Raw genomic sequence first — 57671 nt, 5'->3', positions numbered from 1 at the left:
TGCCGGAAAGACGAAGGGCAGGATTGCTTGACACGGCGGTGACCGGAAGTGGCGTTGCGGGAAAGGTTCCTTTCCCGTCCGGGAAGGGAGAGGGCGCTGCCGGCGAAGAGCGATCCCTCGTCCGGCGCTCCAGCGCCTCTCCCCGGACGGAAGAAGAGGCTAGCTCGACTTCGGCTCGGCGTCGTTGATCTCGACTGTGAACGAGCCATCCTTGATCGCCTTTTCCTTCTCCGCGACCTTGGCCTTGACCTCGTCGGGAACCTTGCTGTCGAAGGTGCCTAGAGGTGCTAGCGAACAGCCGCCGTTCTTCATGAAGGAATAGACGCCGTAGTCGTCGGCCTTGAAAGTGCCGGCCTTCACTTCGGCGATCGCCTTGTCGAGCGTCGGCTCGAAATGCCACAGCGCGGAGGCGACAACCGTGTCCGGATAGTCCGCCTGCGTATCGATGACATTGCCGATGGCCAGGATCTTTTTCTCCTTGGCGGCATCGGACACGCCGAAACGCTCCGCATATAGGAGGTCTGCACCGCCATCGATCTGGGCGAACGCCGTCTCCTTGGCCTTGGGCGGATCGAACCACGAGCCGATGAAGGCGACCTGGAACTTGGTGTCCGGGGCAACTTCCTTCACGCCGGCCATGAAGGCGTTCATCAGCCGGTTGACCTCCGGGATCGGATAGCCTCCCACCATGCCAATGTTCTTGGACTTGGTCATCGCGCCGGCGATGAGGCCAGACAGATAGGATGCATCCTGGATATAGTTGTCGAACACCGAGAAGTTCGGCACGGCGGCATCGGGCTTGAAGCTCGAGCCCATTAGGAAGGCGACGTCCGGATAGTCTTTGGCGACGGCGCGGGCGGCATCCTCGACGCCGAAGACCTCGCCCAGTATCAGCCTGTGGCCCGCCTCGCAATACTCGCGCATGACGCGCTCGTAATCGTTGTTTGCGGTGTTTTCCGAATAGACATATTCGATGTCGCCGCGCTCCTTGGCGGCATTGGCCGCCTTGTGGATACGACTGACCCACTGCTGCTCGACCGGGACGGTATAGATGGCCGCCACCTTTGTCGGGTCGGCAGCGAGCAGGCGGCTTGGCAGACCCGCTGCAGCCACCGCGGCGGAGGCGCCGGCAATTTTGATCAGATTTCTTCTGGAAATGGCGAAATTGAAGGAATTGCTATGCATGAACTTCCCCTCTGATTGATTGCGCGTTTTGGAACGCGTCTTTTTACCACTTGGTCAATGTAGGTGAACTTGAGGGTTGCAGCAATTGGAGGCGGCATGCCATCCAACCAGAAATGACGCGTCCTCGCTTCTCTTCGATTGCGCACGAGCGCGATCTCCTGGCGGTCGAAAAGACGGGCTCCAGCGAGATCGACATCGAAGCCTTCGCTCCGAGAAGATCACTGCCATTTCCCGTCAGAGCCTCTCCTGTAGCGAGCGCTATTTCTCCGAGATGTTCGAGATCCTCGGTCGAACTCAAGCCGGGCGCAGCGTCGATCTCGAGATCGGGCTCGGGGTCGCCTGGAATAAGAGGATCCGACCGCGCCGCGGGACGACTTCATCGACATTGCCCGAGGCGAAGGCAACGGCCTGACCAAGCAGTCGAAGCATCTTTATGCGACGCCGAGCGTTGCCTCTGCTGCTGGGTTCGCGCTTCGCGGCTCCCCTGTTGGCAGGTTTCGAAGGAGAGGCCCGCTACCTCATGCGCTGATCGTCGGAACAAGGCGTAGCGGGGGCTTAACTCACATGGGACATTCCATCCGGCCCGCGGCCAAGCTTATTGCGGAGTTCGGACAGAAAGAGTTGTAGGGATGGCGCCTGATCCTGGTGGTGGTAGACGATGTATACTGCGGAGATTGGCGGATCAGGGCGAATTGGCAGGAACACAAGCGGTCCTGAGGTCAGTTTGGCGATGCCAGCGGGAACGATGCCGACTCCAAAACCTGCCGCGACGAGGCTTGGAATCGATTGGGCATCGGTCACCTGCTGAGAAATTCGCGGGCGAAATCCAGCAGAAATGATGTGCGACATCACATATGCGGCGAAATCTGAACTATCCGGCCTTAGGACAACGTGGTGGTCCTCACGCAGGTCGTCGATCGAGATCTCAGAACGCTCCGCAAATCGATGATCTGTGCGCAAGAGCGCCACCAACTCCTCTTGCCAGGCATACTCATAGGCAAGTTCGTGGTCGCGCGGGACCGATCTGTTGAAACTGACATCTGTGCGCCTGCTAAGCACTTCCGTGATCTGTGCCGCGGGGGATTGTTCATGAATTCGAAGAGTGATCTTCGGATGCGTGGCGGCGAACCCGGCCAATAGTTCTGACAGTCCGCCGCGAAGGATTGATCCGGTCGTACCGATTTCGACAGTGCCGTCTTGTCCGCGCTCAATCTCGCGGATCTCTTCGATGCTTCGCTCATATTGGTCGAGCATGTTCTTGGCACGTCGCCAAAACGCTTGCCCTGCACGTGTCAGCGAGACCTTTCGGCTGCTTCGGTCAAGTAACTCTGCACCCAATTCTCGTTCGAGCGTTTGAATTTGGGTGCTGAGCGGAGGCTGAGACATGTTCAGCCGACGAGCTGCTCGGGTAAAGTTCAACTCTTCCGCAAGGACGACAAAACATTGAAGCTGACGGACTCTCATAGGCTCGCCGTATAGATCGATGGCAATACGATATTAGACAATGATGCTGAACTAGCCAAGTATGGAAGAGAGGGAGCCCGCGATCAGATAGATGCAGTGGAAAATTGGAGGCTGTGTTTCCGTTGGATCGTATCGTCGCGGTCGAACCTTCCGAAAAAAAAGGGGAACGTCAACATGCCAACATGGTCGAAATCGTTATTTGCGCAAGTTTGCGCGGCGCTGATACTTGGGGTCGTCGTTGGGCTCCTTGCGCCAGAGTTAGCCTCGAAGATGAAGCCTCTCGGGGACGCGTTCATCAAGCTTATCAAGATGCTCGTCCCTGTTATCGTCTTCTGTGTCGTCGTGCACGGAATCGCAGGGGCGGGGGACCTGAAGAAGGTGGGCCGCGTTGGCGTCCGGGCCCTCGTCTACTTCGAGATAGTTACGACCGTCGCCCTCGCTCTCGGCATTGCCATCGCCTACATTTTTGGTCCAGGGCACGGTATGAACATCGACATCAGCACTCTCGATGCCTCGGCGTTGTCCAGCTACGTGGAAAAGGCGCACGAAGTTAGCAGCGGCGGAACGGTCGAGTTCCTGATGAAGCTGATCCCAACCACAATGATCAGTGGCTTCGCCCAGGGCGATGTCCTACAGGTGTTGCTGGTTGCCATCCTCTTCGGTTGCGCCCTGTCGCGCGTAGGCGAGCGTGGCAAGCCGCTCCTTCAATTACTTGAGTTGGCCGGCGACGTGACCTTCAAGATCATGTCCTTCATCGTCCGCCTTGCACCCATCGGCGTGTTTGGTGCGATCGCCTTCACCGTCGGTAAATACGGTGTGGGTTCGCTGGCGCAGCTTGGTTATCTCGTGGCTTTGTTCTACGTCACCATCGCGCTCTTCGTGTTCGTCGTTCTGGGATCTATCATGCACGTAGCTGGCTTCAGCATCGTCAAGCTGCTGCGCTATCTGCGGACCGAAGTCGGTATCGTCGCTGGCACCGCTTCGAGCGATGCCGTTCTGCCGCAGACCATGCGCAAGCTTGAACATCTCGGCATCAAGGACTCGACCGTGGGCTTGGTGATCCCTACTGGATACTCGTTCAACCTGGACGCGTTTTCGATCTATCTGACACTTGCAGCAGTCTTTATCGCGCAGGCGACAAACACACCGCTCGCTTTCACCGACCTTCTGGCAATTCTCGGGGTGGCGCTGATCACGTCCAAGGGCGCGCACGGGGTGCCGGGGTCGGCGATCGTGATCCTCGCGGCAACGCTGGCGGCGATCCCCACAATTCCGGCGATAGGTCTGGTCCTTGTGCTTTCGGTTGATTGGTTCATGGGCATCGCCCGTGCGCTCGGCAACTACCTCGGCAATTGTGTGGCGACTGTGGCGGTAGCGTCTTGGGTCGGCGATATCGACAAGGAACGGGCGCGCCGCATACTGGATGGCGAAGCATTGGCGCCGGTCAGTCCCAACGCCCATGTAGTACCCAGCAAAGGCTACGTGGCGGGATAGCCGTTGGGGTTCAATGCAGTGGGTGCCTGCTTTCACGAGGAAGGCAATGCATTCCGGCCTTTGAGATCTGTCGAAGAAACCCTCCAGGCCGGACGCGTAAACACAGCCCGGGAAAGGTTACGGGCGAACGCCGGGCGTACCTCGCGTTCACGCGTTTCCGCTCGTGCCGTCCGGCCCTGTCGTTGCCTTTGGGGAAGCACTGTCGATGGCATCGGAAGTTGCTACGATCACTGGAAGACAGCTACGCGAGCTTGGTGTTCCGTCTCCGAAATCGATTGGTCGGGGCGCGGCTTTGAAGGCACCAAGCTCGGATACCTGATCGGCCGGGGTGCCGTTCATCTACCCCGATCTGATCTTACACATCTATGAATTGGCCAGCCGCGTACGTCGACAAGTGATGAGCGCCGAGGCGTTGGGATGCGGGCAAGCCGAGCGTGATCGGCCAACCTGACCGGGCAGTGGCTATCACCGCCGTAGAGACACACATTAGGCTCTACAGGAGATCACCCATGACTGAACCTAGTTTCCTCGCTCAATTATCTTCCACGATCGTCGAGGCCGCCGCTGCGGTGGCGCCGAGCATTGTTGAAATTGCCTCAACCCGTTCGCTCGCCACCGGATTCGTCTGGCGCGAGGGGCTCATCATCACCGCAGATGAAGCTCTTTCCGACGAAGGTCAGATCCTCATCGAATTCTCGGATGGCACGCAACACCCAGCCAGCCTGGTGGGGCGCGATCCGTCGACTGACATCGCGCTGCTTCGCGTCGAGGGAGCCGACGCGCCGTCGGCTGTGCTCGACCAAGAGGTGCCTCGACCTGGCGCACTCGTCGTGGTCGCCGCGGCGGCCGAGAGCGCGCCACTTGTTTCATTCGGCAGCGCGATCGCGGTTGGTCCTGCGTGGCGATCGATGCGCGGCGGGAAAATCGATGCACGCATCGAGCTCGACGTGAGATTGCGACGTCGCGCGGAGGGTGGCTTGGCGATCAGTGCGGAGGGCAATGTCTTTGGAATGGCCGTGCGCGGGCCCCGGGGCCGAACCCTCGTCATCCCCTCTGCGACCGTTGAAGGCGCGGCCGCTCTTCTCCTGGCGCATGGCGAAGTCCCGCGTGGCTATCTCGGCCTCGGGCTCCATCAGGTCGCCGTTACCGGTGGCGGCCAGGGGGCGATGGTCATGAGTGTTGACCCCGATGGACCCGGCGCTATTGGTGGGGTCCTGCAAGGAGACATCATCGTCCACTGGAACGGTGAGGCCGTTCCTTCGGTCAATGCGCTCGTGCGGACCCTTGATCATCAATCGATTGGCAGATCGGTCTCCTTGGGGATCAGGCGTGCGGGCGCTGATGTCGAGGCGGCGGTCACTATCGCGACCCGACCCCGCCGATGAGTGACACGGGCCCTGTTACGATCGCGGTGCGCATCGACGATCCGGCGCTTGCGGAGCGGTTGAGCGAGTTGCTGACGTCAGTCGATTGGGTGCGTCTGGCGCCGGAAGGGGAGATCTCCGAGCTGGTCCTCTCCACGGCGCGGGCCCCCACGGAGGAGGCGGGTCTGACTTCCCGCGAACGCGAAGTCGTGGCGCTTCTCGCAGAAGGCCTTTCGAATAAAGAGATTGCTCGCAAACTCGGCATCTCTGTCGATACAGCGAAATTTCATGTCGGCCGCGTCATCGACAAGCTTGATGCCACCGGCCGCACCGATGCGGTCGCGCACGCCGCGCGGCGCGGCGTGATTCATCTGTGAAGGCGCTTTTATTATGCTCGATACACTTCCAATTGACAGTCATTCTGATGACGGTCATCCGCTGACCATCCCACAGATGCCTATTCGCGCGCTGTTGTGCGTGTCGGAAGCCGTAGGCCCATCCGTCGTGCGTGTCGGAAATCGACTCGGCGAGGGCCGAAATGACTGAGTGTGAGCGTCATGCTCACGCGGGTCCTCATTGCGAAGGCCAGAAGACAACCAATGCTTTGTCATTGGCTCTGCGATCTTGAACGACAGCAACGTAAGCATTCGCGGAGGGCCCAGGATCAAAGCATCAACGTTCTACGCCGAGTGGTTCACCAATGATAATTTCCTCGTCGAGCAGTACCGCTTGGTAGCTCGGTTACTCACGGTTCAGGCCCTTGCGGGCCTATAGGGACGTAAAAACTCGTTGGAGGCGACGTCTAGCACCGGATCTAACCCGCGCGAAATCTGTGAAAGCACGTCAATCGTGGCATGCGACGTAAGTCGATGCAAACACATGGAGGGCGGGGCGCCGCGGAAGGATCCCGGTCCGACGGGCAGAAGGCGCGGCGGCGTTCTCCGATCAATCGGCGACAAGGTTTGATCGAGTACATCGGTCGACGCATATCGGTCACTTCCCTGTTTTGCCATAGGTGCCGACTAGCTCGGTTCCGGCAATGATGTGATCGCGCATTTGCGCTTCGATTTGGTCCTTGCTAGCCGCCGCCGATAGGGTGAGCCGGTCATTGAGTGCATAGAGCTTGAAGAAGTAGCGGTGCACACCGATCGGAGGGCAAGGGCCGCCATACGCATTGCTGTTCCACCCATTCCTCGCTGTCTGAGCGCCTGATGGCAGTTGCGAAATCCCTTCCACCAGCCCCTTCAGATCGGGGGGCAGATTGAAAACAATCCAGTGTATCCAGGTCATTTTCGGATGGGCCGGATCCGGCGCGTCCGGGTCGTCGACGATCAATATAAGGCTTCTGGTTCCGGTCGGGATGTCTGTCCATTCGAGAGGCGGGGAAATACCTTGCCCTTCGCAGGTGTAAAGCCTGGGAATGGTTCCGCCATTGTTAAAGGCGGGCGATGCGATAGTGAACGCCATAAGGAGCCTCGGCGAGTTCAAGAAACCGTTTCGTTGCCGCACGCACGATATACCCGTGCCCACGCAATCTGTGGGCGCCTCCAGAACAACGACAGCATCGGCCTATTGGCGCACGATGTCCAGGATGCCGACCCGCAACCAGAGGAGTCCAACATTATGCGATTGCACGGTCGAGATCGCCGAAATGTTAGCCAGCATGCCGGCCGCCGGCATCGATGACGGTTCTTTGTTCGATCTCCTTACCGTTCGCCTCGAGGCATCGCGTGACCGTCTGAAGCGGCCTCGTCCGCTCGCGAAAGAAGACGGATTATCGGAAAGAGCAGTTATATCGCGGGAAGGGCAGGCCATAAGCCGACCCATCCGACTTCGAAGGCTTTGCTCTCGCGCCGGTCGGTTGAGGGCATGACACCAACCCTCCCCAGGTCCACCTGAAAAATCACTGCGTGCACGAGTTGTGCCGACCAAAGATTGCGATCAACGAAGCTGCGTTTGTTTGAGCTAGATCAACGAATGTCCCGCGCCAACGTTCCAATGCTCCGCCAACGATTGCGGGAAAATACCTTGGAATGAAACTCTTCCGTCTTGTCCTTCTGCTCTGCCTCAGCCTGTGCGGCGCCGTATCCGCCAGCGCGGCATCGGTACTGCAGGAGTTTTTGCCGGCCACCACAGCCTCGGATCTTGTGCCGGGTGCGGACGGTTTCGGAGCTGTGCGTGATGATGTGGCGGCGGCCCCGGTGCTGAAGGGCGGCCAGACGGTGGCGTGGGTCTTTGTTACCTCGGATTTCGTGGGAACGACCGGCTATTCCGGTAAGCCCATCCATACCCTGGTGGCGGTGGACAAGGATGCGAAGATCGTTGGCGTCCGGCTGGTGAAACATTCGGAACCCATCGTCCTCATCGGTATTCCGGATGCCAAGGTAAAGGCGCTTGTTGCCGGCTACTCCGGCCTCGATCTCGTCGCAGAGGCGAAATCTGGCGGCACGACCCATGAGGTGGATATCATCTCGGGCGCAACCGTCACCGTCATGGTGATCGACGATTCGATTGTCCGCTCGGGGCTCAAGGTCGCGCGTGCGCTCGGCCTTGGCGGACTGGCCCCGGAAACGGACGATGCCGGGCCGCGTTTTATGATCGATCCCGCAGCCGCTTCACCGGCCGACTGGGCCGAGGCAGAGGGTGACGGCACGCTGCGCCGGCTGGCGCTTGATGTGGCGCAGGTCAATGCTGCTTTCGCCGGGCATCCTGATGAGCGCGCCCGCGCCCGCGCTATCGCGCAAGCGCCGGAAACCACCTTCATCGAGATGCAGGCGGCGCTGGTCTCGGTCCCTTCCATCGGCAAGGCCGTTCTCGGGTCGGCCGAGGAGGCCAACCTCCAGGGCTGGCTGGGCGAAGGCGAGCACGCGGTCGCCTTGATGGGGCGCGGGCTCTATTCCTTCAAGGGCTCAGGCTATGTGCGCGGCGGCATCTTCGATCGCATCGTGCTGATCCAGGACGACGTTTCCGTTCGCTTTCGTGATCGTGACCATCGCCGTCTCGGCGCCATCGCGCTTGCCGGCGCGCCTGAATTCAACGAGATGGACCTGTTCCGCATTCCAGCAGGCCTCGGCTTCGATCCGACAAAGCCCTTCCGCATTCAGCTCCTGGCGCAGCGTGAGGTCGGACCGATCGAAAAGGTCTTCCATACATTCGATCTGGGATATCAGCTTCCGCAGAAGTACCTGCGCGCTGTCGCCCCGCCGGCAAAGGAAGTTGCCGCTGTTGCTGATCGCGACGAGGGGGGCGCACAGGCCGATCTGTGGAAACGCATCTGGAACGACTCGAAGCTGAAGATTGTCGTGCTGGGCGCCATGCTCGTTGTGCTGACGGCGGTGTTCTTCTTCCAGACCTATGCGGTCAGGAACGCCAGGGCGTTCTACATCTTTCGCATAATCTTCCTGACGGTGACGCTGGTCTTCCTTGGCTGGTATGCCAACGCGCAGCTTTCTGTCGTCAATCTGATGGCGCTCTTCGGGAGTTTGGTCAACGGCTTCAGCTGGCAGGCTTTTCTGCTCGACCCGCTTACCTTCATCCTGTGGTTCGCCGTTGCCGCAGCGCTCCTGTTCTGGGGACGGGGAGCTTATTGCGGCTGGCTCTGCCCTTTCGGCGCCCTGCAGGAACTGACCAACCAGATCGCGCGTAAGTTGCGTATCCCGCAATGGACGTTGCCCTGGGGCCTGCACGAGCGACTCTGGCCGATCAAATACATGATCTTCCTTGGTCTTTTCGGGGTCTCGCTGATCAGCGTCGAGCAGGCCGAGCACCTGGCGGAAATAGAGCCGTTCAAGACAGCGATCATCCTGAAATTCATTCGCGCCTGGCCGTTCGTGGCGTACGCCGCAGCACTTATCGTCGCCGGGCTCTTCGTCGAGCGATTCTATTGCCGCTACCTCTGCCCACTGGGTGCGGCGCTGGCGATCCCCGCCCGAATGCGCATGTTCGACTGGCTCAAGCGCTACCATGAATGCGGAAACCCCTGCCAGACCTGCGCCCACCAATGTCCGGTGCAAGCGATCCATCGGACGGGCGAGATCAATCCGAACGAATGCATCAACTGCCTGCACTGCCAGGTGCTCTATCAGTCCGAAACCGTCTGCCCCGTCGTGATCAAGAAGATGAAGTCGCGGGCGAAGCTTGCGGCAAGCCCGGGCGGCGCGCCGATCCATCAACCTGCAACCAAAGTTTAATCGAGCCAAGGTTCAAACAAAAAGGAACCAGATCATGGAATCAAAGGAACACAAGGGACTAAGCCGCCGAGCGCTTTTTAGCGCGACTGCAGGCAGCGCCATCCTGGCGGGCACTGTAGGGCCGGCCGCACTCAGCCTCGGCGCTGCAGGGTTGGCGACACCGGCCCGTGCCGCGACAGGCGCCGACGGCTCGGTCGCACCGGGCAAGCTGGACGACTATTACGGCTTCTGGTCCTCCGGTCAGACCGGTGAGATGCGCATTCTCGGCATTCCCTCGATGCGCGAACTGATGCGCGTGCCGGTATTCAACCGTTGCTCGGCCACAGGTTGGGGGCAGACCAATGAATCGATCCAGATCCATCAGCGCACGATGTCGGAGAAGACGAAGAAGCAGCTTGCCGCCAACGGCAAGAAGATTCACGACAACGGCGACCTGCACCACGTCCATATGTCCTTCACCGACGGCAAATATGACGGCCGCTACCTGTTCATGAACGACAAGGCCAATACGCGCGTGGCGCGCGTGCGCTGCGACGTGATGAAAACCGATGCCATCCTTGAGATTCCCAACGCCAAGGGTATCCACGGCATGCGTCCGCAGAAATGGCCGCGTTCGAACTATGTGTTCTGCAACGGCGAGGACGAAGCGCCGCTCGTCAATGATGGCTCAACGATGACGGACGTGGCGACCTACGTGAACATCTTCACCGCTGTCGATGCCGACAAGTGGGATGTGGCCTGGCAGGTGAAGGTATCGGGCAACCTCGACAATTGCGATGCCGACTACGAGGGCAAGTGGGCGTTCTCCACCAGCTACAATTCCGAAAAGGGCATGACGCTGGAGGAGATGACAAAGTCCGAGATGGACCATGTCGTAGTCTTCAATCTCGCCGAGATCGAGAAGGCAATCGCAGCCGGGCAGTACGAGGAGGTCAACGGCGTCAAGGTGGTGGACGGGCGCAAAGAGGCCAAGTCGCTTTTCACGCGCTACATCCCGATCGCCAACAATCCGCACGGCTGCAACATGGCACCGGACAGGAAGCATCTTTGCGTTGCCGGCAAGCTCTCGCCCACCGTCACCGTGCTGGACGTGACGAAGTTCGATGCCCTGTTCTACGACAATGCCGAGCCGCGCAGCGCCGTTGTGGCGGAGCCTGAACTGGGCCTCGGCCCGTTGCACACGGCCTTCGACGGACGTGGCAACGCCTATACCTCGCTTTTCCTCGACAGCCAGGTGGTGAAGTGGAACATCGATGAGGCCATCCGCGCCTACGCCGGTGAAAAGATCAATCCGATCAAGGACAAGCTCGACGTTCAGTATCAGCCGGGCCACTTGAAGACCGTGATGGGCGAGACGCTGGATGCCGCCAACGACTGGCTCGTGTGCCTGTGCAAATTCTCGAAGGACCGGTTCCTGAATGTCGGTCCGCTGAAGCCGGAAAACGATCAGTTGATCGACATTTCCGGTGACAAGATGGTGCTGGTGCATGACGGCCCGACCTTCGCCGAACCGCATGACGCAATCGCCGTCGCCCCCTCGATCCTGCCGAACATCCGCTCGGTCTGGGATCGGAAGGACCCGCTGTGGGCCGAGACGCGCAAGCAGGCCGAGGCCGATGAGGTCAACATCGACGAATGGACCGAGGCCGTGATCCGCGACGGCAACAAGGTTCGCGTCTACATGACCTCGGTCGCGCCCAGCTTCAGCCAGCCGAGTTTTACGGTGAAGGAGGGCGACGAGGTCACGGTGATCGTCACCAATCTCGATGAGATCGATGACCTTACCCATGGCTTCACCATGGGCAATCACGGCGTGGCGATGGAGGTCGGGCCGCAACAGACGAGCTCCGTCACCTTCGTCGCGGCCAACCCTGGCGTCTACTGGTACTATTGCCAATGGTTCTGCCATGCCCTGCATATGGAAATGCGCGGCCGCATGTTCGTGGAACCGAAGGGCGCCTGATCGATGCGGCTGTCCGTTCTCCTGATCGGCTTTCTTCTTGCCTCGCCGCTCTCAGCGGCGGAGCGCGCAGTCGTGCCGGGTGCGGGCAGTCTTGCCGAGGCCGTCGCCGGGGCTCAACCCGGCGATGTGCTGATATTGACCGACGGGGCCTATGGCGGCCCCGTCACCATCGACCAGCCACTGACAGTCACCGGTCCGCGCGGAGCGGTGGTGGATGGGCTCGGGCAGGGCAGCGTGGTGACGATTACCGCGCCGGATGTCACCTTGACCGGTTTCACCGTCACCGGTTCGGGCCGCATCAACCAGGATCTCGACGCCGGGGTCAAAATCGTTCAAGGCGCCGATCGCGCCCGCGTCGAAAAGCTACTCGTCACAGACAATATGCACGGCATTGACGTCCATGGCGGCCGTGGCGCTGTTGTCGCGGCGAACGAGATCGTCGGTACGCGCAGCCCCCGCATGAACGAGCGCGGCAACGGCATCTATGTCTGGAACAGCCCCGGCACGCTGCTCGAAGACAACATAATCCGATATGGTCGCGACGGCATCTTTTCGAACGCCAGCGCCGACAGCATCTATCGCCGCAACATCATGCGCGACCTGCGCTTTGCCGTACACTTCATGTACACCCGCAACACCGAGGTTTCCGACAACATCTCGATCGGGAACCATCTCGGCTTCGCGATCATGTTCGCTAACCGCGCGAAGATCCTGAACAATCTCAGTCTCGGCGACCGTGAGCACGGGCTGATGCTGAACTATGCCAACAATGCCGACGTGTCAGGCAATCTGGTGCGCGGGGGCACGAAGAAATGCCTCTTCGTCTACAATGCCCACAAGAACCTGGTCTGGGGAAACCGCTTCGAGAGCTGCGGCATCGGCATCCATTTTACCGCCGGCTCCGAGAAAAATGTGCTGACCGGCAACGCCTTCATCGCCAACCGCGAGCAGGTTAAGTATGTCGGCACTCGCAACATGGAATGGAGCCATGAAGGCCGGGGCAATTTCTGGTCCGACCATCCGGCCTTCGACCTCAACGGCGACGGCATTGCCGACAGTTTCTACCGCCCCAACGATCTGATGGACCAGATCCTCTGGTCGCAGCCGGCGGCAAGCCTACTCACCGGCTCGCCCGCCGTGCAGATCGTTCGCTGGAGCCAGCGGGACTTTCCCGCCACGCAGCCTGGTGGCGTGCGCGACAGCGCGCCGTTGATGCGCCCCCTGACCATCCCTGTCCCCCTCGACGTCCTTGCCTACGAGGCTGAAGCCCGCGGGCGCTGGACTGAAGGAAATTACGATGACACCGACGCTGACAATCTCCAGGCTCACTAAGCGCTTCCAATCGGTGGAAGCGCTGAAGTCCGTTTCCCTGGCGTTGGAGCCGGGACGGCGCACGGCGCTGCTCGGCCACAACGGTGCGGGCAAATCGACGATGATGAAGATCGTGCTTGGTCTCATCCCCTTCGACAGCGGCGAGGTCTCGGTCTGCGGCATGGCTCCCGGTTCGCCCGCCGCGAGGACGCAGGTAGCGTATCTGCCGGAGAATGTCGCCTTTCACCCAGCTTTGACAGGAGAGGAGCAGCTTCGCCACTATCTTGCACTGCGCGGCGAAAGCCCGAGGCTGGCCATAGAGCTTCTTGCGCGGGTCGGTCTTGGCCATGCCGGTCGGCGGCGGATCGGCACCTATTCCAAGGGCATGCGCCAGCGGGTGGGGTTGGCCCAGACGCTGATCGGCCGCCCCCGTCTCCTGGTGCTGGACGAGCCGACTTCAGGCCTCGACCCGGTGTCGCGACGGGATTTCTATGACCTGCTCGACGGGTTGGCTGCAGACGGAACCGCCATCCTGCTCTCCTCCCACGTGTTGACCGAGGTGGAGGCCCGCACTGACCGCATCCTCATCCTTTCCGGTGGGGAACTGGTGGCCGAGGGTACGCTTGCCGATCTTCGGACCCGTGCGGCCCTTCCGGTCGCCTTTTCCGTCCGCGCCGCACCGGGCCATGCGCCGGCGCTGGCAGCAACTTTTCCCGAGGGCGTGCATGGGGAGGATGGTCTCTTGCGCCTTAGCTGTTCGCAGCCGGAAAAGCTGCCGCTCCTTGCCCGGATCGCGGTGCTTGGGAGCGCCGTTGCCGATCTCGATGTCATCCCGCCCAGCCTCGAGGACATCTACAGCCATTTCAGCCGAAGGGACGGGCAATGAACCGCATCCTTGCTACCGCCGTGGGCGAATTCCGCATCGCTTTCCGCAATCGTTGGGTCTCTATCGCCACAGGCATGATGGTGCTGTTCGCCCTAGTGCTGGCCGCAGCCGGCTCCGCCCCGACGGGCGATGTCGGCATCGACCGGCTCTCCGTGACGGTCGCCTCGCTCACCTCGCTTGCGGTCTATCTGGTGCCACTTTTGGCACTGCTGATGAGTTTCGACGCGGTGGCGGGCGAGGTGGAGCGCGGCACGCTGCCACTGCTTCTCACCTATCCCGTCTCGCGCCTGCAGATTCTGCTCGGCAAACTTCTGGCGCATCTCGCAATTCTCGGTCTTGCAGTGACGCTTGGCTATGGCGCGGCGGCGCTCGCAGCCGTCTGGTTCGATCCTGCAGCGACCGAGGGGCTCGGCGCGTTATGGCGGCTGATCTGGTCCTCGGTGCTGCTGGGTGCGACTTTTCTTGGCACAGGCTATGCGCTTTCGGCATTGGCGCGACGGCCGTCTGGGGCGGCGGGGTTGGCTATCGCCCTCTGGCTGGTGGCGGTGGTGCTCTACGACCTCGCCCTGTTGGCGCTTATCGTGACGGATGGAGGCGGTCGCTTCACCACACAGGCATTGCCCGTCGCGCTGCTCGCCAACCCGGCCGACGCCTTTCGCGTCTTCAACCTCTCGGCCGCACAAGCCGTTTCTGCCGCCGGCGGACTAGGTGGCGCCGCGGGCACGATCCCGCTCTGGCAATCAGCGGCCTCCCTTCTCCTCTGGCCACTCGTTGCCATCGCACTTGCCGGCGCAGCCTTCCGAAAGGTGACCCCATGAGGAACCGACTTCGCGTCGTGCTGCTCGCTGCCGCTTTGGCGCTGCTTTCCGCCTGCAAGGAGGACGTACCCCAAAGCATAGTGCCGCAGGACATGACGCCCGAGACCCTCGGTCATTATTGCCAGATGAACCTTCTGGAGCACCCTGGCCCGAAGGCCCAGGTCTTTCTTGAAGGAAGCCCGGCGCCGCTCTTCTTCAGTCAGGTGCGCGACGCTATCGCCTATGCTCGCGGGCCAGAGCAGATTGCGCCGATCCTCGTCATCTACGTCAATGACATGGGGGCTGCAGGAGCAACATGGGACCAGCCCGGTGACGGCAACTGGATTGCCGCCGACAAGGCGTTCTACGTCGTCGGCTCTGCCCGGCGGGGTGGTATGGGTGCGCCCGAAGCCGTGCCGTTTTCAAGCCGCGATGGGGCTGCGGCCTTCGTCCTTGCCGAGGGCGGCCAAGTGCTCGCGCTCGCCGATATTACCGATGCCATGGTTCTGACCCCGGTGGAGACCGGTTCGGAACAGGGAGCGGACGACGACGATTATCTCGGCCGTCTGCACGCACTGCCCCACCCAGCCGGAGGTTGATCCCATGCTGCTGACCCGACGCCGCCTGATCGCAATATCTGCAATCTTGGCAACTGTGCCCGGTGCCACTCACGCCAAAACGGCAGCCCGTTTATGGACGGGCCAAGCTCTTGGCGCCCGCGCCTCTATCCGGATTGATCACCCTGATGCTGACGCCATCGTCACGCGCGTCATGGCCGAGATCGATCGCCTGGAAAATATCCTCAGTCTCTATCGTCCGGACAGCGCGCTTTCGCGGCTGAACCGCGATGGTCATCTTCAAGCCCCGCCGTTTGAGTTCTTGGAGTGTTTGTCACTGGCCGACGCAGTCCATCGAGCGAGCGGCGGGCGCTTCGATCCGACGGTGCAGCCGCTCTGGACGCTCTGGGCCGAATCGGCTGCAAACGGCACGCGACCCGGCTCGGCAGAAGTTGATCGAGTGCGCGCCAACGTAGGCTGGGCTAAGGTAAAGCTTGAAGCAGCATCGATCACCCTGCATCCGGGCATGGCGCTGACGTTGAACGGCATCGGCCAAGGATATGTCGCGGATCGGGTAGCAGTATTGCTTGATGCTGAGGGCCTGACGGACATTTTGATCGACACCGGCGAGTTCCGTGCGCTCGGTGGACAGCCGGGCGGCGGCGGATGGCCGGTCCGATTGGAATCGGGTGAGCGCCTGCCGCTGCGCCAGCGCGCGCTGGCTACCTCCGCCCCTCTGGGCACAACCTTCGATCAGGCTGCCAGAGACGGACATATTCTCGACCCCGTGACCGGAATGCCCGCGCCAGCAACCTGGCGCTCTGTGTCGGTCTCGGCACCATCCGCCGCCATAGCCGACGCACTGGCAACAGCCGCATGCCTGATGCCGGATGTAGAATCGATCCTTGCGATGAACGAGCGTTTTAAGGGTGCCCACCTGGAAGGGGCGTCAATGTAAATGGTTCGACTAACGACGTCATCCGTGGGCTTGAGAACGGCCAGAGGACGATCGAACAACTGCCCAGGACGATATCATCGACGTTGCCCGGTTGATGGTGCGGCCCGGCAGATGAGGTACTCGGTTTGAGTCTGACACCGGTGGATTGGGGCCTGCAGGACCAGATCAAAATCGCACGAATGCTGGCGGAACAAAGTCCCTACAGTCCCCTGAGGCCTTTGTCAGTTTGACCCTAAATCGGTCGCGCCGGATCATTTCGGTGCCTGCATGGCCAGGCTGCTTTTGTACATGTCGCTGATCGACCTCGGGGAACTTCTCGATCGCCGACTTAAACCTGATGCCTTCACTCACAGAGCAAGGGGAGTGGACGCGCGTATCGGGACGTCTCCTAGGGCAGAAGGGATCCGTACTTCATGAGCCCCTTGCACGGCAAGATGTTCACGTTCTGGGCTAAAATGATCGCGTAATGTATCGTCGGGAATGCACCTCTTCGTTTCGGCCGCCGTGTCTGAGCGACCGCAGTCTCAGCGGTTTGCCAATCGCACTCCCTGACCGCCATCCGGTCCAGAGCCGCTTTCGAGGAAGGTAGCCCCTCCGGACTTCGTAGGCGTGTTTGATTGCTTCAGGGGCCGCAGTGGGTTGGTTGGGGCGATTGTCACCCTTCGATCGAGCAGTGCCGATGCCTACCAAGATCAGGTCTCCCTCGGATCGCGCCGCTCGACGGCAACTTCTTCGGCGCGATTATCGTTGAGACGGCTGTTGGACAGATCACGTCGACCGTTGCGCTCTGAGCCTGCTCGGCGTCTGTCCGTAGGTTTTTGCGAATATTCTCGAGAAGTGCCCGGCGCTCTCGAAGCCGACTTCGAGGGCGATCTCAATCAGCGACGCATCCGTCTGTATGAGAAGATGTTTCGCACGTCCCAGCCGAAGCTTTCTGTAGACGAGCGCAGGCGACATCTTGGCCTTTTCCATGAACAGGCGCTCAAGCTGGCGCCGCGACAATCCGACGGAGGCCGCCAGTTCGGAAATCGAGATCGTGTTTTCGGTGTGCTGCTCCATGATGATGAGAGCCGCGTTTAAACGGGGATCATTGCTCTCGATCGCGAGCGGCTTTCTCGGCTGGACATGAAGGTGCGAACGCGCCTTGTCGATCTGCAGGACTTCGAGTGCATTCCGCTCCGCTTCCTTACTGATATGAAGGCGCACGATTTGGGCTGCCATGTCGGCTGCACTGCTGCCTCCGGCGCAGGACCCGCGAGTGCGGTCCAGATTGAAGAGGCGGTCCGAGCGAACCTTCAGCTCCGGAAAACGCTCGCGGAATGCCTGATAGTGGAGCCAGCTGACACAAACATTGTGGCCTGTCATCAGGCCGGCCTCAGCCAAGGTGAAGGTCCCGGTGCACAGGCCGATCAACGGGACTTTTCGCGCCGCCGCCCTCTTGAGGAACCCGACGGTTTCGTCGTCGATCGGGTTTTCGCTGTTGAGCAAGCCGCCGACGACGACGATGTAGTTGAATGGGGCAGGGTCGACCAGGCCCGATGTTGGCGCCACCTGCACTCCGCAGCTTGAGGTGATGAGATGCCGTGTGTTGCCGAGGACCTGCCAGTCCGCCCGAATGCGACCGGACTTGTCGAGTTCGTCACTTGCGAGCCGGAGGGTGTCGACGAACAGCGCGAAGGCAGAAAGGGTAAACGATCGGGTGAGCACGAAACCGATCTTGAGCCGGTTGGTCGCCGCAGCAGCGTTGGATTTCAAGTTCATCGCAAACCTACCTCGTTGCCCGGACCTTGATTGGCCTGCGCGGGCCGCTTATCGCGGTGGAAAAGCTTCCAGATAAGCTTCGGATCTTGCCTCGTCATCCTTCGGGCCGGGAGACCGATCTTAGCCTTCATCCGGTCCTCGCATTGCCCGCGAGGGATCATCCCTCACGACCTGCGCGCATTTCCTGCAATCGGATCACCGAGTTTATCCCGAGCCAGGCAAACGGCTCGGGCGGGAGCCGGGTTGGGCCTCGATGATCCATGTATTCTTCGAGTTCCCGTGAGACGGTCCCGGTCGCCAAGTCGGCGGCCATCATGCCGGCAAGGGTGCTCTTGACAGTGCCAAGCCCATTTTCGCAGCAGGCGGAAAAGAGCCCTTCGTCGATCTCGCCAAAAGCCGGCACGTGGTTGAGGCTGAGGCAAAGACGACCTGCCCAACTGTGCTCGAACGGTATTCCCTTGAGGTCCGGAAATCTCGCATCCATTGAGCGTCGATGCGCTCGCCCCATTTTCGAGAGGCGACTTTCCGAAAGGGCGACCGTCGTGTCGTAGGTGTATTTGGTGCGGATCGCGATGCGCGACTGACCGCCTGATGTGATCTTGCGCACGGTGGCACCCATTGCGTCGGCCGGGAGCAAAGCCCAACGATCACGACCAGACACCTTGTGTCCGAAAGCGTCGGCGGGAAATGGTGCGGTCATCGAAGCATAGGCGAAGATGTGCATCAGCCGCCTGCCGAAATGCCCGAAATCTTCCACATGGCCGTTGACACCCAGTATGACCTTGGGAGCGCTTACCGCGCCGCGCGCCACCGATGCCGTCCAGATGCCGTTGTCACGTTTAAGCGACGTCACGGGAGACCGCTCGAAGAGTTCGACTTCGTGTGAAAGTCCAGCAGCGAATTGGCGCACGTAGTCCGCCGGCTGGATCAGCACCGCACCGGGCGTATAAAGCCCGCCGAGGTAATAGTTCGACCCCGTTATCTCCCGCATCTCGGCGGCATCAAGGAAGGTGTGCTCCTCGCCTGCACTCCGGAGGGACTGGCCGAAACTCATATTAAGTTTCATGCCGCGTGCCGTCGCAGCCGCATTGATCTTTCCTGCGGGATCGAAGGTCTCACGCGACATACCATAGGCTTCCGCCGCTTGCGTGGCGAACTTGATGGCGTAACGGTTCTGGGCCACTTCCCGGCGAGTGGCGTCAGCCGTTCCGCTTGAATATTCGTTGGATGACAGGTTGTGCGGCACGTCAATCATGTAGCCGGAGTTCCGACCCGACGTACCCTTGCCCACTTCACTCGCCTCCAGGATGACGATCTTGTCGTCGGGGCGCAGTTGCAGCAGGCGGCGCGCTGCCGAAAGGCCGGCAAAGCCGGCGCCGATGATAAGCCAGTCTGCGTTCACGTGGCCGTCGAGCGATCGAACCGGAAACGAACGCCGGCTGATCGCCTCCCAGCCCGAAATGCCATTTTCGACCGGCAAGCGTTTGACGGACCGCGTGATCATCTCATCGTCTCGCTCGTCGATTGAAGAAGTTGCCTGCCGTGTTCGAAGACAACGGCAGGAAATTGAACGCCCTTGGATATCGCGTTGAGCTCATGCATGGTTGGTCCCCGAGGTGATCTGAGCGACGGTGCGCTTCAAGGTGGCGACGATCGTCTCGAGGGTTTTCTTTTCTTCGGCATTGAGCGGGCCGAGCGGCGTTCTGACCGGTCCCGCCGGCAGCCCGATCAGTTCACATCCATGCTTGATCGACTGGACGAACTTGCCGCATTCGAGAAAATCCATGAGCGGCAGCATCGCCGTCATGATCGCCCGTCCCTTGTCGAAGTTCTTCTCGACGACGCAGGCCTCATAAAGAGCGACATGTTCCTTCGGCAGAAAGTTGGAGCCGGCACAGACCCAACTCCTTGCGCCCCAGGCAAAGAATTCGAGTGCCTGGTCATCCCAACCGCAGGAAAGAGCAATGTGCGGGTATTTGCGGGCGAGCAGATGAAGATTGGCCATGTCGCCGGAACTTTCCTTGATGGCCACGACGTTTCTGGATTCGCTGACTCGGGAGAAATACTCATCCCCCATCACTACCCCCATGCGGGCCGGATAGTTGTAGAGCATGATCGGGAGATCGGCCGCCCGGTCCACCGTCAAAGCGTGGACCGCGTTCTCCTCCTGTGTCGGCAATGCGTAGGGCGGCGATGAAACGAGAATGGCGTCAGCGCCTATCTCTTTGGCCGCCTTGGCGAACTCCACGGAGTCTTCCGTTCTGGTGGCACCCGTGCCAACGATGAGTGGTATCCTTGAGCCGATCACATCCTTGGCGAGGGCGGCGAGGGCGAAACGTTCCTGGGCGCTCTGGGCGTAGTACTCGCCGGTCGATCCGCCAATTATGATGCCGTGAACCCTGGCCTCGATAAGGGACACGAGCACGGCTGCAAAACCCTTGCGGTCGATTTGCCCGTCGTGCCCGATCGGCGTGATTGCTGGGGTGTAAATACCTTCGAACTTCATGATGTCTTCTCCATCGATAGGGCCGGAATTTGGACGAGCGGCCTCCGCCGCGGCGACGCCTGGCCCGGCTTCTTAGATTTCCGTTGGATGGGTGCGAGTCTCCCGCCGCTCAGTGCGGCGTTACGACCGCCGCGGCCAGCCGCTTCAGATCAACGACGCCGACAGGCATTCCGACGGCATCGACCACCACCAGATCCTTGGCATCCTTGTGCACCAGAATCTTGAGGGCGGCTTCGATCGTGCTTCCCGTGCTCAGTGTTGCGCCATTGACGGCATGATCCGCGGCGACCGGCGTCATGACGGCCTCGACATGAACGACCCGACCACGGTTCACCTCCTTGACGAAGTTGGCGATGTAGTCGTCGGCAGGTCTAAGGACGATGTCCTGGCTGGTGCCTTGCTGGATGACCTCGCCGTCGCGCAGGACCGCGATCTGGTCGCCCAATCGGAGGGCTTCGTCGAGATCGTGGGTGATGAAGACGATGGTCTTCTTGATCTCCTTCTGCAGGTCGAGAAGAACCGTCTGCATGTCCATGCGGATCAGTGGGTCGAGGGCCGAATAGGCCTCGTCCATCAAGAGAACCGGCGCGTCGTTGGCAAGCGCACGAGCGAGGCCGACACGCTGCTGCATGCCGCCGGAAAGCTGATTGGGGTATTTGCTTTCAAAGCCTTTCAGACCGACGCGCTCGATCCATCGCATTGCGATGTCGACGCCCTTCGCGCGCTCGAGGCCCTGAACCTCAAGGCCATAAAGCGTGTTGTCCAGAACGTTGCGATGGGGAAGCAGCGCGAACTTCTGGAACACCATGGCCGTCTGGTGCCGTCGAAACTCGCGCAACTCCGGCTGGCTCATCGTGACGACGTCGACGCCGTCGACAAGCACTTCGCCGGCCGTCGGATCGATCAGGCGGTTGATGTGCCGGATGAGGGTTGATTTGCCCGAACCCGACAAGCCCATGATCACCTGGATGCAGCCGGACGGGATTTCGATGTTGATGTCCCGCAAGCCGAGAACATGCCCATGTCGTTCGTTGAGCTCCGTCTTCGTCAGGCCTTTCTGCACTGCGTCGACATGGGCTTTCGCGTTCGGTCCGAAGATCTTGTAGAGGTGGCGGATCTTGATGCCGCCGAACTTCGTGTCAGCCATGGACGATCTCCCTATGTTTCTGGAGCCTCTCGCCGTATGCCTGGCTGACCCGGTCGAAGATGATGGCGATGCCGACGATGGCAAGGCCGTTGAAAATGCCCAGCGTGAAGTACTGGTTGGCGATTGCCTTCAGCACGGGTTGGCCAAGACCCTGCACACCGATCATCGACGCGATGACGACCATGGCCAGCGCCATCATGATCGTCTGGTTGATGCCGGCCATGATCGTCGGCAAGGCCAGCGGTAACTGCACGTTCTTGAGCTTCTGCCAACCGGACGAGCCGAAGGCATCGGCCGCTTCAAGAACGTCCTTGTCGACGAGGCGAATACCGAGATTGGTAAGCCTGATCATCGGCGGTATCGCGTAGATGACCACCGAGATGAGGCCCGGAACCTTGCCGATCCCCAGCAGCATGACGACGGGGATCAGATAGACGAAGCTCGGCATCGTCTGCATGACGTCGAGCACCGGGTTGACGACCCGCTGGAGGCGATCGGACCGAGACATCAGAATGCCGATCGGAATGCCGATGGCAATCGACAGCAGCGTGCAGACGAAGATCATCGAGACCGTCCGCATCGTGTCGTCCCACATGTCGAAATAGCCGATCGCCAAAAGGGTCACCAAGCAACCCAGCACGACTTTCAAGCTTCTGCTCGCACCCCAGGCGATCGCCAGGATGATGATGAGAATGATGGGCCAGGGCGTTTGTGTCATGAAGCGCTCGGAAGCGATCAGAAAGTGCTGTAAGGGGGAGAAAAAGCCCTCGATGGCGTCGCCATAGGCGCGCGTGAACGACCGGAATCCTTCGTCTATCGCTTTTTTCAGCATGCGAAGACGGTCGTCGTTCATGTGTGGGAATTCATAAAGCCATTCCATTCGGTTCCCCCCTTTTTGAAGAAGCCGGCGCAAGGTTTTCGATTTTGGCAAAGGTGCGGTGCGCCGGAGCACCCCGCACCCAGAAGTGGCTTAAAACGCCGATTTGATCTTCTCGGCCGCTTCCGGCGAAACCCACTTTGACCAAACGGCTTCATTTTCTTCGAGGAAGTGCTTGGCGCCTTCTTCGCCGCTTGCCTGATTGTCCGTCATCCAGGCCATCAGCTTGCTGACAGTGTCGTTGCTCCAGGCGCGCTTGTTGAGATAGTCCATGACCTCAGACCCGACCTTTTCGGAGAACGGTTTGGCCACCAGCGTGACGATCGTATCGACGGGCCAGGCGCTCGGCTTGGGATCTGAACAATCGGCGACGGTGATGCAGCGTTTCCATTCGGCCGCATCGACCGGTACGCCTGCATCGAGCTTTACCATCTCGTACTTGCCAAGCAGCGCAGTCGGCGCCCAGTAGTAGCCAACCCATCCTTCCTTGCGTTCGTAGGCCTTGGCGATGGAACCGTCGAGACCCGCTGCCGAACCGGTGTCCACCAGCGTGAAACCTGCCTTCTCGGCTTCGAACGCCTTGAAGTACTGGGCCGTGACCACCGTGCCGCCCCAGCCCTGCGGGCCATTGAATATGGCGCCCTTCTTCGCGTCTTCCGGATCCGGGAAGAGTTCCGGATGCTTCAGCACGTCGCCAATCGTCTTGATGTCCGGATGGGCATCAGCGAGATACTTCGGGATCCACCAGCCCTGCACGCCGCCATCGGGCAGGGGGGAGCCGACCTTGACGATCCGGCCTTCTTCCGTTCCCTTTTTGACGATATCGGGCAAAAGGTCGATCCATGCTTCCGGAGCGATGTCGGGCTGGCCCTTCTCCGCCATGGAAGTGATGGTCGGCACGGTGTCGCCGATGGTGATCTCGGCGCTGCAGCCATAGCCTTCATTGAGAATGAATTTGTCGAGGTTCGACAGCACCTCGGCGCTCTGCCAGTTCATGCTGGCGATGGTCACGCTGCCGCATTCGGCGGCATGTGACACCGATGCTCCGCCAAGTAGGCCGAACATCAAGCAGGTAGATGCAAGCAACTTTTTCATTTTTCCGTTCCCTTTTTTGGCGGCACGTTCCATCAAAGCCGGAGTGCCGCGACCACCGACTTCAGTTATTGAAAGGATCTATTGCCGCCCTTTGTTTGCGGCGACTATCTACTCACCACCGGCGCGCCACTCACGGAACGCGAGGTTTGCCTTAGCCCCGATTGTCCGAAGCGGTTGACGAGGCAGCGATTTCGGCGCGTCGAAGCGCGCGAAGATTTCGGTCAGCCTTGATTTGACGCCAAGCATCAGTTCTGCCGCTGCGATGCCGTTTGCTGTGGCTTTCGTGGCGCCGACGCCGTTGCACCCGCACGCTGCAAATATGCCGGCCTCGATCTCGCCGAAAGCGGGCACAGAATTCCATGTCAGCGCCATTGCGCCGCCCCATCGAAATTCCATCGGAATATCTGTCAGATGGGGAAAGCGGGCGTGGTACTTCTGGTCATGCTTCACACCAGCGCGCCGGAGGGTTCCCTCGCTCGCCTCGATATTGTGGTGATAGGTGTAGCGGGAGCGGACAAGAATACGGTCGCCGCCCTGACCCTGAATGCGCCGGACGGTGGTACCCATCGGAAGGGCCGGTGTCGCTGCCCATTTGCGGTGACCCGGCAACCGGCTTGGGTCGAACTCTCGCGTCATCGAGGCAAAGGTGAATACGTGGAGAAACCGGCTCGCAAAGAAGCCGAAGCTCTCCGCATGGCCATTGTTCGCAAGGATGATGCGGTCGGTACTGATTGAGCCTTGGGGCGTCTTGACGAGCCACCCGTGACCGGCATTTTCCAACTGCACTGCGGGAGTATTTTCGTAGACCCTGACCGGTTCACGCAGGCTATCTGCGACGCCGCGAATATAGGCCGCCGGCTGCACCATGATGGTTCCAGGCGTGAACAGCGCCGACGTATAGGTGTTTGTGCCCGTCACGTCGGCGATTTCGCGCGCATTGAGCAGCTCATGCCTTTCGCCAAGTTTCACCAGTCCCTCGGCATAATCGAGGAGATGCTGGTCTCCCTCATCGCTGATGGCGACGCTGTAGCGCCCACACGGATCGAAGATTTCGCGGCCCCAGCCCTGTTCCTGTGCAACGACCCTGGCAAGGCCGATGGCCGTCCGGCTGATCTCGATTGCCTCGCGGCTCTTTGCAGCCGAGTCCCCGCTGTAGTCTTCGGAGGAGACCTCGTGCGGCAGGTCGATGATGAAACCGGAGTTTCGTCCCGCCGCCGCCTCCCCGATGACACCGGCCTCAAGGACGGCGACATGGAGTGTCGGGTCGAGTTCCATGATCCTGCGTGATGCGGAAAGACCCGCAAAGCCGCCGCCGATGATGACAACGTCAGCGGTGGTATGTCCCTCGAGCCGGGGCTTTGCCTGGCGGGCAGGGAGCATCGCAACCCACCCGGAAACGCCCGTGTTCTTCGGGAGTCTCGATGCAACAAATACCTTTTTCGAGGGCGTGCTCACGGTTTAGGCTTCCCGTTCGATCAGGCTGCCGAGGGCAGCGCGGATGGTTTCGGTCCGGCCTGCAGCAAGCGGGCGTAGCGGCTTTCGCGGCGCGCCGGCACCATGGCCAGTGAGTTCGGCGGCGGCATAGACCGACTGCACGTAGTCGCCTTCCCAGATAAGGGACATGGCTGGTTCGAGCAGGGACCAGATCTCGCGCGCCTTGCCCCATTCGCCGGCGGTTGCTGCTGCGACCAGCGCGAGCGCGGTGCGCGGCGCAAAGTTGGCGCCGCCCCAGATGAGGCCGCTCGCTCCGGACCAGAGAGCAAAGGGAACGAGGTGGTCGGCGCCGTTCATGACCGGAAGGCCGGTACGAATGAGCGATGCCTGCTTGCCGAGATCGCCGCTGCTGTCCTTGACCGCACAGAAGTTCGGGATCGCGCAAAGTTCCTTGAGAAGCTCCGGCGTCACGGTCACGCCGACGGCGTGCGGGACGTTGTAGCCGATGACCGGAAGGCCGGCGGCGGCCACTTCCGCATAGAAGTCGATAATGCCCTCATCGTCCGTCGGACCCTCGAAGAAGGGCGGCAGGACCATGACGCCGTCAGCGCCGCAATCGGCGGCAAACTTCGTCCGCTCCACCACGTCGGCCGTCAGCAGCGCCGAGGTCTGCGCAATCACCTTCGCCCTCCCGTTGATGATCCTCGAGCCGCGCCGCACAAGCTCCTTCGATTCCTCTTTCGTCAGATACACATGCATGCCGGTGCCCGAGCTCAACACGAAGCCGGGTACGCCGAGCGCCAGATAGCGCTCGATGTTCTGCTCGAGCTTCGCGTAGTCGATGCGACCTTCAGCATCGAAGGGTGTTGCGATTGCGAGGTTCAGTCCGGGAAATGGAAAGTTGGTCATGATTACAGATCCGCGGTTTCGTCGTCGGTGAGATCGAGCCAGATGGTCTTGAGCTGGGTGTATTGGTCGTGGGCGTGAACGGAATTGTCGCGCCCGCCGAAGCCGGACTGCCTATAGCCGCCGAACGGTGTGGTGATATCGCCTTCACCGAAGGAGTTGACGGTGACGGTGCCTGCACGAAGAGCGCGGGCAGCCCGCATGGCGCGTTTGCCGTGGCCGGTAAAGACGGAGGCCGTCAGGCCGTACTCCGTCTCGTTGGCGATCGTGACCGCTTCTTTCAGGCTGTCCACGGTGATGACCGTCAGGATCGGGCCGAAGATCTCTTCCTTCGCATGCCGGGCGGCATTGCTTTCGACCTCGACAATTGTCGGGTGAACGAAGCGGCCCTCGCTGGTTTCGCCGCCGTGAAGGACCTTCACTTCGCCGCCGAGATAGCTCGCAACTTTGCCGTAGTGCGCCTCGGAGACGAGGGGGCCGACGCGGTTGTCCGGATCCAGCGGATCGCCCACGTGCCAGTTCTTCACCTCGGAGACGATCTTTTCCAGCAGCTTTTCCTTGATGGCGGAATGGACGATCAGTCGAGAGATGGCCGAGCAATTCTCGCCCATGTTCCAATAGGCGCCGTTCACGATATGAGCGGCGACCGCGTCCAGATCGTCAGCGTCGTCCATGACGATCGAGGGGTTCTTGCCGCCCATTTCGAGGACGACTTCCTTGAGGTTGGACTCGGACGAATACTTGAGGAAGCGTCGACCGGTCTCCGTCGAACCTGTGAAGGACACGGCGTCGACATCCATGTGCCGGCCGATCGGTTCGCCGACCTGTGAACCCGAGCCCGTTACCACGTTGAAGACGCCGGCCGGGATGCCGGCCTCCAGTGCCAATTCGGCGACCCGAAGTGCCGTCAGTGAGGTTTCCGCCGCCGGCTTGACGACCAGGCTGCAGCCCGCGGCAAGCGCCGGACCGATCTTCCATGCAAGCATCAGGAGCGGGAAGTTCCAAGGCAGGACCAGCCCGACAACACCCACGGGTTCGCGAACGACGAGCGCGATGTGGTCGTTCGAGGCGGGAGAGACCTGATCGTAGATCTTGTCGATCGCTTCGGCATGCCAGCGCAGGCAGTTGATCGTCTCAGGCACGTCCACCGTCTGGCAATCGAGGATCGTCTTGCCGCTGTCGAGGCTCTCCATCACCGAAAGGTCGACTAGGTTGTTCTCAATGAGTTGCGCCAGACGAAGAAGAGCCTGCTTGCGGGCGGCCGGATGCTGCTTCGACCAGCGCCCGTCGGCAAATGACTGCCGCGCACTCGCGACCGCCGCATCGACGTCCTCGGGGCCGCAAGCAGGCAAGTCCGCCAGCTTCTTTCCTGTCGCCGGATTAGTGGTTGCGAACGTGCGTCCCGATCCCGCGTCGACAGAACGACCGTCGATGATGGCCTTTGAAGGGAGGGATAGTCTCGACGCGATTTGCTCGTACTGCGCCCTCGTCAGAAGTTCCGTCATTTGTCTTCTCCATCAATCCGGAAGCCATCGGCAACGCTCGGCGTCGGATCAACGCTCTGGCGATCGCCACCGTCGTTTTGTCATAATACAATAGATAGACATTTAGTCTACTGTCAATAGACACACGAAATGTGATGGTGAGACAGGGCTGCGGCTCGTCTTCCGGCGCGAGGAATGAGGACCAGAACCTACGACAGATACTTGTTCCTGGAAGGTCGCCCGCTGGGCCTTGCGCATCCACCGCGGAGCGGGCAAAAGAGTCGCGTGGCCGCAAGATCGTCGACGGAAATCGAAATGCGTTGACCAGTCTATCTTTTGTAGACAATATAGGCTCAAAAGGAGTTTGCCATGGCGAACAATCAAAGCTCACCTGAACCAGGCGTCGGCCCGGATCGAAAGGCTGCCCTGAATAACACCTTGCGCCACCGTATCCTCACGATGCAGATAGCGCCGGGATCGGTTCTGGACGAAGTAGCGTTGAGCGAGGAATTTGGATTGTCCCGCCCCCCAGTGCGCGAAGCGATGCGACAGCTTGCTGGGGAAGGGTTCATTGAACTTGAAGCGAACCGGCCGGCCCGCGTGACCTCAATGAGCTACCAATCCCTTCGCGATTTCTTTTTGATCGCGCCGATGATCTATGTTGCGGCCACGCGGCTGGCCGCCGAACACGCGTCGAAGGCCGACATCGCGGGCCTGCGCGAGATACAGGACAGCTTTCGCGACGCGGTCCACAGCAACGACGTCGACGCCCGCGTCTTCTACAATGACAAATTTCACCTTCGGGTCGGCGAGATTGCGAACAATGCCTTCATTCTTCCAAGCCTTCGCCGGCTTTTGATTGATCATGCGCGTATCGGCAAGATTTTTTACAGACCGAGCAACGCGCGCATGTTGGAGGAGTTGCACGAGGCGTCGCGCCAACACGACGAAATGATCGATGCAATAGCGAACCACGATCCTGATCGAGCGGAGGCGTTGGTTCGTGCACACCTTGATTTATCGCGCAAGAACATGGCGATGTATGCCGCCCCGGAGGGAATGGCGATTTCTCTCGGTGTGTGACGGGATCTTTGTCGGTGGGTTACGCTATTCCACCAGACCAATCGGACGCAAAACGACTGATGTCATCGAAGACAGCGCGGGGCATCCGCAACGGTCGCTCCGTCGAGCGAAGCGGCCTGCCGCTGACGCCCGGGACGTGAACGCCGAGTTCCTCCAGCCGCCGGATCTGGTCGTGGGCACGGGCGATGTGGTCGCTCCCTTCCGAACCTGGCATCATTGCAATCACCGTCAACCCGACAGCGGGAGATGCATCGCCTGTTCTGAAGCTTGGCGTGTCCAGCGACCAGGGTCCGCCCGAGATGCCGGCCGACAGCAATTCAACGAGGAGCGCGACATTCGCACCCTTGCGACCGCCGAAGGGTAGCAGCGCGCCTAAAAGCGCCTTTTCGGCGTCCTGGGTATCGGCGCCTTGCGCGTCGACCGCCCAACCTTTGGGAATAGATCTTCCCTCGGCGGCAGCGGCGACGATGTTGACATAGGCAGTGGCGCTGGAAGATTGATCGATGATCAGCGGCGGGGTGCCATCGCCGAGCGGAAAGCCGAAGGCGATTGGGTTCGTGCTGTAAATGGCGGGTCCTCCTGCCTTTGCAACGACCATGGCATTCGCATTGGTAGCCGCAAGGCCGCTCAAGCCTTCCAACGCAAGCCGGCGCACGTAATAGCCGAGCTCGCCCGTCGTGTAGCTGTTCTTCTGGGTGAACAGCGCGACCCCGAAGGTGCGGGCGACGGCAACGAAGTCTTGGACGGCAAGATCGAAGCCGAGTTGCGCGATGCCACGGTCGGCATCGGATGACAGATAGGCGGGGAACGGGCGCGCAACGACTGGTGCGGGATCGCAGTTGATACGTCCCTCGCGAAAACTGTTCAGGTAATCGACCAGGTGCGGAAACCCGACAGCGGCGGAGCCGAAGCGGGCGGCCGACACTGTCGCGTCCACGAGCGAGCGGGCGCTCGCCGGATTGGCGCCGGCACCAAGGCAAGCTCTCAGCGCCAGATCCTCCGCTTCCGCTGCGCCGAGTTCCACGTCATCCGCCATGTCAGATCTCCAATCCCGCTTTCCGACCCTCATAAAACGCATAGGGCGCCTGCCGCGGGGCCGCGCAGTCGCCGATCTGTTGCGTAGCGATACCGCGTTCGGCGAGCCCCGGAATCAGCCAGTCGGCCGGGGCATTCGTGGTGGCCGTGACCAACGTATCCGCGTCGATGAAGCGACACTCTCCCGTGGTGTGGTCGATGATCGTCGCACCGTTGCCATGCCATTCGGTGATGCTGGCTTCGACGATCCATGTCACGCCGAGTTTCCTGAGCGCCTGCCGCATCGGAACGTCGGCTGCGGTTCTCTGCAACTCCTTGCCGACGAAGGGGTCGGGCGTCAGGATCGCCACTTCGTGGCCGTCCTCGGCGAGCTTCCAGGCGGTGCCGCAGCCACGCCAGCCGCCACCTTCATCCAAGAGCAGCACGCGCTTGCCCGGCCTTGCCTGCCGCGCCATCACGGCTTCGACCGTGAAGACGTTACCCTTCGCCAGGCCCGGCATCGTCTCGACCGCCGGCAGCGCTTTCTGGAAGCCCGTCTCCGGTGAATAGGAGCCGGTGGCGACGATGACACGCCCGAACTCGGAAGGGTCGATGTCCTCGGCCTCGATATAGGAGTTGAGGCGAACCTCTACACCGAGTTTTTCGAGTTGGCGCTCATACCAGGCGATGAGATCGAGGATCTGGGCTCTTCTGGGCTGCATGCCTGCCAGCAGGAAGTTACCGCCGAGCCGGTTCGACGCTTCTGTGAGCACGACCTTGTGTCCTCGCTCGGCGGCCACCCGGGCGGCCTCCAGTCCGGCTGGGCCACCGCCGATGACCAGCACGCGCTGGGGATCACTGGTCTTCAAAAAACGGTCGCCGTTCCATTCGGCCTCACGGCCGACGGATGGGTTGATCAGGCAGCTGATCCAGTAGTCACGTGACCGGCGTCCCCAGCACATCTGGTTGCACGAGATGCAGCCGCGAATGTCCTCCGGGCGATCCTCGTCCGCCTTGGTTGCCAGATGCGGATCGGCGATCTGGCCGCGCACGATCGATACGAGATCGGCGGCTCCTTCGCCCAGCACCGTTTCGGCGTTTTCCGGGGTGCGGATGTGGCTTTCGGCGATCACCACTGCATTCTTGACGACGCCTTTCAGGACCGCTGCGAGGTCGGCTCCCAGTTTCTCGGGATAGAGGAACGTCGGCATCAGCTTGTAGAAATCGAGGTAGCCTCCCGAGCCGCATGTGACATAGTCGATGAGGCCCAGTTCGTCGTGCAGGCGGATGATCTCGGCAAGCTCGTCGCGTTGAAGCGCAACCTTCACATCCGGTTCGTCGCTGACGGCAAGGCCGACGATGAGGTCGGGGCCGCAGACCTCCCTGATCCGTGTCAGGATTTCGCGCGACATCCGCGTGCGATTTTCAAGCGAACCGCCCCATTGATCATCACGCCGATTGCACCAGGGGGTCCAGAATTGATCCACCATGCCAAGATAGGCCGCCCACACTTCGACGCCGTCGAAGCCGGCGTCCCGACATCGCCGTGCCGCCTCGACGAAACCGTCGATCGTCTCAAGGATTTCGGCCTCGGTCATCGGATGCGAGCCGTCGCTGTCGTGATAGCTGGGCCCGCCAGAAGGCGACCAGTGCGGATGAAATGAGTTGTCGGAATCCCCATGCGCCCCGACATGATAGAGCTGCTGGATCGCGACGGCTTCATGTTCCTTGATTGCCTCAACCACCTTCTTGAAGTGGGGAATGACGCGATCGTCCGAATGCCGGAAGTTGCCGCGGGTGAGAACGGCTGCGGCATGCACGGGCATGGGTTCGACGACAATCATCGCGGCCCCGCCGATCGCGCGCTCCCGGTAATAGGCGGCATGGCGTTCGGTCGGCAGGCCCTCGACGGCCATGTTTGCGGTGTGGGCGCCGAACACGATCCGGTTCTTCAGCGTGTGCGACCGCAGTTTGAGAGGGGAGAATAACCGGGGAAACTTCTTGGACATGGCGCAACTCCGGGCGGGGAGAGGATCAGGTTGGGAAGGGGAACAGCGTCGTCGGCTCTTCCGGGCGGCGAACACACCGCCCGGAGGCAATTGGACGGTCGCGCCGGTGCCTCACGCGGCGGTGGCCGCAATCGCCATATCGCGATCGTTCGTCTCGTGCGCATTGACCATCGCGCCCGCCAGCTGGCGGAAGGTGACCGTGCCGAGAGGCTTTCCCGAGGGATCGACGACGATGATGTCGCCTTCGGGTGCAGAGGCGAGCGTACGCACCGCCTCTTCGATTGTGAGATCGGCGGCAATCCGTTGCCCGCTATCGACGGCGGTCGCGCCGAATGGCGTCATGATCGCCTCTACATGCACCACGCGACCCCGGTTCACCTCCTTCACGAAGTTCGCGACATAGTCGTCGGCCGGTCTCAGCACGATATCCTGGCTCGAACCCTGCTGGATGACCTCGCCGTCACGAAGGATGGCGATCTGGTCACCCAGCCTCAGTGCCTCGTCGAGATCATGGGTGATGAAGACGATCGTCTTCTTGATCTCCTTCTGCAGGTCCAGAAGCACCGTCTGCATGTCGGTGCGGATGAGGGGATCGAGGGCCGAATAGGCCTCATCCATCAAAAGCACCGGTGCGTCATTGGCAAGCGCGCGGGCAAGGCCGACGCGCTGCTGCATACCGCCGGAGAGCTGATTGGGATACTTCTGCTCGAAGCCTTTAAGACCGACCCGTTCCAGCCAGCACATGGCGGTGTCGATGCTTTGCGCGCGCGACACGCCCTGGATTTCAAGGCCGAAGATCGTGTTGTCGAGCACGCTTCGATGCGGAAGCAGCGCGAACTTCTGGAACACCATGGCCGTCTGATGGCGGCGGAATTCGCGCAGTTCCGTTTCCGGCATCTTCACCACGTCGACTCCGTCAACGAGCACTTCGCCTGCCGTCGGGTCGATCAGCCGGTTGATATGGCGGATGAGCGTCGACTTGCCCGATCCGGAAAGCCCCATGATCACCTGGATCGAGCCCGACGGCATCTCGATGTTGATGTCGCGAAGGCCGAGCACATGCCCGTAGCGCTCGTTGAGTTCCGTCTTGGTCAGGCCGTTCTTGACTGCCTCGACATGGGACTGCGCATTCGGCCCGAAGATCTTATAGAGATGGCGGATCTGGATACCGCCGAAAGCATGATCAGCCATGAACCACCTCCCGGTGCTTCTGCAGCCGTTCGCCGTAGGCCTGGCTGACACGGTCGAACATGATGGCGATGCCGACGATCGCAAGTCCGTTGAAGATGCCAAGCGTGAAGTACTGGTTGGCGATCGCCTTCAGTACGGGTTGGCCAAGCCCCTGAACGCCAATCATCGAGGCGATGACGACCATGGCAAGCGCCATCATGATGGTCTGGTTGATACCTGCCATGATGGTCGGGAGCGCCAGCGGGAGCTGAACTTTGAAGAGCTTCTGCCTGTTGTCGGCGCCGAAGGCATCGGCCGCCTCCAGCACGTCCTTGTCGACCAGGCGAATGCCGAGATTGGTGAGCCGGATCATCGGCGGGATAGCGTAGATGACGACGGCGATCAGGCCGGGAACCTTGCCGATGCCGAGCAGCATGACCACGGGGATCAGGTAGACGAAGCTCGGCATGGTCTGCATCACGTCGAGCACGGGATTGACGACCCGCTGGACCCGGTCGGAGCGCGACATCAGAATGCCGATCGGCAGTCCGATCGCGATCGACAGCACGGTGCAGACGAAGATCATCGAGATCGTCCGCATCGTGTCGTCCCACATGTCGAAGTAGCCGATCAGCAACAGCGTCACGAGACAGCCACCGACGATCCGCAGGCTCCTGGTGGCTCCCCAGGCGATGGCGAGGATCAGGAGCGTGATGATCGGCCATGGCGTCTTGGTCATGAAGCGTTCGGCGGCGATCAGAAAATGCTGCAGCGGCGTAAAAAATCCCTCGATCAGTTCGCCGTAATTGCGCGTAAAGCCGCGAAATGTCTCGTCGATGACCTTCTTCAGATCTCGAAGCGCGTTGTCGTCCATGTGCGGGAATTGATAAAACCAGTCCATTCGGTTCCCCTTCTCGAAAGAGCCGATGCGTTCTTGTTGTTATGTCGGCATGAACGGTGCGATGTGCGGGAAGCACACCGCACCGGGGTGTGGCAGTGCTAGTTACAGCGCAGCCTCGATCTTCGTGGCGGCCTCGGGGGAAACCCACTTTTTCCAGATATCCGGGTTTTCTTCGAGGAAGTGCTTGGCACCTTCTTCGCCGCTCGCCTGGTTGTCGGTCATCCAGGCCATGAGCTTGGCGATCGTCTCGTTGCTCCAGGAGCGTTTGTTGAGGTAGTCCATGACCTCGGGCCCGGCCTTTTCGGAAAAGGGCTTGGCGACGAGCGTCACGATCGTGTCGACCGGCCATGCGCTCGGTTTCGGGTCGGTGCATTCGGCAACCGTAATGCAACGCTTCCACTCGGCTGCGTCATAGGGGACGCCGGCTTCGAGCTGCACCATCTCGTATTTGCCAAGCAGGGCGGTCGGTGCCCAGTAGTAGCCGACCCAGCCTTCCTTGCGTTCGTAGGCCTTGGCAATCGAGCCGTCGAGGCCTGCGGCTGAGCCGGTGTCGACCAGCGTCCAGCCGGCTTTCTCTGCTTCGAAGGCCTTGTAGAGCTGTGCGGTCACGACCGTGCCGCCCCAGCCCTGCGGACCATTGAAGATCGCGCCCTTGCTCGGGTCTTCAGGGTCCTTGATGAGGTCGGGATGCTTCAGGAGATCGGGAATGCTCTTGATGTCGGGATGGGCATCGGCAAAGTATTTTGGGATCCACCAGCCCTGGACGCCGCCATCGGGAAGCGGAGAGCCGACCTTCACGATGCGGCCTTCCTCGGTTCCCTTCTTGACCACGTCGGGAAGCAGATCGATCCAGGCCTCGGGCGCGATATCGGGCTCGCCTTTTTCCGCCATCGAGGTGATGGTTGGCACGGTGTCGCCGATGGTGATTTCGGCGCTGCAGCCGTAACCTTCATTGAGAATGATCTTGTCGAGGTTGGAAATTACCTCGGCACTTTGCCAGTTCATGCTGGCGATGGTGACGCTGCCGCAATCCGCCGCGTTGGCGAGCGACGAACCGGCGACGGTTCCAAGGAACAGGCATGTCGATGCAAGCAAGCTTTTCATTATCGTTCCCTCTTTTGGCGGCTTTTTCTTTGAGACGGGGCGCCGCGGACCCCGTCCCCACGACGCTAGGAGGCTTCTCCCATGCGAACCGATTTTCTGAACGCAGCCGTCAGCCCGCGTGAAACGGCGGCATCAAAGCCGGCCGCGCGCATCTCCTCGATCGCGGCCGCTGTGGTGCCGCGATAATCGAGGAAGGTCTGGACAATGTCGGTCGGACAGTCGTCATGCTGCTCAAGCAGCCGGCCGGCACCCACGATAAGGGTGTTGACGGCACGCGTCGCGATCTCGGGTGCCAATCCATGCGAGACGGCGTCTGCCATCATCGCTTCGGCGAGCAGCGCCGGAAAGGCAGGTCCCGATCCGGTGAGGCCGGTCAGATAGTCGATTTCCGCTTCTGAACGCACTTCATCCTGAGAACCGCAGGCATCGAAGATCGCCCTTATGATGTTCCGATCGTTGTCCTGCAGCCCGTCGGCGGCGATCCACGGCGTATAGGACTTGCGAACTTCGGCCGCCGCATTGGGCAAGGTTCGGACCACGCGGTCAGTGCGGTGGTGCTCACTCAGAGCGCTGAGGCGAATGCCCGCCATGACGGAGATCAGTAGCTTGCCTTCGGCGACGACGGTCAGGCTGGGCCAGTCGGCCGGGCGGACAGAGAGAACGATAACGTCCGAACGGTTGGCAAGTGCCTGGTTGTCTGATGTCCAGAAGGAGCCGTTGAAACGGTCGGGGCGCTCGCTTCGATAGGAGAGCGACAGGTCTTGAGGCTCGACGATGCCGGCATCGAGAATGGCTGCGGCGATTGCTCCGCCCAGCCATCCGGCACCACCAATTACGCCAACCCTCAAAGGTCCGTCCGTTTCCATTCTTCTCTCATTCTGGTTTGTAGCCATGCCGGGCGAAGAAGCGGTCGAGCTCCCTCTGCTGCGGCGTTTGTCCGGTGTAGATTGCGATGTATTCCGGGATGCGCTTCATGCGGAGCGCGAGGTCCTCCTTGGATTGCATCGAGATATACCCAATCTGCACCAGGTAGGTCGTTCGCGCGCGGACGTCCGCCGGACCCGCCTCGTAGCCGAAACGCATGAACATGCGGCCCAGCGCCTCCATTCTCGCCTGATCGGCCTCATGTACTTCGGCCTGTATCTCGGGCGATTGCAGCGCCCAGCTGCGAACGGCGAACTCGAACTGGGAGTCGAACAGATCCTTGTTCACCCAGCAGTCGAAAACGTTCAGCATCGCTTCGGCGAGAGACTCCGCATAGGCTTCGGACTGCTTGACGAGGTTACCCGTATTCTTCTCCCTCCAGCGCGCGATGAGAGCGTTCAACAGTTCCTCCCGGTCCTTGAAGAACCAATAGAAGCTGGTCCGGGAAAGATTGAGCCGTTTGGCCAACGGCAGGATCTTCACCGAGTCCACGCCTGACTCGAGCAGGGAATCGTAGGCGGCTTCGAGCCACCCCTCCTGAGAACCGCGCCAGCCAGTGTCACTCATCGACTGTTCCATGATTGCCTCCTAACAAATCCAAAGGGCCGCTTCAAGGAAACTGTACACGTGTGTCGAATAAACAAACTATTGTGTTTTTGATTATTGACACGTGTGTACAGTTCCTCATACCGTTGCGATTAAAGTCCCATAAACCGGAGCCCGTCGCATGTCGAACGACCCCCTGCTTCAGCCATTTCAGTTGAAGCATTTGACCCTGCGCAACCGCATCATCGTCACGTCTCACGAGCCGGCCTATCCGGAAGACGGTATGCCAAAGGGCCGCTACCGTGCCTATACGGTCGAGCGGGCCAAGGGCGGCGTGGCGCTGACGATGACCGCCGGGTCTGCGGCAGTCTCGAAAGACAGCCCCCCGGTCTTCAACAATCTGCTGGCCTACAAGGACGAAATCGTGCCGTGGATCAGGGAAATGACCGACGCCGTGCATGAGCAGGGCGCCGCGATCATGATCCAGCTCACGCACCTCGGCAGGCGCACTCGTTGGGACAAAGGTGACTGGCTCCCGGTCGTTGCACCCTCTCACCATCGCGAAGCGTCACACCGCGCCGTTCCGAAGAAGATCGAAGACTGGGACATCGAGCGCATCATCAAGGATTTTGCGGACGCCGCCGAACGCATGAAGGCGGGCGGCATGGATGGTGTCGAGCTGGAAGCCTACGGGCATCTCATCGACCAGTTCACCTCGCCGCTTACCAACGAACTCGATGGTCCCTATGGCGGCTCGCTCGATAACCGTTTGCGTTTCTGTCTCGACGTCTTCAAGGCGATGCGCGAAAGGGTCGGCAACGACTTTATCCTCGGCGTACGCTACACGGCGGACGAGTGTCTTCCCGGCGGGACCGGAAAGGCTGAAGGCCTGGAGATCTCCCGTCGTCTGAAGGAAAGCGGTCTCATCGATTATCTGAATGTCATCCGTGGTCATATCGATACGGATGCGGGCCTGACAGACGTCATCCCGATCCAGGGCATGGCGAGCGCGCCGCATCTGGATTTTGCGGGCGATGTACGCGCAGCAACCAAATTCCCGACCTTCCATGCCGCAAAGATCCAGGACGTGGCGACGGCTCGTCACGCGATCGCTGCCGGCAAGGTTGACATGATCGGCATGACCCGCGCTCACATGACCGATCCGCATATCGTGCGCAAGATCATGGAAAAGCGCGAGGACGACATCCGCCCCTGTGTCGGCGCCAACTACTGTCTTGACCGGATCTATCAAGGTGGCATGGCCTTCTGCATTCACAATGCGGCGACCGGCCGCGAAGAAACGATGCCGCATCGGATCCCGAAGGCCGCGGTTCGGAAGAAAGTCGTAATCGTGGGGGCGGGTCCTGCTGGCCTTGAAGCCGCTCGCGTCTCCGCCGAACGGGGGCATGAGGTCGTCGTTTTCGAGGCCGCGAACCATCCGGGCGGACAGATCCGGCTGACGGCCCAGAGCGAACGCCGGCGGGAGATGATCAGCATCATCGACTGGCGCATGAGCCAATGCGAAAAGCTCGGCGTCACCTTCCGGTTCAACACATGGGCCGAGGCTGACACCGTGCTTGCCGACGCGCCCGACGTGGTCATCATCGCCACGGGCGGATTGCCGCACACAGAGGTTCTTTCGAAAGGCAATGAGCTCGTTGTTTCCTCCTGGGACATCATCTCGGGTGATGTGAAGCCTGGAACCAACGTTCTCATCTTCGACGATGCCGGCGACCATGCTGGTCTCCAGGCCGCGGAATTCATCGCCAAGGCAGGCGCCAAGGTCGAGATCATGACGCCGGACCGTTCCTTCGCGCCGGAAGTCATGGCGATGAACCTCGTTCCCTATATGCGCTCGCTGCAGAAACTCGATGTCACCTTCACCGTCACCTACAGGCTGGAGGCGGCAGAAAAGAGTGGCAATCAGATCATCGCGCATGTCGGCAGCGACTATGGCGGCGTGGCCAAGCAGCAGACCTTCGATCAGATCGTCGTCAATCACGGCACCATTCCGCTCGATGACCTCTATTTCGAACTGAAACCTGGTTCGAGGAACCTCGGCGAGGTCTCCTACGACGACCTGATTTCCGGAGCGCCGCAGTCGGTTGAACGCAACCCGGAGGGTGCCTACCAACTCTTCCGGATCGGCGACGCGGTCGCGGCGCGCAACACGCATGCGGCCATCTACGACGCGCTCCGTCTTGCCAAGGATCTCTGACGATGGCGCGGGTCGACGCTCTGCAGGCTTTTCTGGACACGGCTTTCGTCGCGTTCGACCAATTCGCTCAGGATCTAAGGGCGCGCCGGTCAATCATGGAGATATTTGCCCAGCTCGAAGCGCCGCAACCCCAACGCTTGAACATCGGAGAGCGCCTTCCGGTCTGCAACCATCATATCGAGAGCGTTCTGGCAACGAAAACCGGGCGACCGTCCCTGGACACACTGATTGAGCGCTTCGCGGGCCTTGAGCCGATGCTCGAATGGAAGTGGCGCTCCGTCTACGACCATACGGCAAGCGAGAATTTCCTGCCGGGCCACGCCAATGCGATGATCGTTGGGCCGGGCGGTCTGGAGGACCGAAGGGACCTCTGGCTTGGCGCGACGCTGATGGCGCCGAACGTGCGTTATCCCGATCACGACCATGCCCCCGAAGAAACCTACCTGGTCCTGTCGGAGGGGGAGTTTCAGCACGGCACCTCGGAATGGTTCTCACCCGGGATCGGAGGTTCGTTCTACAATCCGCCTGGCGTCCGGCACGCCATGCGTTCCGGCGAAACACCGCTGTTCGCCTTCTGGGCTTTGTTGCCTGATCGACCGAGACACTGAAGTGAAAGCGTTCGGCTACAACCGATCGCAGGAGGAAGGTTGCGATGAAAATACTTGTGACGGTGAAGCGGGTGGTTGACTACAACGTCAAGATCCGCGTGAAGGCAGACGGTTCGGGCGTCGAGCTTGCGAACGTGAAGATGTCGATGAACCCCTTCGACGAAATCTCGGTCGAAGAAGCGCTCAGGCTGAAGGAAGCCGGCAAGGCGGAGGAGGTCGTCGTCGTTTCCGTTGGTCCGGCCAAGGCCGAAGAGACGCTGCGCACCGCCCTTGCCATGGGTGCCGATCGCGCCATCCTGGTTGAGACCGAAGACCAGGTCGAGCCGCTCACTGTGGCCAAGATCGTCAAGGGCGTTGCCGAAGCCGAACAGCCGGGGCTGATCATCGTCGGCAAGCAGGCGATCGACGACGATTCGAACCAGACCGGCCAGATGCTGTCGGCGCTGCTCGGCTGGGCCCAGGGCACCTTTGCCTCCAAGGTCGAGATCGGCGATGGCAAGGCGACCGTGACCCGCGAAGTCGACGGCGGACTGCAGACAATCGACATCAAGCTGCCGGCAGTTGTCACCACCGACCTGCGCCTCAACGAACCGCGCTACGCCTCGCTGCCGAACATCATGAAGGCGAAGAAGAAGCCGCTCGACAGACACACCCCTGCGGACTTCGGCGTCGACACCGCTGCCCGCCTCAAGGTGCTGAAGACCGAGGAGCCGTCGGGCCGCAAGGCTGGCATCAAGGTCAAGTCGGTCGCCGAGCTCGTCGAAAAGCTTAAAGTCGAAGCCGGCGTGCTCTGATTTCAGGAAAGGGAGATATCATCATGGCCGTTCTTCTTCTGGCTGACCACGACAGCAACCACCTTTCCGACCAGACCGCCAAGGCGCTGACCGCCGCCTCCAAGATCGCCAGTGGGACTGGAGCCGACGTGCATGTGCTGGTCGCCGGTAGCGGCGCCAATCAGGCGGCCGAGCAGGCGGCCAAGCTTTCGGGCGTTGCCAAGGTGCTCGTCGCCGACGACGCCTCGCTTGCCAACAACCTCGCAGAGCCCTTAGCAGCCCTCATCGTCTCGCTCGCCGGCAACTACGACACGATCGTCGCAGCCGCGACCTCGGTCGGCAAGAACGTCATGCCGCGTGTCGCAGCGCTGCTCGACGTCGCCCAGGTCTCGGAAATCATCGAGGTCGTCTCTGCCGACACTTATCTGCGCCCGATCTATGCCGGCAACGCCATCCAGACGGTGCAGACGACGGAAGCCAAGCGTGTCATCACCGTGCGCACCGCCTCCTTCGCCTCTGCCGCTGAAGGCGGTTCGGCTGCAATCGAAAGTGTCGCGGCTGCCGCCAACCCGGGTGTCTCGAGCTTCGTCGCCGACGCGCTGTCGTCGTCCGACCGCCCGGAGCTGACCTCGGCCAAGATCATCATCTCCGGTGGTCGTGCGCTCGGTTCCTCGGAGAAGTTCCGGCAAGTGATCCTGCCGGTTGCCGACAAGCTCGGCGCTGCCGTCGGTGCTTCGCGCGCTGCCGTCGATGCCGGCTACGCGCCGAACGACTGGCAGGTCGGTCAGACCGGCAAGGTGGTCGCACCCGATCTCTATATCGCCTGCGGCATCTCCGGTGCGATCCAGCATCTGGCCGGCATGAAGGATTCGAAGGTCATCGTCGCGATCAACAAGGACGAAGAGGCGCCGATTTTCCAGGTCGCCGACTACGGCCTGGTTGCCGATCTCTTCGAAGCGCTGCCGGAAGTCGAAAAGACGCTCTAACGCGGTTTGAACCGAACGACATCGAGGTCGGCCGCCGCGCGCGCCCGGCTCAGCCCGCAATTCAGCGAATAACAAAGGGGGATCCTAAGATGGATGTAAGTGCCGCCGTTGCCGTTCAGGCAGGCAAGCCGCTCGAGGTCATGACGGTTCAGCTCGAAGGCCCAAAGGCCGGCGAAGTGCTGATCGAGGTCAAGGCCACCGGCATCTGCCACACGGACGACTTCACGCTGTCCGGTGCCGATCCGGAAGGCCTGTTCCCGGCGATCCTCGGCCATGAGGGCGCCGGCATCGTCGTCGACGTCGGCCCGCGCGTCACCTCAGTGAAGAAGGGCGATCACGTCATTCCGCTCTACACGCCCGAATGCCGCTCCTGCCCGTCCTGCCTGTCGCGCAAGACCAATCTCTGCACCGCGATCCGCTCGACCCAGGGCCAGGGCCTGATGCCCGACGGCACCTCGCGCTTCTCGATCGGCAAGGACAAGATCCACCACTACATGGGCTGCTCGACCTTCGCCAACTACACGGTGCTGCCGGAGATCGCCGTTGCCAAGGTCAACCCGGACGCGCCCTTCGACAAGATCTGCTACATCGGCTGCGGCGTCACCACCGGCATCGGTGCGGTCATCAACACGGCCAAGGTGGAGATGGGCGCGACCGCAATCGTCTTCGGTCTTGGTGGCATCGGCCTCAACGTCATCCAGGGCCTGCGTCTCGCCGGTGCCGACATGATCATCGGCGTCGACCTCAACAACGACAAGAAGGCCTGGGGCGAACGCTTCGGCATGACCCACTTCGTCAACCCGAAGGAAGTGGGCGACGACATCGTGCCCTATCTGGTCAACATGACGAAGCGTGGGGCCGACCAGATCGGCGGTGCCGATTACACCTTCGACTGCACCGGCAACACCAAGGTGATGCGCCAGGCGCTCGAAGCCTCGCATCGCGGCTGGGGCAAGTCGGTCGTCATCGGCGTCGCCGGCGCCGGCCAGGAGATCTCCACCCGGCCGTTCCAGCTGGTCACCGGCCGCAGCTGGATGGGTACCGCCTTCGGCGGCGCGCGCGGCCGCACCGACGTGCCTGACATCGTCGACTGGTACATGGAGGGCAAGATCGAGATCGACCCGATGATCACCCACACCATGCCACTCGAAGACATCAATAAGGGCTTCGAGCTGATGCATTCCGGCGAGAGCATCCGCTGCGTGGTGGTATACTGAGCGCGAGTTCAATATCGCTTTCAGACGGCAATGCATTGATCGCACCGCGAGATTGACGGTGTTTGAGATCGGCCGGGCATCTCGCACCGGCTATGAAGGAGGAGAAGCCCATGCCGAGCATTGCAATACATCCATCGGTCGACAGCGGGTTCAAGGCGACAGACGCGGCCTTTTCCGGCGGCACGCTTGTCTGCAACTGCACCAGCAATCCGGTGAAGGTCCGCATCAAGGGCGACATCGCCCACAACCATGCCTGCGGCTGCACCAAATGCTGGAAACCTGACGGCGCTGTCTTTTCAGTCGTTGCCGTGGCACCGACCGCCAACGTCGAAGTCCTTCAGAACGGAGACAAACTTGCAGTCGTGGATCCAGGCGCGCTGATCCAGCGGCATGCCTGCAAGGATTGCGGCGTGCACATGTACGGTCCCGTCGAACGCGATCATGCTTTCAAGGGCCTGTCTTTCGTGCACCCTGAGCGTTTCCAGGAAGCGGGCTGGGCAAAGCCGGGCTTTGCCGCCTTCGTCTCCTCGATCATCGAGAGTGGCTATGATCCTGCTGGAATGGACGGCATGCGCGCCCGGTTACGCGAACTGGGCATTGAGCCCTATGACTGCCTCAATCCTGTACTGATGGATGTTATCGCCACGTGGACCGCGAAGAAGAGCGGCGCGCTCAAAGCATGAGATTTCCCGGTCCAGCCAGTGGCTGGACCGGATCATTCCCCCTGTAGCCTAGCGATCGATGACGAGGTCGCTCAGCGGCTTCGAACAACAGGGCAGGAAGAGCCCAGCGTCGATTTCTCGCTGCCGGATGCCGCCATTGTGGTTCATCTCGACCGAGCCGGATACGAGCTTCGACTTGCACGTGCCACAGACGCCGTTCGAACAGGATGACGGCAGTTTCACTCCGGCCTTCTTCGCGCAGGAGAGCACGGTCTGTTCTTCTGCAACCTCGATCTTGCGAGCCTGTTTGGAAAATTCGACCTGGAACGTTCGGGTGGCCGGCTCTTCGATGACGGGAACATCCACGTCGTCGACCACGGCCGCGTCGAAGCTCTCCTCGATATAGTTGGATGGCGGAACGCCCAGTTCGGCGCAGATCGCGCGTGCAGCCGCCATAAACGGCGCCGGGCCGCAACACAGGACGACGCGCTCGGCCAGATCTGGAACCGCTAGCTTCATATATGCGGGCGAAATCCGCCCTGTCAGCCCGGGCCAGTTCGCTTCACCGGAAATGACTTCCGGTAAAAATTGCAGGCGGAGACCTTTGATCCGATTTGCAAGATTGGCGAGTTCGTCGCGAAAGACCAGGTCCTTCGGGGTGCGTGCCGCATGCATGAAGACGACGTCGACAGGCTCGCAGGTGTCGGCGAGCTCGCGAACCATCGCCATGACCGGCGTAATCCCTGAACCTCCCGACAGAAACAGATACTTCCTCGCGTTCGGGCGCGTGAAATGACCGAGGGGACCGTTCGCCTTAACTCTGGCATTGACGGTCAGGTTGTCGTGAAGCCAGTTCGAGATCTTGCCGCCGGCGACGCGTTTGACCGTGACCGAAAACGCATTACTACGCCTCGGCGACGACGAGATGCTGTAGCAACGGCTTTCCGGTTCGCCGTCGATATCGAGGTCGAACAGGAAGTATTGACCGGCTTCAAAGGCAAAGCACTTGCCCTCGGGGGACGCGAAGGTGAATGTCCTTACGTCGTGCGTTTCTTCGTGGACATCGACGCAGACCAGATCTTCATCGCTGTTGCGGTTCCACAAACCGTTAGGCTCAAGACGCTCAGCCGGGGAAAAGTTGCTCTTAGTATCCATGTGCGCGCATCCGGTCGATGTACCACGACGCAAACTTGTCGAGGTTGGTTTCGGAGAAGGGCGAGTAGGGGCCCGGCACATAGGCAGGATCCTCGACGCCGGCGTGCGAGCGGGCGACGAGTTCGGCGTCCTGATCGGTCGTGGCGATCCAGACGTTGGTCAGTTTTTCGAGGTCGTAGTCGACGCCCTCGACGGCATCCTTGCGGACGAGCCATTTCGTGCGCACGAGCGTCTTATCGGCCGAGAGCGGTATGACGATCGCAACCACCGCGTGGTCGCCCATGAAGTGGTTCCAGCTGTTGTGACCCCAGAGATGCATGTCACCGAGATCCTTGCGCGACATTGTTCCAAGCAGCTTTGCCGAAGCGGCCGTTGCATCGGGGGTCTGGGATTCGCCGGCACCGGAAATGATCAATCGCTGTGTGCGAAAATTTGTAGTGCAGTCCACCAGTTGCTCGACGGCCGCAGACGGATAGCCGTCGGCCTCCCATAGTCTGGTGCGCTCCTCATAGAGCGAGAAATGCTCTTCGGCCTGGGCTCGATCTTCCGGGCTCAATGCCTCCGGGTCGAAGCCGAAATCAAGGTCGACGAAGGAGACGCAGAGTTCGGGATGGTTGGCGGAGCAGTGGTAGCACTCACGATTGTTCTCGATCGTGAGCTTCCAATTTCCCTGCTCGATCACATCGGATTCGTACGCGACCTTGGCGTTTCTGATGTCGTAGGGTGCAAGGCGTTCGGCCATGATTTCGACGAGGCGATCGATGTCTTCGGGCGGATTGTCTGACAGGCAGGCATAGATCAGGCCGCCGACCGATTTGAAGGTCACCGGTTTGAGGCTGCGGCATGCCTTGTCGAAGCCCTTGCCCATATGGGGGGCATAGCTCAGCTCGCCCGTCAGTTCATAAGTCCAGGTGTGATAGGGACAGACGAGCTTCGAAACGATCGTCTTTCCGGCATCGAGCAGGCGTGCACCGCGGTGGCGGCAGACATTGTGCATGACGCGGATCTCGCCATCGTCGTCGCGCAAGAGGATGAGGCTGGTCTTGCCGATATCGACGACCGTTGCATCGCCCGGTTCCGGCACATCGCATTCTAGGCCGATGCAGATCCAGTGGCGGCGGAAGAACACCTCGAGATCTGCCTCGAACACGTCCTCGCGTGTGTAAAGGCCGGCCGGAAGTGAATGTCCTTCGGCTCTTGCATCCAGGAGGGCCGATATGGGAGAAGCAAATGTTTGCAGCATAATTCCACCTTATGTTCCAATCGAAGGCCGATGGGCTGAAAGGCAGGATCGCTCAGCTATTCTAGTCACTCAACGGCATAAATATACGCGAATGACATTACCAAATGTAATGGAAGAGAGATGGCGAACCTGAGGAAGAAACTACCGCCGCTCACCGCCTTGACGGCATTTGAAGCGGCGGCCCGTTTGTCCAGCTTCACGCGCGCGGCGACGGAGCTCGGCGTGACCCAGGCTGCCGTAAGTCGGCAAATCCATTTGCTGGAAGAGGATTTTGGTTTCCCCTTGTTTCGGCGGCTCCACCGCAAGATCGAATTGACGGAGAAGGGCAAGCTGCTGTCAGCAGCGGCTGGCGACGCTTTTAGCCTTATTGCCGACACCGTCGCCGATCTCCGGTCGGACGGTCCGGATGACGAGTTGGCCATCTCGGCGACCATCTCGTTCTCGCACTTCTGGCTTCTGCCAAGGATCGCTGCGTTCTCTCGCGCCCATCCGGAAATCAAACTTCGCATCATCACGCAGGATGCCCGAACAAGCATCGAGGCAAGCGATGTGGACTTGGCGATCCGTTATGGGACCGGCACTTGGTCGGACGGTCAGGCGGAGCTCCTGTTTGAGGACGAAGTTTTTCCGATTTGCAGCGCTGATTATCTACTCACGGCCGACCCGATCCGCACGCCGCAAGATCTTGTTGGTCATCCCCTAATAACGAGCGATATTGACGACCCGACCTGGACAGGTTGGGATGAATGGCTTGCGGCCTTTTCAGTGAAGGCGCCGAAAAAGGCTCGCGGCCTGCGATGCAGCTTCTACACGGAGGCCATTTATGCAGCAATGAACGGGCAAGGCATTGCGCTCGGTTGGAATCGCCTGGTCGCCGACCTTATCCAGCAAACCCGCTTGGTCCGCCTCACCGAAGCGTCTATCCGCACCAGGGCGGCCTATTTTGTTGTAGTGCCGGCGAGGAAGCCAAAAAAGGAAAGTGGGCGGCTGTTCATTGAGTGGCTGCGCGAGGTTTCTGCAATAAGTTGACGGAGGGTTAGAAGCCTTTCAAGTAGCTTGTCGCCTTTACCTGGTGGCGAAGATTATCGGTGCTGCGACTGCGCGACAACCGAATTGAGACCTTTGCAGCGCTCGTATGAGACTGAGGTCCCGTGGCGGAACTTTTGCGGGTCTCCTAGGTTCTAACGTGCCACTTCGATCTGGACTCTGGGATCGAAAATGCCTCTGGCCCCCACCTACTTGTCCCTGCGGGGGCCTCCTGAGTAGTTTCACTAAAGGTGGAAGGTGTCGCCTCTCTGAGCGTTCGACTTCGCCCAGGGGCTCTTGGACTTGTTTCAACATTGGAAGCGAGGCCGCTCTTTCGGGCATCTTTGAGGAGGGAAATCATGGCCGACGATCCGAAGGAGAATGGCCGGGAGGCGATGGCGAGCCGACGCGTCGCGCAGGCCGCGAGCCACCAGGGCGAGATCGTGAGCAACCTCGACGGGATCGGCGGCGACGCGCGGCTGGTCAGCATTTTGGTGGGCACCTTCGAAAATGCGTTTGCTCCGCATATCGAAGATCGTGATCACCGGAGAGACCTGAGAATTGAGGAAGCTCTACAGGGATCTTTCCTGCGGCACAGGTGGCTCTGAAATCTTGCCCATCCCCTACTTCTGCTGGCCAAGTGACGTCCACAAATCTGCCGATCGACCGGAGGTAGGCGATACTCTCCAGCTTACCGGATCTCGATCGTCGTACTTCTCTTCTATTGGTTGAGCTCCTCGTTGGGTTGATCCTGATCGTCGACATCGCCGATCACATACATGTCGTGCCCTACGGGCCGATGTCACAGTCGGCCTCAACTACCTCATCAACGAAGGCGGGAATCTCGCTGGCCTTCATCCGGCGACGTTGGCTTTTGGGTCATGTCAGGTCCTCCTTAGCGATGGGCAGGCTAGGCAGGACCGTCGCGGGCCGCTAGGCGCAAAAGCGCTAGTAAGATTTCGGTGGAGGAGAGGGATGGATCCCAGAGCGCTTCTTCGCTTGGGGCTGGGGCGCGCTCTGGGATCACTAGCGCAAACGGTGGTTGGGCCAATGCCGGTTGACGCTTCAGTACCAATGGCGGCGGAACGTAGATTCGGCAATGCAACTAGGACCTTTGCCACTCTGTCTCAGACCAAAGTCCAGGCTGAATCGTCCTGCCGTCTTATTCCTTCCCATCCAAGATAATCCGAAGGATCCGGATCATATCGGCCGCGTCGAGGAGCGCGGCTTTTACGTGGTCATCGGTTCGCCTTTCGATGCCCACCGCGGCCGAGCGCATTCTCTCGGCCCAGCGGGCCAGCGCCCACAAGCGGGGCGCTTCCTGTCGTTCCGATGGATTTGCCGACGGGTTGGCAGGGAACCTCCGGTCTGGTTAGCCGCCATCGCCATCGGCGGTAGTGGCCCATCTGAAAACATACGACCGAGCCGAGACAGCAGGTCGCTCCAACGCTCTGGCTGGCTCGGCTCGGTCCTGTCCGTCGTTCCGGTCTCACTTAGACGAGCACGTCTCCATCGCGCGCGACCACGCGTCCGCCAGAAATGACCAGCCGGCGTGGCGGGCAGCGCACCAGCGCATCGGGTACGTTCTCGGCATCGACCAGCACGATATCGGCGCGCGCACCCACGGTCAGGTCGTGCATGTCACGTCCAACGAAATGCCCGCCGCGCCGGGTCGCTAGATCCACCGCGGCAACCAGCTTGTCGTCGTGGCGCAGCCCGTGCAGGCGCGCGAACTGATGTGCGACGCGCAGCATGTCGCCGTCGCCGAAGGGCGACCACAGATCGCGGATACCGTCCGTACCGAGACCCAGCGGCACGCCATGCGTCTGCATTTGCTGCCACGGCAGCGGCGCCGTTCCGCCCATCGCCACGGTCGTCCACGAGACGCCCGCTTCCGCAAGCTTTTCGACGATCTCCTCCTGCACTTTCGCCGGCAGCGTCCCGAGCACGAAGCCGTGCGAGATCGTCACCTTGCCCTGCAGGCCGGCATCGATCGTGCGCCGCATCACCTGCCGGAACTCGTAGACGCCCAGGGAGCCGAACTCGTGCAGATGCAGGTCGAGACCGACATTGCGGTTCACCGCAATGTCGAACAGGCCGTCAAGCACCTTTTCGACATCGCCGTCGATCGTGCCCGGATCGAGCCCGCCGATCTTGTCGACGCCGGCGGCGGCCGCCTCGTCCAGAAGCTTCATGACCCCGGGGCGGCGCAGGACGCCGTCCTGCGGGAAGGCGACCGTCTCGACCTGGATGGCATCGCCCACTTCGGCGCGCGCCGCCTGCACGCATTCGAGCCCGCGCAGCCCGACACCGAGATCGACATCGATATGGGTGCGCGTCGCCGTCGTGCCGTTGCGGATGAACTGGCGCAGCACCGTAGCGCTGGAGGACGCATTCGGGATGCCGTATTTGTCGCGCTGGGCGCGCTCGTTGGCGATCCACCCCTCGACGGTCGGGCGCTCCGAGTAGCTATAGGGCACCCACGGCTTGCCCCACCAACTCTTGTCGACATGCGAATGGGTGTTGATGAACCCCGGAAGCGCGACAAGCCCGTCGCCATCGATACCGGCGGCGGCAGATTGCCCGGCAGGATGGATCGCAGCAATCTTCCGGTCGTCGATGACGATATCCACGGCGTCACCGCCCCAGGGGCGGACATTGCTCAGCGTGTAGTTTCTGTCTGTCACAGCTGTCATTCCTTATTTACATGTAGGGAGAAATCAGCGGACGCGCCGCAGGAAGGCCGCGGTCCGTTCGTGTCGGGGATTATCGAGCACGTCGCGTGCCGGCCCGTCTTCGACGACGCGGCCCTGATCCATGAACACCGCGCGGTCGGCGACCTCGCGGGCAAAGCCGATCTCGTGGGTGACGACGAGCATGGTCATGCCTTCCTCGGCGACCCTGCGCATGGTAGTCAGCACCTCGCCGACGAGTTCCGGGTCGAGCGCGCTGGTCGGTTCGTCGAACATCATCAGCCGCGGCTCCATGGCGAGCGCCCGTGCGATCGCCACCCGTTGCTGCTGGCCGCCGGAAAGCTGGCTCGGATAGGCGGAAGCTCGCTCGGACATGCCGACGAGGGCAAGCAAGCTCTGCGCCTTCTCCACCGCCTCCTTGCGCGAACGCTTGAGGATCTTCACCGGGCCGTAGACGACATTTTCCAGCGCGGTCATGTGGCCGAACAGGTTGAAGTGCTGGAACACCATGCCGATATGCTGGCGGGCCTTGGCAATCGCCCGCTCCGGCTGCTCGTAAAGCACGCCGCCACGGATTTCGTAGCCAATGCGCTCGCCCGCCACCTCGATCAGCCCGCCATCGACGGGATCGAGATGGTTGATGCAGCGCAGAAGCGTGCTCTTGCCCGAGCCGGACGGCCCCAGCACGCAGACGATCTCGCCTTTCCTAACTGTGATATCGACACCGCGAAGGACATGGTTTTCACCGAGCCATTTGTTGACGCCCTCGACCTTGAGCATTGTGGTTGCCGTCCCCGTCATGCCCGGTCTCCTTTGGTTGCGAGGCTTGCAAGCCCGGGACGCGGCTTCTTCTTGCGCGCCAGCCGCGAACCAGGCTGGGTGACGCTGAAGCGCTTTTCGAGGAAATGCTGGCCGATGCTGGCGACGGTGACGAGGATCAGATACCAGAGCGCTGCAACGATCAGCAGCGGCAGGATCTTGAAATTCTGGCCGTAGATGAGCTGGACGCGCGTCAAGAGATCGCTGCCGCCGATGACGGAGACGAGGGACGTCGCCTTGAGCATGCCGATGAACTGGTTGCCCGTCGGCGGCAGGATGACCCGAATGCTCTGCGGCAAGACGATCTGCCGCAAGGCCTGGCCGCGGGTGAGCCCGAGGCTCATGCCGGCATCCGTCTGGCCGGCGGGCACCGAAAGCATGCCGCCGCGGATGATTTCCGCCATATAGCCAGATTCGGCGAGCGACAGGGCGATCAGGCCGGCGGAGAAGCCGGAAATCAGCGAGTTGGTACTGTAGCCGAGGATCGTCGGGAAAAGGACCGCGAGATTATACCAGAGCAGGACCTGAACCAGCATCGGCACGCCGCGGAAGAACCAGACATAGATGCGTCCGATGGCGCTGGCGACGTTATTGTCGCTCTGCATCATCAGCGCAATGAAAAAGGCAAGCACGATGGAGATCAGCATCGCGAGGATGGAAAGCTCGATCGTTACGCCGACACCGCCGAGAACGACGGGATGTAGCATGAACTGGGCCACAACACCCCACTCCATGTTCGGATTGCCGGCCTGGGAGGCAACGAACATCGCCAGAAGCGTGATCGCGATCAGCGCTGTGGCAATCTGCCCGTATTTCGTCCGTTGCTTGGCGCGAACCGGTCCGTCCTGGCTTGGGGGCTCGTCGCCCGGCTGCCGCACGTAATGCGCAACAGCCGGGTCGAGCCGGTCCTCAGCAAGCCCCTTGCCGTTGAGGTTCGACATCGGGATCAGTCCTTCGCCAAGTTGACGCCGTAGTCGTCGAGCTTGATGACCTCGACCTGCCAGTCGGCCAGGATCTTGTCATAGGTGCCGTCTTCGTGGATGGCTTCGAGGGCGGCAACGAAGGCGTCGCGCAACGCGGTTTCTTCCTTGTTGAAGGTTATGCCGAGATAGACCTTCGGCTCGAATTCGATCGGCAGGGAATCGAGCATGTCACCGGTCTCCCGCTTCAGGACCGCAATGGCAAGGTCCGGCCAGATCATCGCATCGACACGACCGGAGGTAAGAGCGAGGTTCTTGTCGCTGCTGTTGGGATAGGAGATGAGCTTGGTCGGCTCCTTGCCTTCGGCGGTGCAGGCGGCGGCCATCAGGTCGACCAGACGCTGCGCATCGCTGCCCTTGACGTCGCCGAGCGTAATGCCGCAGCCGCCACTCACCTCGCCGGTGATGCCCTTGGGATTGCCCTTGGCGATCATGAACACTGAGCCGGCGAGCTGGTAATCGATGAAGTCGACCTTTTCCTGACGGTTCTTACGGTCGGTCATGCCGGCAATGGCGGCATCGAACTTCTTGCTCTGCATGCCGATCAGGATCTGGTCGAAGGGAACCTTGTCCCACTGCACCGGCAGGCCGAGCTTGGCGGCCATCGCCTCCATGAGATCGACATTGTAGCCCTTGATACCGGTCTCGCCGATCGGCGTGAAGTTGGCCGGCTCGAAATCGGGCTGGGTCGCCACGGTAAGGACGCCGGCCTTTCGGTACTTCTCCGGCACCAGGCTCGCCAGGGGTGCGGTATCGTCGAACCCGACCGTCACAGAACCGCCCGAGCTTGCCGTCGGCGCGGCTGCAGCGTCGTAAGGATCGATGCCGAGCAGGGTCAAGCCAGCCACGACCGTGCCGATTGCCATGCCGATACGGCCCTTCCAGGGGTGTCGCGATACCATTTCTCTTCCTCCGTTTGTTGTCTCCGGCCCGCGGGATGCGGCCGAAACCTTGGTTGTTCGATTGTCGACGGTCTGATGCCGACACCGTGCCGTCACAGGCTGCAGGGTCGCGGAAAGCCTCCCTCGTGCTCCTCCAGGCTCTCCAAATCCCTTCTCTTCAGCAGAGATTATCGATGATCCATCAGATCGTATATAATCCGTAGCACTATCATAAATCCTCCGCAACGATTATGTGTGATCGATCGGATTATGTATAATGTGGTTTTTGATATGGATGGGACGAGCAAGTTGAACAGCAAAGGCACTGCGGCAATGTCAAAGATGGAAGAGGCGTTTACGCGCCTGCGGCGCGACATTCTCGATGCACATCTTGCCCCAGAAACGCCTTTGACGATTTCCTCGCTGAGCGAGCGTTACGGTCTTGGCATGACGCCACTGCGAGAGGCCCTGTCGCGTCTTGAGGCCGAACGGCTCGTGACGTTTTCGCATAATCGCGGCTATCGCGTTGCCAGCGTCTCCCATGAAGAACTGTATGACCTGCAGAAGGCCCGCGCGGTGGTCGAGACGGAATTGTTGCGGGAAGCTATCCGGCTCGGCGACGAGAGCTGGGAACAGCAAGTGGTCGCCGCGCACTACGGCTTCGCACAGGTCGAGCCGCTACGCGCGAACATGCCGGAAAAGGAACTCGCGCGATGGGAGGAGCGGCACGATGCGTTTCACCATGCGCTCTTGAATGGCAGCCCCTCGATCTGGCTGAAGCGGTCCCTCATGCAGTTCTACGTTCAGCTGCACCGCCACCAGCGGAACCTGTTTTTTTCACCGGCGCTCGCCGGAAGAGGGCCCGAGCACCTCGACGAGCAGCAATATTCCGAGCTCCTCAAAAAGGCTTCGAATGTGGAACATCATACGGCGCTGATGGAGGCTGCTCTCGCGCGCAACGAGAAAAAGGCCATCGATCTTCTTATAAAGGATATCGGCCTGACATTGAGCACGTATGAAACAGTCCAACAGGGGGCTGCCCTGTGAGCAGCACAAATCGCCTTCCTCCCGGCAACCGTCGCGTTCATACGGAGGCAGCGGCGGTGTGACGTTGTTCATCACTGATCGAAGAGGAGTGGATCGGCGAAATCAGGCATGCGCCCCGGTTGCGGCCTTCCAGTACGCCATGGCGCCGCGGTGGGGTGCGGACGCGTGATCGGCTGTTCCAAGGATGGCAAGATTTAGGCGTGCTATTCTTTTTGCGGTAGACGGGCCCCCGCCGGGGCCAATCTCGAGACGGACGTCCCGGAAACTGAGTACAGGGCCGGTCATCTGCCAAGCGACGTCCGGCCGTTTCCCGAACGAAACGCACACCGATTAATCGAGGCGTTGGAACAATGCGACACCTCAGTCATCATGCCGTCCGGCGCTCCGCAGTAGTAGGAGCCTGTCTGGCCATACGCCGCATCTCCTGCGGCGTATGGCCGAAGATCCGGATGAAGCTCTGGGCCATGCGATCCGGATCGGTGAACCCGACAAGACGGCCGATCTCGTCGAAGGACAGCCGGCCCTCCTCGATCAGGGGACGCGCTGCCTCCACGCGCAGCCGCTCGACCGCCTTGGCAGGCGTCATGCCGGTGGAAGAGGAGAAGGCACGCCCGAACTGGCGGGCGCTCAGGTTCGCGACGTCGGCGAGGCGCTCCACCGAAAGGTTTTCGGCCAGATGTTCCCGCGCATAGCTCAGGGTCTTGCGGATGCGATCGGAGCCGGGATCGAAGTCGAGCAACGACGAGAACTGATACTGACCGCCCGGTCGCCGGTAGTAGACCACAAGCATACGCGCGACCGCCTGGGCTGTCTCCTTACCGAGATCTTCCTCAACGAGGGCGAGCGTCATATCGATGCCTGCCGACATGCCTGCCGACGTCCACACACCATTATCGCTGGTGAAGATGCGGTCGCCATCGACTTGGAGCGCCGGATATCGGGCCTGCAGCTTCGGTGCATAGAACCAATGGGTCGTCGCGGCGCGCCCGTCCAAGAGTCCGCTTTCCGCCAGCAGGAAAGCACCCGTGCAGACGCTCGCGGTGCGGCGGGCACGCGCTGATGCGCCGCGAACGGCATTCGCGATCTCACTCACCCACGCCCCTTCCGGCGGCTCCCGCCCGCCGACGACAATGAACGTGTCCGTGGCCTCGATCGTCAGCGGCACCGTTGCAACCTCCAGATCGCAGGTGCTGCGCACCAATCCTCCTCCGATGGACGCAACCCGGAGGTCATAGGGCTTCCCCGATATCACGCCGGCATTGGACAGCACCTCAAGCGGGCCGCTGAGGTCAAGCAGCACGAATCCCGGATAGACGAGAAATGTCACGCGACGATCCATGTCCGAAATCCCGGGATTATTGTCATTTGCGACATTGATGCTTGCTCGTATCGTGCTGTCAATCCCGTTGAGCAATGGAGCCGCCAATGAGCAGGACATTTCCCAAGGTTGTCGATCCGGTCCGCCGTGACCTCCTACTGTTCGGCCTGAGCGCTGCGGCTTTCTCGGCTCTGCCAGTCCTGCCGGCTGCCTCTCAGCCCTCCATTCCAAACAACATGCAATCTGAAAGGATCAATAGCATGGGCACTGTGACTACCAAGGACGACGTCGAGATTTTTTACAAGGACTGGGGTCCGCGCGACGCACAGCCGATCGTTTTTCACCATGGCTGGCCGTTGAGCGCAGACGACTGGGATACCCAGATGCTTTATTTCCTCGCGCAAGGCTATCGCGTCGTCGCTCATGATCGACGCGGCCACGGCCGCTCCGCCCAGGTCAGCGACGGTCACGATATGGATCACTACGCGGCCGACGTCGCCGCCGTGGTCGAACATCTCGACCTCAGAACCGCAGTCCATATCGGCCACTCCACCGGTGGCGGAGAGGCGGCGCACTACGTGGCTCAGTACGGCCAGCCCCAGGGCCGCGTTGCCAAGCTGGTGCTGATCGGTGCCGTGCCGCCGATCATGGTCAAGACGCCAGCCAATCCCGGCGGCCTGCCGATCGAGGTCTTCGACGGTTTCCGACAGCAGCTCGCCGCCAATCGTGCGCAGTTCTACCTCGATGTCGCGAGCGGACCTTTCTATAGCTACAACCGGCCCGGAGCGGAGATCTCGCAAGCGGTGATCCAGAACTGGTGGCGCGCCAGGGCATGATGGGCGGCGCCAAGGCCCATTACGACGGCATCGAGGCGTTCTCCGAGACCGATTTCACCGAGGATCTCAATACCATCGAGGTGCCGACGCTCGTCATGCACGGCGACGACGACCAGATCGTGCCGATCGCCGACTCCGCGCCGCTCTCGGCAAAGCTGCTGAAGAATAGCACGCTGAAGATCTACAAAAATCTCCCACACGGCATGTGCACCACCCATGCCGATGTCGTGAACCCCGACCTACTCGCCTTTGTAAAGGCGTAGCATTTTAGCCTGCGCGGTAACGGCGCCGGCAACCATCCCTGGTGCGAAATCGGCGATATAGCCATTGCCTCAACTGACATCACCTCGAAGGAACGACACATGCACGATGACCACTGCTGCAATTCACAAAGACGTTCATTTCTCAAGACGTTCGCCGGCGTCGCTGCTGCATCGGCCGTGACCGTAGCCGGAGCATCGACGGCTCAGGCCGCCACGATGGACGCCTATGCCGATCCCGCCAACCCGGCCCTTGAGAAGGGCAATATGAAGCTGGACCCATCGAGGGCCGCACTGGTCGTCATCGACCCTCAAATCGACTTCATGAGCCCTGCAGGCAGGGCTTGGCCGGTCGTTGGTGAGAGCGTGACCGAACACAATGTAGTTCCGAATCTCTCGCGATTGTTTCAGGCCGCGAAGGCTGCGGGGATCGTGGTCGCGATCTCTCCGCACCACTACTATCCTTGGGATCACGATTGGAAGATCCAGGGACCTCTGGAGGTGTTCCAACACCAGGTTGGGATATTCGATCGCAAGGGCCCCTATACGTTGGACGGATTCAGAGGATCGGGCGCGGACTTTCTTCCGGAGTTCAAGCAGTATATCGAGGACGGGAAGACGATCATCTGCTCGCCACATAAACTTTACGGCCCGCAGGCCAATGACCTTCCCTTCCAGCTCCGAAAACAGCGCGTCGATCAGATCATCCTGGCAGGCATGCTCGCCAACATGTGCGTGGAATCGCACTTGCGGGAATTTCTCGAACTGGGATTTGAGGTAGCCGTGGTCCGCGACGCTGTTGCCGCACCGAAACTCCCCGAAGGCGATGGCTACCTGGCGGCCCTCATCAACTTCCGGTACATGGCAAATGGTCTCTGGACGACGGAGGAGACGGTCGGAATGCTTCGCAGCTAGAGCGGTTCATGGCTCTTCGGAATCGGCATGAGATTCCCAAGTTAGCAGATTTGTCATTCGTAGTGGATGCTGGATGGAGGCCAGCATCCACGACACGACCCTTTGCAGGCGCCATTGTCTGTCATGACACGGGCAACGGCGACACCGAGACCGGCATAATAGGCGACGGCCGCATCGAGGAAGGCGGCTGCGCTTTCTTGTCGCCTCTTCGGGGAGCCGCAGCCCTAAGTCCCTTTAGTTTTTTGGCCGCTCGGCCAGGGCACCACGCGTCAGCCTTCACAATGGCTGAGACCCTTCGGCGGCATGAACGGTAGGGGCGCAACTGCGACGGACATTTCCCGTTCCCAACGGCTGGCGATCCGTGTTCTCCAATCCCCGCAGATGTTCCCAGTGGGTGAAGGGTTGGGTGTGTCGTTTTCGCCCAGTCTTTCGGCTCGAAAGCGCGTTAACTTTGTTCACAATCTTTAAATTAGCGAAGTGAAATCTTCTCTTTGCTAATCCATCAAATGTGTTATGAATTCGTTAAGGATATGGGGTACCGAGGCCGGTTGGGGAAAGAGCGGCTGAGGAAACCAACATAAATTTCAGGAAGTTAGTTTGGGAGCGGCTGTTCTGTTGGCTGCCCCGATAGGAGTAGTCGTGCGCGAATTTTTCTCGCCCCGAAAGGGCGTGCCGGCGGCAAAGAAACCGGATCAGAGGAGCGGGGGGCATGCCTCTGTTTAGACGAAAATCGTTGCGCCACCTCCTTGCCAATGTTCGACCGATCGGGCGCAAACGCGGTCCCTCCGCACAGAACATCGATGCTACGGGGCGCTTTGGACCCTGCATCAGTATTTCAATCAACGGTGGGATGAGATCACCGGTGGCGCAAAAGCGGGCCACCGGGCGGAGATCGCATAACACCCCAGTACCTCGGATACCGGGGTACGCTTGACGAGAGGGGTAAAGTCATGGCTACGCAGACCACGGGTGGTGGAAGCACGACGTCGTTCAGCAATACACCGCAGGCGCAGAGCGACACCTACGGGTGGACCGAGGAGCAACTGCAGTCATCCGGCCTCTACAATTCTTCTACCAACACCATCACCCTCGATGTCATGGCAAACGATCTCGGTGGAAAAGCGAAAACGCTCTGGTCGATCGACGACGGCGGGTCCGATGTCATCTCCGAGTTGCTGAAGAGTAACGTGACAACGGCATGGGAGAAAACCGCAGAAGGAAATTGGATACGAATCTACAATGGAAAGATCGAGTTCAGGCTCGATGACGGTTCGAACACGCCCGACAGCGCCAGAAGCATTGATTCGCTCTCAGCATCGGACCACATCCAGGACTCCTTCTATTATTCCATCCGGCTGGGCAACGGAACGCTCAGCTATGCCAAGGTGACATTGGACATCGGCGGCCAAAACGATGCTGCGTCTCTAGGCGGAAAGTTCACGGGGACCGTGACGGAGGCGGGCGGAACAAACAACAACGATCCAGGCGCACCGTCCGCCTCCGGAACGGTGGCGGTATATGACGTCGATCTCGGAGAGAAGCATTTCAAGGCAGCGTCAGAAGCTGCGCTGAAGGGCACCTACGGCGACTTCTCTTTCAATCCGGCGACAGGCGAATGGAGCTACACGCTCGAAAATGGGCGTGAAGCAACACAGTCGCTCAAAGCCGGACAGGTTGTGACTGAGACGCTGACGGTCTGGTCTGCCGACGGTACCGCAAGCAAGGACATCGTGGTTACGGTCAACGGCAGCAATGATACTCCGACGGCCACGGCAGCGGCGCTGGCGGCGATCGCCGAGGACAGCGGTGGCCGACTGATCACCCAGGCCGAGCTTCTGGCCAACGCGTCCGACATCGACAGCCCGACGCTGACGGCGACGGGTCTGACGATCGACGGCGGCGGC

49 protein-coding genes and 2 pseudogenes (1 of these 51 only partly in view) are annotated in these 57671 nt (G+C 60.8%); 24 read left to right on the top strand and 27 right to left on the bottom strand.

Going from position 1 to position 57671, the window contains the following annotated elements:
• From AC3WWH_RS21155 to AC3WWH_RS21145, 3 genes are all read right to left on the bottom strand, one after another.
• Window positions 1–34: the start of an ABC transporter ATP-binding protein gene (locus AC3WWH_RS21155; protein ID WP_113398706.1), read on the bottom strand. 1493 nt of this gene lie to the left of the window's left edge; the window shows 34 of its 1527 coding nt (coding positions 1–34); its start codon is at window positions 32–34; the stop codon falls past the left edge of the window.
• A 125-nt stretch (window positions 35–159) separates the two neighbouring features.
• Window positions 160–1185, bottom strand: coding sequence for a BMP family protein (locus AC3WWH_RS21150; RefSeq protein WP_058323017.1), 1026 nt, complete (start codon window positions 1183–1185; stop codon window positions 160–162).
• Between the two features lie 555 nt (window positions 1186–1740).
• Window positions 1741–2649, bottom strand: coding sequence for a LysR family transcriptional regulator (locus AC3WWH_RS21145; RefSeq protein WP_058323018.1), 909 nt, complete (start codon window positions 2647–2649; stop codon window positions 1741–1743).
• Window positions 2650–2823: 174 nt separating this feature from the next.
• Between AC3WWH_RS21145 and AC3WWH_RS21140 the strand changes: the two genes are divergently transcribed.
• From AC3WWH_RS21140 to AC3WWH_RS21125, 4 genes and pseudogenes are all read left to right on the top strand, one after another.
• Window positions 2824–4143, top strand: coding sequence for a dicarboxylate/amino acid:cation symporter (locus AC3WWH_RS21140; RefSeq protein WP_058323019.1), 1320 nt, complete (start codon window positions 2824–2826; stop codon window positions 4141–4143).
• Between the two features lie 246 nt (window positions 4144–4389).
• Window positions 4390–4470 (top strand): annotated as a pseudogene (locus tag AC3WWH_RS21135) (3'-5' exonuclease); the annotation flags it as partial.
• 131 nt (window positions 4471–4601) lie between these two features.
• Window positions 4602–5528 (top strand): S1C family serine protease, encoded by a 927-nt coding sequence (locus tag AC3WWH_RS21130; RefSeq protein WP_492377243.1) that lies wholly within the window; start codon window positions 4602–4604, stop codon window positions 5526–5528.
• Window positions 5525–5884 carry a LuxR C-terminal-related transcriptional regulator gene (locus AC3WWH_RS21125; RefSeq protein ID WP_058323021.1) on the top strand — a complete coding sequence of 120 codons (360 nt, stop codon included), beginning with the start codon at window positions 5525–5527 and terminating at the stop codon, window positions 5882–5884. The genes AC3WWH_RS21130 and AC3WWH_RS21125 overlap by 4 nt, the downstream gene beginning before the upstream one ends.
• A gap of 616 nt (window positions 5885–6500) precedes the next feature.
• Here the strand turns inward: AC3WWH_RS21125 and AC3WWH_RS21120 are convergent.
• Window positions 6501–6974 (bottom strand): YbhB/YbcL family Raf kinase inhibitor-like protein, encoded by a 474-nt coding sequence (locus AC3WWH_RS21120; protein WP_058323022.1) that lies wholly within the window; start codon window positions 6972–6974, stop codon window positions 6501–6503.
• 566 nt (window positions 6975–7540) lie between these two features.
• Between AC3WWH_RS21120 and AC3WWH_RS21115 the strand changes: the two genes are divergently transcribed.
• Genes AC3WWH_RS21115 through AC3WWH_RS21085 form a run of 7 tightly spaced genes read left to right on the top strand, consistent with a single transcriptional unit; the run spans window position 7541 to window position 16169 of the window.
• Complete coding sequence (locus AC3WWH_RS21115) at window positions 7541–9697, top strand: NosR/NirI family protein (RefSeq protein ID WP_058323023.1); 2157 nt, start codon at window positions 7541–7543, stop codon at window positions 9695–9697.
• Window positions 9698–9731: 34 nt separating this feature from the next.
• A complete protein-coding gene (gene nosZ, locus AC3WWH_RS21110; RefSeq protein ID WP_058323024.1) occupies window positions 9732–11660 on the top strand; it encodes a TAT-dependent nitrous-oxide reductase in 1929 nt (642 codons plus the stop codon).
• A 3-nt stretch (window positions 11661–11663) separates the two neighbouring features.
• Window positions 11664–12992: a nitrous oxide reductase family maturation protein NosD gene (locus tag AC3WWH_RS21105; RefSeq protein WP_058323025.1), complete on the top strand. Its 1329-nt coding sequence runs from the start codon at window positions 11664–11666 to the stop codon at window positions 12990–12992.
• Window positions 12958–13857 (top strand): ABC transporter ATP-binding protein, encoded by a 900-nt coding sequence (locus AC3WWH_RS21100; RefSeq protein WP_058323026.1) that lies wholly within the window; start codon window positions 12958–12960, stop codon window positions 13855–13857. Before AC3WWH_RS21105 ends, AC3WWH_RS21100 begins: the two co-directional genes overlap by 35 nt.
• Complete coding sequence (locus AC3WWH_RS21095) at window positions 13854–14675, top strand: ABC transporter permease (protein WP_058323027.1); 822 nt, start codon at window positions 13854–13856, stop codon at window positions 14673–14675. Before AC3WWH_RS21100 ends, AC3WWH_RS21095 begins: the two co-directional genes overlap by 4 nt.
• Complete coding sequence (locus AC3WWH_RS21090) at window positions 14672–15253, top strand: nitrous oxide reductase accessory protein NosL (RefSeq protein ID WP_058323028.1); 582 nt, start codon at window positions 14672–14674, stop codon at window positions 15251–15253. Before AC3WWH_RS21095 ends, AC3WWH_RS21090 begins: the two co-directional genes overlap by 4 nt.
• A gap of 4 nt (window positions 15254–15257) precedes the next feature.
• Window positions 15258–16169 carry an FAD:protein FMN transferase gene (locus AC3WWH_RS21085; RefSeq protein WP_082640890.1) on the top strand — a complete coding sequence of 304 codons (912 nt, stop codon included), beginning with the start codon at window positions 15258–15260 and terminating at the stop codon, window positions 16167–16169.
• A 768-nt stretch (window positions 16170–16937) separates the two neighbouring features.
• Here AC3WWH_RS21085 and AC3WWH_RS21080 read toward each other — a convergent pair.
• The 9 genes from AC3WWH_RS21080 to AC3WWH_RS21040 form a co-directional block, all read right to left on the bottom strand.
• Window positions 16938–17930 carry a GlxA family transcriptional regulator gene (locus AC3WWH_RS21080; RefSeq protein WP_492377242.1) on the bottom strand — a complete coding sequence of 331 codons (993 nt, stop codon included), beginning with the start codon at window positions 17928–17930 and terminating at the stop codon, window positions 16938–16940.
• Window positions 17931–18087: 157 nt separating this feature from the next.
• Window positions 18088–19434 carry an NAD(P)/FAD-dependent oxidoreductase gene (locus AC3WWH_RS21075; RefSeq protein WP_492377241.1) on the bottom strand — a complete coding sequence of 449 codons (1347 nt, stop codon included), beginning with the start codon at window positions 19432–19434 and terminating at the stop codon, window positions 18088–18090.
• Between the two features lie 90 nt (window positions 19435–19524).
• Window positions 19525–20436, bottom strand: coding sequence for a dihydrodipicolinate synthase family protein (locus AC3WWH_RS21070; protein WP_492377240.1), 912 nt, complete (start codon window positions 20434–20436; stop codon window positions 19525–19527).
• Window positions 20437–20545: 109 nt separating this feature from the next.
• Entirely contained in the window at window positions 20546–21583 is a 1038-nt protein-coding gene (locus tag AC3WWH_RS21065) for a quaternary amine ABC transporter ATP-binding protein (protein ID WP_058323032.1), read from the bottom strand.
• A complete protein-coding gene (locus AC3WWH_RS21060) occupies window positions 21576–22463 on the bottom strand; it encodes an ABC transporter permease (RefSeq protein WP_058323033.1) in 888 nt (295 codons plus the stop codon). The genes AC3WWH_RS21065 and AC3WWH_RS21060 overlap by 8 nt, the downstream gene beginning before the upstream one ends.
• A 90-nt stretch (window positions 22464–22553) precedes the next feature.
• On the bottom strand, window positions 22554–23555 hold the full coding sequence (locus AC3WWH_RS21055; protein ID WP_492377239.1) for an ABC transporter substrate-binding protein: 1002 nt from the start codon (window positions 23553–23555) through the stop codon (window positions 22554–22556).
• A 108-nt stretch (window positions 23556–23663) separates the two neighbouring features.
• The gene (locus tag AC3WWH_RS21050) at window positions 23664–25010 is read right to left on the bottom strand and encodes an NAD(P)/FAD-dependent oxidoreductase (protein ID WP_058323035.1); all 1347 of its coding nucleotides are present in this window, start codon (window positions 25008–25010) and stop codon (window positions 23664–23666) included.
• Window positions 25011–25013: 3 nt separating this feature from the next.
• Window positions 25014–25898 carry a dihydrodipicolinate synthase family protein gene (locus AC3WWH_RS21045; protein WP_058323036.1) on the bottom strand — a complete coding sequence of 295 codons (885 nt, stop codon included), beginning with the start codon at window positions 25896–25898 and terminating at the stop codon, window positions 25014–25016.
• A 2-nt stretch (window positions 25899–25900) separates the two neighbouring features.
• Window positions 25901–27400 (bottom strand): aldehyde dehydrogenase, encoded by a 1500-nt coding sequence (locus AC3WWH_RS21040; RefSeq protein WP_492377238.1) that lies wholly within the window; start codon window positions 27398–27400, stop codon window positions 25901–25903.
• A 348-nt stretch (window positions 27401–27748) separates the two neighbouring features.
• Between AC3WWH_RS21040 and AC3WWH_RS21035 the strand changes: the two genes are divergently transcribed.
• Entirely contained in the window at window positions 27749–28462 is a 714-nt protein-coding gene (locus AC3WWH_RS21035; protein WP_058323038.1) for a GntR family transcriptional regulator, read from the top strand.
• Between the two features lie 19 nt (window positions 28463–28481).
• Here AC3WWH_RS21035 and AC3WWH_RS21030 read toward each other — a convergent pair whose 3' ends face one another.
• The 7 genes from AC3WWH_RS21030 to AC3WWH_RS21000 form a co-directional block, all read right to left on the bottom strand.
• The gene (locus tag AC3WWH_RS21030) at window positions 28482–29498 is read right to left on the bottom strand and encodes an Ldh family oxidoreductase (protein ID WP_492377237.1); all 1017 of its coding nucleotides are present in this window, start codon (window positions 29496–29498) and stop codon (window positions 28482–28484) included.
• A 1-nt stretch (window position 29499) separates the two neighbouring features.
• Window positions 29500–31485, bottom strand: a complete 1986-nt coding sequence (locus AC3WWH_RS21025) for an oxidoreductase (RefSeq protein WP_492377236.1) — start codon at window positions 31483–31485, stop codon at window positions 29500–29502.
• Window positions 31486–31596: 111 nt separating this feature from the next.
• A complete protein-coding gene (locus AC3WWH_RS21020; RefSeq protein WP_058323041.1) occupies window positions 31597–32676 on the bottom strand; it encodes a quaternary amine ABC transporter ATP-binding protein in 1080 nt (359 codons plus the stop codon).
• Entirely contained in the window at window positions 32669–33556 is an 888-nt protein-coding gene (locus AC3WWH_RS21015; RefSeq protein WP_058323042.1) for an ABC transporter permease, read from the bottom strand. The genes AC3WWH_RS21020 and AC3WWH_RS21015 overlap by 8 nt, the downstream gene beginning before the upstream one ends.
• A 102-nt stretch (window positions 33557–33658) precedes the next feature.
• Window positions 33659–34660 (bottom strand): ABC transporter substrate-binding protein, encoded by a 1002-nt coding sequence (locus AC3WWH_RS21010; protein ID WP_058323043.1) that lies wholly within the window; start codon window positions 34658–34660, stop codon window positions 33659–33661.
• A 65-nt stretch (window positions 34661–34725) separates the two neighbouring features.
• Window positions 34726–35526: a pyrroline-5-carboxylate reductase family protein gene (locus AC3WWH_RS21005; RefSeq protein WP_058323044.1), complete on the bottom strand. Its 801-nt coding sequence runs from the start codon at window positions 35524–35526 to the stop codon at window positions 34726–34728.
• Window positions 35527–35533: 7 nt separating this feature from the next.
• Complete coding sequence (locus AC3WWH_RS21000) at window positions 35534–36163, bottom strand: TetR/AcrR family transcriptional regulator (RefSeq protein WP_058323045.1); 630 nt, start codon at window positions 36161–36163, stop codon at window positions 35534–35536.
• Window positions 36164–36311: 148 nt separating this feature from the next.
• Here AC3WWH_RS21000 and AC3WWH_RS20995 point away from each other — a divergent pair, with 148 nt between their 5' ends.
• From AC3WWH_RS20995 to gfa, 6 genes are all read left to right on the top strand, one after another.
• A complete protein-coding gene (locus AC3WWH_RS20995) occupies window positions 36312–38348 on the top strand; it encodes an oxidoreductase (protein ID WP_492377235.1) in 2037 nt (678 codons plus the stop codon).
• A 2-nt stretch (window positions 38349–38350) separates the two neighbouring features.
• Entirely contained in the window at window positions 38351–38956 is a 606-nt protein-coding gene (locus AC3WWH_RS20990; protein ID WP_058323047.1) for a dimethylsulfonioproprionate lyase family protein, read from the top strand.
• A gap of 44 nt (window positions 38957–39000) precedes the next feature.
• The gene (locus AC3WWH_RS20985; RefSeq protein WP_492377234.1) at window positions 39001–39750 is read left to right on the top strand and encodes an electron transfer flavoprotein subunit beta/FixA family protein; all 750 of its coding nucleotides are present in this window, start codon (window positions 39001–39003) and stop codon (window positions 39748–39750) included.
• Window positions 39751–39773: 23 nt separating this feature from the next.
• Window positions 39774–40715: an electron transfer flavoprotein subunit alpha/FixB family protein gene (locus AC3WWH_RS20980; RefSeq protein WP_492377233.1), complete on the top strand. Its 942-nt coding sequence runs from the start codon at window positions 39774–39776 to the stop codon at window positions 40713–40715.
• An 89-nt stretch (window positions 40716–40804) separates the two neighbouring features.
• A complete protein-coding gene (locus AC3WWH_RS20975; RefSeq protein ID WP_492377232.1) occupies window positions 40805–41932 on the top strand; it encodes an S-(hydroxymethyl)glutathione dehydrogenase/class III alcohol dehydrogenase in 1128 nt (375 codons plus the stop codon).
• 110 nt (window positions 41933–42042) lie between these two features.
• Complete coding sequence (gene gfa / locus AC3WWH_RS20970) at window positions 42043–42615, top strand: S-(hydroxymethyl)glutathione synthase (RefSeq protein ID WP_058325189.1); 573 nt, start codon at window positions 42043–42045, stop codon at window positions 42613–42615.
• A gap of 48 nt (window positions 42616–42663) precedes the next feature.
• Here the strand turns inward: gfa and AC3WWH_RS20965 are convergent, their stop codons facing one another.
• Both AC3WWH_RS20965 and AC3WWH_RS20960 read right to left on the bottom strand, forming a co-directional pair.
• Window positions 42664–43749, bottom strand: coding sequence for an FAD-binding oxidoreductase (locus AC3WWH_RS20965; protein ID WP_058325188.1), 1086 nt, complete (start codon window positions 43747–43749; stop codon window positions 42664–42666).
• Complete coding sequence (locus AC3WWH_RS20960) at window positions 43739–44992, bottom strand: aromatic ring-hydroxylating dioxygenase subunit alpha (protein WP_113398950.1); 1254 nt, start codon at window positions 44990–44992, stop codon at window positions 43739–43741. The genes AC3WWH_RS20965 and AC3WWH_RS20960 overlap by 11 nt, the downstream gene beginning before the upstream one ends.
• 120 nt (window positions 44993–45112) lie before the next feature.
• On the opposite strand from AC3WWH_RS20960, the gene AC3WWH_RS20955 reads away from it, so the two are divergent.
• Window positions 45113–46021: a LysR substrate-binding domain-containing protein gene (locus AC3WWH_RS20955; protein WP_058325186.1), complete on the top strand. Its 909-nt coding sequence runs from the start codon at window positions 45113–45115 to the stop codon at window positions 46019–46021.
• A gap of 356 nt (window positions 46022–46377) precedes the next feature.
• A complete protein-coding gene (locus AC3WWH_RS20950; RefSeq protein WP_110881685.1) occupies window positions 46378–46626 on the top strand; it encodes a hypothetical protein in 249 nt (82 codons plus the stop codon).
• An 885-nt stretch (window positions 46627–47511) separates the two neighbouring features.
• Here the strand turns inward: AC3WWH_RS20950 and AC3WWH_RS20945 are convergent.
• From AC3WWH_RS20945 to AC3WWH_RS20930, 4 genes are read right to left on the bottom strand one after another with little or no spacing between them, the layout of a single operon-like run.
• A complete protein-coding gene (locus AC3WWH_RS20945) occupies window positions 47512–48705 on the bottom strand; it encodes an amidohydrolase (RefSeq protein ID WP_492377231.1) in 1194 nt (397 codons plus the stop codon).
• A 33-nt stretch (window positions 48706–48738) separates the two neighbouring features.
• Window positions 48739–49512, bottom strand: a complete 774-nt coding sequence (locus AC3WWH_RS20940; RefSeq protein ID WP_113398952.1) for an amino acid ABC transporter ATP-binding protein — start codon at window positions 49510–49512, stop codon at window positions 48739–48741.
• Entirely contained in the window at window positions 49509–50471 is a 963-nt protein-coding gene (locus AC3WWH_RS20935) for an amino acid ABC transporter permease (protein ID WP_082641244.1), read from the bottom strand. Before AC3WWH_RS20935 ends, AC3WWH_RS20940 begins: the two co-directional genes overlap by 4 nt.
• A gap of 5 nt (window positions 50472–50476) precedes the next feature.
• Window positions 50477–51412 carry an ABC transporter substrate-binding protein gene (locus AC3WWH_RS20930; RefSeq protein ID WP_058325183.1) on the bottom strand — a complete coding sequence of 312 codons (936 nt, stop codon included), beginning with the start codon at window positions 51410–51412 and terminating at the stop codon, window positions 50477–50479.
• Between the two features lie 288 nt (window positions 51413–51700).
• Between AC3WWH_RS20930 and AC3WWH_RS20925 the strand changes: the two genes are divergently transcribed.
• Window positions 51701–52438, top strand: coding sequence for a GntR family transcriptional regulator (locus tag AC3WWH_RS20925; protein ID WP_245299317.1), 738 nt, complete (start codon window positions 51701–51703; stop codon window positions 52436–52438).
• A 367-nt stretch (window positions 52439–52805) separates the two neighbouring features.
• Here AC3WWH_RS20925 and AC3WWH_RS20920 read toward each other — a convergent pair whose 3' ends face one another.
• Complete coding sequence (locus tag AC3WWH_RS20920) at window positions 52806–53777, bottom strand: GlxA family transcriptional regulator (protein WP_058325192.1); 972 nt, start codon at window positions 53775–53777, stop codon at window positions 52806–52808.
• Between the two features lie 239 nt (window positions 53778–54016).
• On the opposite strand from AC3WWH_RS20920, the pseudogene AC3WWH_RS20915 reads away from it, so the two are divergent.
• The 3 genes and pseudogenes from AC3WWH_RS20915 to AC3WWH_RS20905 form a co-directional block, all read left to right on the top strand.
• Window positions 54017–54855 (top strand): annotated as a pseudogene (locus AC3WWH_RS20915) (alpha/beta fold hydrolase).
• A gap of 99 nt (window positions 54856–54954) precedes the next feature.
• Window positions 54955–55767 (top strand): cysteine hydrolase family protein, encoded by an 813-nt coding sequence (locus tag AC3WWH_RS20910; RefSeq protein WP_063891566.1) that lies wholly within the window; start codon window positions 54955–54957, stop codon window positions 55765–55767.
• Between the two features lie 950 nt (window positions 55768–56717).
• Window positions 56718–57671 (top strand): VCBS domain-containing protein (locus tag AC3WWH_RS20905; protein ID WP_492377230.1); only part of this gene is annotated, 954 nt, incomplete at its 3' end.

The sequence above is a fragment of the Ensifer sp. EB106-03-01-XG145 genome (assembly GCF_058792075.1).
This window is presented reverse-complemented; position numbering and strand designations above follow the sequence as displayed.

What these genes read in the sequence shown, in the direction of transcription:
- AC3WWH_RS20950 (WP_110881685.1), top strand. Translation starts at nt 46,378, where the DNA reads ATGGCCGACGATCCGAAGGAGAATGGCCGGGAGGCGATGGCGAGCCGA.
- AC3WWH_RS20990 (WP_058323047.1), top strand. Translation starts at nt 38,351, where the DNA reads ATGGCGCGGGTCGACGCTCTGCAGGCTTTTCTGGACACGGCTTTCGTC.
- AC3WWH_RS21055 (WP_492377239.1), bottom strand. Translation starts at nt 23,555, where the DNA reads ATGAAAAAGTTGCTTGCATCTACCTGCTTGATGTTCGGCCTACTTGGC.
- AC3WWH_RS20995 (WP_492377235.1), top strand. Translation starts at nt 36,312, where the DNA reads ATGTCGAACGACCCCCTGCTTCAGCCATTTCAGTTGAAGCATTTGACC.
- AC3WWH_RS21060 (WP_058323033.1), bottom strand. Translation starts at nt 22,463, where the DNA reads ATGGAATGGCTTTATGAATTCCCACACATGAACGACGACCGTCTTCGC.
- AC3WWH_RS20930 (WP_058325183.1), bottom strand. Translation starts at nt 51,412, where the DNA reads ATGGTATCGCGACACCCCTGGAAGGGCCGTATCGGCATGGCAATCGGC.
- AC3WWH_RS21150 (WP_058323017.1), bottom strand. Translation starts at nt 1,185, where the DNA reads ATGCATAGCAATTCCTTCAATTTCGCCATTTCCAGAAGAAATCTGATC.
- AC3WWH_RS21105 (WP_058323025.1), top strand. Translation starts at nt 11,664, where the DNA reads ATGCGGCTGTCCGTTCTCCTGATCGGCTTTCTTCTTGCCTCGCCGCTC.
- AC3WWH_RS21140 (WP_058323019.1), top strand. Translation starts at nt 2,824, where the DNA reads ATGCCAACATGGTCGAAATCGTTATTTGCGCAAGTTTGCGCGGCGCTG.
- nosZ (WP_058323024.1), top strand. Translation starts at nt 9,732, where the DNA reads ATGGAATCAAAGGAACACAAGGGACTAAGCCGCCGAGCGCTTTTTAGC.
- gfa (WP_058325189.1), top strand. Translation starts at nt 42,043, where the DNA reads ATGCCGAGCATTGCAATACATCCATCGGTCGACAGCGGGTTCAAGGCG.
- AC3WWH_RS21085 (WP_082640890.1), top strand. Translation starts at nt 15,258, where the DNA reads ATGCTGCTGACCCGACGCCGCCTGATCGCAATATCTGCAATCTTGGCA.
- AC3WWH_RS21080 (WP_492377242.1), bottom strand. Translation starts at nt 17,930, where the DNA reads ATGAACTTGAAATCCAACGCTGCTGCGGCGACCAACCGGCTCAAGATC.
- AC3WWH_RS21010 (WP_058323043.1), bottom strand. Translation starts at nt 34,660, where the DNA reads ATGAAAAGCTTGCTTGCATCGACATGCCTGTTCCTTGGAACCGTCGCC.
- AC3WWH_RS21030 (WP_492377237.1), bottom strand. Translation starts at nt 29,498, where the DNA reads ATGGCGGATGACGTGGAACTCGGCGCAGCGGAAGCGGAGGATCTGGCG.
- AC3WWH_RS20955 (WP_058325186.1), top strand. Translation starts at nt 45,113, where the DNA reads ATGGCGAACCTGAGGAAGAAACTACCGCCGCTCACCGCCTTGACGGCA.
- AC3WWH_RS21095 (WP_058323027.1), top strand. Translation starts at nt 13,854, where the DNA reads ATGAACCGCATCCTTGCTACCGCCGTGGGCGAATTCCGCATCGCTTTC.
- AC3WWH_RS21120 (WP_058323022.1), bottom strand. Translation starts at nt 6,974, where the DNA reads ATGGCGTTCACTATCGCATCGCCCGCCTTTAACAATGGCGGAACCATT.
- AC3WWH_RS21145 (WP_058323018.1), bottom strand. Translation starts at nt 2,649, where the DNA reads ATGAGAGTCCGTCAGCTTCAATGTTTTGTCGTCCTTGCGGAAGAGTTG.
- AC3WWH_RS21000 (WP_058323045.1), bottom strand. Translation starts at nt 36,163, where the DNA reads ATGGAACAGTCGATGAGTGACACTGGCTGGCGCGGTTCTCAGGAGGGG.
- AC3WWH_RS21040 (WP_492377238.1), bottom strand. Translation starts at nt 27,400, where the DNA reads ATGACGGAACTTCTGACGAGGGCGCAGTACGAGCAAATCGCGTCGAGA.
- AC3WWH_RS21025 (WP_492377236.1), bottom strand. Translation starts at nt 31,485, where the DNA reads ATGTCCAAGAAGTTTCCCCGGTTATTCTCCCCTCTCAAACTGCGGTCG.
- AC3WWH_RS21090 (WP_058323028.1), top strand. Translation starts at nt 14,672, where the DNA reads ATGAGGAACCGACTTCGCGTCGTGCTGCTCGCTGCCGCTTTGGCGCTG.
- AC3WWH_RS21045 (WP_058323036.1), bottom strand. Translation starts at nt 25,898, where the DNA reads ATGACCAACTTTCCATTTCCCGGACTGAACCTCGCAATCGCAACACCC.
- AC3WWH_RS21125 (WP_058323021.1), top strand. Translation starts at nt 5,525, where the DNA reads ATGAGTGACACGGGCCCTGTTACGATCGCGGTGCGCATCGACGATCCG.
- AC3WWH_RS21075 (WP_492377241.1), bottom strand. Translation starts at nt 19,434, where the DNA reads ATGATCACGCGGTCCGTCAAACGCTTGCCGGTCGAAAATGGCATTTCG.
- AC3WWH_RS20965 (WP_058325188.1), bottom strand. Translation starts at nt 43,749, where the DNA reads ATGGATACTAAGAGCAACTTTTCCCCGGCTGAGCGTCTTGAGCCTAAC.
- AC3WWH_RS21100 (WP_058323026.1), top strand. Translation starts at nt 12,958, where the DNA reads ATGACACCGACGCTGACAATCTCCAGGCTCACTAAGCGCTTCCAATCG.
- AC3WWH_RS20960 (WP_113398950.1), bottom strand. Translation starts at nt 44,992, where the DNA reads ATGCTGCAAACATTTGCTTCTCCCATATCGGCCCTCCTGGATGCAAGA.
- AC3WWH_RS21015 (WP_058323042.1), bottom strand. Translation starts at nt 33,556, where the DNA reads ATGGACTGGTTTTATCAATTCCCGCACATGGACGACAACGCGCTTCGA.
- AC3WWH_RS20975 (WP_492377232.1), top strand. Translation starts at nt 40,805, where the DNA reads ATGGATGTAAGTGCCGCCGTTGCCGTTCAGGCAGGCAAGCCGCTCGAG.
- AC3WWH_RS21115 (WP_058323023.1), top strand. Translation starts at nt 7,541, where the DNA reads ATGAAACTCTTCCGTCTTGTCCTTCTGCTCTGCCTCAGCCTGTGCGGC.
- AC3WWH_RS20920 (WP_058325192.1), bottom strand. Translation starts at nt 53,777, where the DNA reads ATGGATCGTCGCGTGACATTTCTCGTCTATCCGGGATTCGTGCTGCTT.
- AC3WWH_RS21020 (WP_058323041.1), bottom strand. Translation starts at nt 32,676, where the DNA reads ATGGCTGATCATGCTTTCGGCGGTATCCAGATCCGCCATCTCTATAAG.
- AC3WWH_RS20985 (WP_492377234.1), top strand. Translation starts at nt 39,001, where the DNA reads ATGAAAATACTTGTGACGGTGAAGCGGGTGGTTGACTACAACGTCAAG.
- AC3WWH_RS21065 (WP_058323032.1), bottom strand. Translation starts at nt 21,583, where the DNA reads ATGGCTGACACGAAGTTCGGCGGCATCAAGATCCGCCACCTCTACAAG.
- AC3WWH_RS20940 (WP_113398952.1), bottom strand. Translation starts at nt 49,512, where the DNA reads ATGACGGGGACGGCAACCACAATGCTCAAGGTCGAGGGCGTCAACAAA.
- AC3WWH_RS20910 (WP_063891566.1), top strand. Translation starts at nt 54,955, where the DNA reads ATGCACGATGACCACTGCTGCAATTCACAAAGACGTTCATTTCTCAAG.
- AC3WWH_RS21070 (WP_492377240.1), bottom strand. Translation starts at nt 20,436, where the DNA reads ATGAAGTTCGAAGGTATTTACACCCCAGCAATCACGCCGATCGGGCAC.
- AC3WWH_RS21005 (WP_058323044.1), bottom strand. Translation starts at nt 35,526, where the DNA reads ATGGAAACGGACGGACCTTTGAGGGTTGGCGTAATTGGTGGTGCCGGA.
- AC3WWH_RS20935 (WP_082641244.1), bottom strand. Translation starts at nt 50,471, where the DNA reads ATGTCGAACCTCAACGGCAAGGGGCTTGCTGAGGACCGGCTCGACCCG.
- AC3WWH_RS21035 (WP_058323038.1), top strand. Translation starts at nt 27,749, where the DNA reads ATGGCGAACAATCAAAGCTCACCTGAACCAGGCGTCGGCCCGGATCGA.
- AC3WWH_RS20980 (WP_492377233.1), top strand. Translation starts at nt 39,774, where the DNA reads ATGGCCGTTCTTCTTCTGGCTGACCACGACAGCAACCACCTTTCCGAC.